Consider the following 57,120-nt stretch of genomic DNA (forward strand, 5'->3'; position numbering starts at 1 on the left):
TGTCCATTTTCTTTAACAGATCCGCCGCCGATGATAATAGCTGCTTTTCTGCCTTCAAGCTCTTTCAGTTTTTCTAACGCATTCTCTCCAAAAAAGATGTCTCTTGGTATAGTAAAGCGATTCATGTGTAAAACTCCTTCTTTAGTGAGTGTCTTTTGGTTATACTAATGCATTACCTTGTTTGTGAGATGCTAAACATATGCATGTGCAGGCAAATGTTTATCCCTCAGGGAAGTTTTGTTCTATAGTATAAGCACAGAAATAAGGAGGAATGTACATGTCTCAAATTACAATCAATGCCATTATGAAAGCGAAATCCGGCAAAGAAGAGCAACTCTTTGGAGAAATGAAAAAAGCGCTGGCTCCTTCAAGAGCGGAGGAAGGCTGCATCAGCTATGATCTTCATCGTTCAAAAGAGGATCCGGGAGTTTTCGTTTTCTATGAAAACTGGAAGGATCAGGCTGCGGTAGATGCCCATATGCAATCCGCCCACTATCAGGCTTACCGCGAGGCAATCGCTGATCTCATTGAAACGAGAGAAGTGCATTTTCTGGAAAAAGTATAATAGTAATCCGCACACCGTTTTCAAACGGTGTGTTTTTTAATGGAAATTAAGCTTTTTATATTGAAAATCAGAGCGTTCGTATTATAATTGAAAATGCTTAAAGTAAACTTTTAGTAATGTAATACAAAACTTCTTCACTTTAAAGTTTACCTATTATAAACAGGAATGAAGGGTAATGTATGCAAATAGGGAAAAAAATAAAAAATCTCCGTCTGAAAAGCGGGCTGACTCAGGAAGAGCTTGGGGAACGAACGGATTTAAGCAAAGGCTACATTTCTCAGCTTGAACGGGATTTAAGCTCCCCATCTATGGAAACCTTTTTCAGTATTTTGGAAGTGCTGGGATGCACCCCGGAAAAGTTTTTTGAATCAGGGGATTCTATTCAAAAGGTTGTGTATTCAGAAGAAGATCAAACAGGGTATAAAGATGAAGAGAAGGGCTATGAGATTCACTGGCTCGTTCCTGAATCCAATGAGAAAGAAATGGAACCGGTCCGTCTTCTCTTCAAGGAAAAAGGGGAATTTAAAGAATTTGAACCCTCTTCATCCGAAACATACGGTTATTGCTTGAACGGCAGGGTGGCTATTCGGATTGGCACCAGATATTACAGTGCAAGTGCCGGGGAATCTATTTATTTTTCCGCTGCGGATACTCACCAGATTACGAATGACTTCGATGGACCATCAGAGATTATCCTCGTCGCTACCAATTCCTACTTATAATCAAACGTTTGTTTAAATATCATTTAGGAGGCTGTTATGAAAAACGAAACCATTATCCGCTTTGAAGGGGTATCCAAGCAATATGATGAAGCTGCGCCAGTACTGGACAGTGTTAGCTTTGAAATTGAGCGGGGCAAATTCTATACCTTGCTTGGACCATCCGGATGCGGAAAAACTACGATTCTCCGTCTTATTGCCGGGTTTACGGAGCCGTCAAACGGAAGCATTTATTTCAATGGAAAAGTAATAAATGATGTACCGGCTAACAAGCGCCAGGTAAACACTGTGTTCCAGGATTATGCATTGTTTCCCCATTTGAACGTCTTTGAAAACGTTGCGTTTGGCCTGCGCATCAAGAAAATGAAAAAAGAGCAGATCGCGGAAAAAGTAAAGAAAGCGCTCCGTTTTGTCAATCTTGAAGGTTACGAAACACGTGAAATCACGGAAATGTCCGGCGGGCAGAAGCAGCGTGTTGCCATTGCGCGTGCCATTGTCAACGAGCCCGAGGTTATTTTGCTGGACGAACCGCTTTCCGCACTTGATTTAAAGCTCCGCACGGAAATGCAGTATGAGCTGAGAGAACTGCAGCGCAGACTCGGGATCACGTTCATATTTGTTACCCATGACCAGGAAGAAGCGCTCGCCATGTCAGATGAGATTTTTGTATTGAATAAAGGCCAAATCCAGCAAAGCGGAACGCCTACAGACATTTATGATGAACCGATTAACCGGTTTGTTGCCGACTTTATCGGAGAGTCAAACATTGTACCCGGGACGATGATTGAAGATTGCATGGTGGAGTTTGCCGGTCAGAGATTCGAGTGCGTGGATAAAGGCTTTCTCCCAAGCGAATCTGTTGAGATCATCGTACGCCCGGAGGATTTGGTCATCGCCAAAAGGGAAAATGGAAAGCTTCAGGTGAAGGTAGATTCCCAGCTTTTCAGAGGCGTTCATTATGAAATCTGCTGCTATGATGAAGCAGGAAATGAGTGGCTCGTCCATTCAACGAAAAAAGCAACGGTTGGAGATGAAATCGGGCTCGACTTTGAACCGGAGGCGATTCACGTCATGAGATTCAACGAAACGGAAGAGGAATTCGATAAGCGTCTTGAATCCTATGCTGGGGAAAGCCATGCAAACTAAATCACGCAATCTGTACCTGATTCCTTACGTACTATGGATGGTGCTCTTCGTAGCTGCACCAATCGTTCTCATATTTTACTATTCGTTATTTGATATTGAAGGAAACCTGACGCTCGCCAACTATGCAAAGTTCTTTACGCCGGTCTATATGCAGATGACCCTGAGCTCATTCTGGTATGCATTCCTTATTACTGCATTTTCATTGCTGATTGCCTACCCGACAGCGTATTTGCTGACAAAAACGAAGCATAAACAGCTCTGGCTGCTGCTGATTATCCTGCCGACCTGGATTAATCTTTTGCTTAAAGCTTACGCGTTCCTTGGAATTTTCGGCACATACGGAACGGCGAACAATCTGCTGGCATGGCTCGGAGCCGGAAGACAGCAGATTCTGTTCACAGACTTTAGTTTTGTCTTTGTATCCGTATATATTTTCATTCCATTTATGATTTTGCCGATTTATAACTCCCTTGAGGAAATGAACCCTTCTTTAATCGATGCAGCGAGGGACCTTGGATCTTCTCAATGGGAGACATTCAAAAAGGTGATCTTTCCGCTTACGATTTCTGGTGTGAAATCAGGCTGTCAGGCCGTTTTCATTCCTGCGCTCTCACTGTTTATGATCACGCGTTTGATTGCCGGGAACCGGGTCATCACACTTGGGACTGCCATTGAGCAGCATTTCCTCGTCACACAGGACTGGGGGATGGGGGCCACGATTGCGGTGTTCCTGATCATCGCCATGGCAATCATTATCTTACTAACCAATAACCGAAGGAGGAGCGCAAGATGAGAAAAAACAGCAAGCTTTCCAATCTTTATTTAGTTCTCGTCTTCGCCATCCTTTACGCACCGATTTTTTATCTGATGTATTATTCCTTTAACAGCGGGGGAACCATGAGGGAGTTTGAAGGGTTTACGCTGGACTGGTATAAGGAGGTTTTTCAGGATACAAGGCTGCTGATTATCGTTCTTAACACCTTGATCATTGCGCTGCTTTCCTCGGCAATTTCCACCATTATAGGGGTCCTGGGTGCATTGGCGATTACGTATGTAAAAAGAAGACGCACGAAAAATACGCTCCTTACACTGAACAATGTACTGATCGTTAGTCCCGATGTCATCATCGGTGCATCCTTCCTGATTCTTTTTACGATGATTGGAATTAAGCTCGGTTTCACCTCGGTGCTGCTCTCGCATATCGCGTTTAGCGTACCGATCGTTGTCATTATGGTCCTGCCTAAGCTTGAGGAAATGAGCTCGTCTCTTGTGGACGCAGCAAGAGACCTTGGAGCAAGCCGAAGGGAAGTTCTCACCAAAGTAGTCCTCCCTTATATCACACCGGGAATCTTTGCCGGCTTCTTTATGGCTCTGACTTACTCGCTTGATGACTTTGCCGTTACTTTCTTTGTAACAGGAAATGGGTTCTCTACTTTATCGGTTGAAATTTACTCTCTGGCACGCCAAGGAATTTCCCTGACGATTAATGCACTGTCCACACTGATTTTCCTTGTGACCATCCTGCTTGTAGTGGGCTATTACTTTATTACACAGCGAAATAACCGCGTGAAAGGGGTGGCAATCCGAAAATGAAACAGCTGCTCAACGCCTTTATCGCGATTGCTGTCATTTCCGTTATTTTATATGTATCCATTAATCAGCTGAACAGCTCCCAAGGCTATTCAAGCGGGAATACACTCACCATCTACAATTGGGGAGATTACGTAGATCCTGAGCTAATTGATCGTTTTGAAAAAGAAACAGGCATCAAAGTCATTTACCAAACCTTCGATTCAAATGAAGCGATGATGACGAAAATCTCTCAAGGGGGAACGACGTTCGATGTAGCAATGCCCTCTGAGTATGCCATCAGCAAGATGAAGGAAGACGGCCTGCTGATTCCGCTTGACCATTCCAAGCTTCCCAATCTGAAAAATATTGATGCAAGATTCATGGATTTATCTTTCGATCCGGGCAATCAATATTCTATCCCCTACTTTTGGGGAACAGTTGGAATTGTATACAACCCTGACATGGTGAAGGGCAAAAAAATCACAAGCTGGAATGACCTATGGGACCCGGAAATGAAAAATAAAATCCTTCTTGCAGATGGAGCGAGGGAAGTGATGGGGATGGGGCTGAACAGCCTCGGCTACTCTCTTAATGATACGAATGAAGCTCACCTTCAGGAGGCAAAAGCGAAGCTGAACACACTCACTCCAAACGTCAAAGCGATCGTAGGAGATGAAATCAAAATGCTTCTTGCCAACGAAGAAGCAGCCGCCGGAGTGGTATGGTCCGGAGACGCCTCCGAAATCATGGGCGAAAACGAAAAGCTCGATTACGTTGTGCCGGAGGAAGGCTCCAACCTGTGGTTTGATAACATGGTCATTCCGAAGACAGCCGCCAACCGGGAAGGGGCCCATCAGTTCATCAACTTTATGCTTGAACCGGACGTAGCCGCTCAAAACGCGGAGTACGTCGGCTACTCCACTCCGAATAAAGAAGCACTCGCTATTTTGCCGGAAGAAATCTCAGGTGACGAACGCTTCTATCCGGACGCTGAAACAACAGAGAAGCTTGAAGTGTACGATAACCTCGGTAAAAAAATGCTCGCTCATTATAATGAATTGTTTTTGGAATTTAAAATGCACAGGAAATAATAAAGAAGCGGCGGTCCTTTGGGGGATCGCCGCTTTTTGGTTTGGAATGGGCAGCGTTTTGAGCGGCGCCTGTCCCCTAGTGAGTGTGTATTGAGAAAAAGTTAGGTGCCAGTCCCCTGCTGCTTCACCGCAATCGGGGACAGAGGGAGGGCACCTCAATCCCTTGCCCCTCAACGGTTTTGAGAGCTGGTGCCGGAGCTTTCATACAGTAGAGAATTCGGGGACAGGCACCGTGCCAGTCCCGCACTCCTTCACCGCAATCGGGGACAGAGAGCAAGTGCTCCAATCCCTTGCAGCCCAATGGTTTGGAGAAGCGGTGCCGGAGCTTTCACGCATTAGAGAACATGGGGACAGGCACCGCCGCAAGCCCTCCTTAACAGTTAATAATTATCTCCCATAAAATGAAACCTTTGCCCCTGCTTGTCCGTAATACAACCTGTAGGTGTTTTCACCCCGTCGAATGACAGGGAACATGGTCGCTCAAAGTTGAATGCTTTGGAAAATATGTGGTATCATTTGCTTGGAATGCTATATGCGGCTTTATTTGCTTCAGCATATGAAGAAACAAGGTTTTAAAGGCTTTATTACTGGGAAGGAGTGTTGAAGAATGGCCATTTCCTTGCAAAAAGGGCAGAAAATTGATTTAACTAAAGGCAGAGCCGGATTGTCTTCCATAACTGTAGGACTAGGCTGGGATCCAGTTAAGAAAAGCGGCGGGTTCTTTGGTTTCGGCGGAGGAAGCAGCAACGTGGATTGTGACGCTTCGGTTATGATGCTGAATGAGAACGGAAAGCTTGCGGATAAAAAGGATTTGATCTATTTCGGCAACAAAACAAGCTCCTGCAGCAGTGTCCAGCACTCCGGAGATAACCTTACCGGAGATGGAGAAGGGGATGACGAACAGGTTAAAATTGACCTGAGCCGTATACCTTCACATATACATAGGCTTGTATTCGTTGTAAATATTTATCAGGCTGTTCAGCGCAAACAGGACTTTGGAATGATTCAGAACGCATTTATCCGCGTGGTTGATAATTCCAGCAATGCTGAGCTTGTTCATTTCAACCTGACAGACGACTTCTCCGGTTTAATGGCTCTTGTTCCGGGCGAAATTTACCGTCATAACGGAGAATGGAAATTCTCTGCAGTAGGCGACGGAACAAAAGATACATCCATTAGTGAAATTGCGAACCGCTACGTTTAATAGAATGTTAGTTTCATAAAGCAAAACTTCCATCAGAGGGGAATCCTCATACTCCACTGCTGGCAAGGTGAACCATATGGCTTTCACGGGCAGTATCTCCCCTGAGAAAGGATTTATCGCCCGTTAATGCGAAAAAAAAACTACTAATAAAAGCGAGGTTATGCAAAATGGCAATCAGTTTAGCAAAAGGACAAAAAGTAGACTTAACAAAATCAAACCCGGGCTTGACGAATATTATCGTAGGACTTGGATGGGACACGAATAAGTACGACGGCGGTCAGGACTTTGACCTTGATTCTTCTGTATTCCTATTAAATGCAGATGGAAAATGCTCTTCTGAAGCAGACTTTGTTTTTTACAACAATACAAAGGGCGCAAACGGCGCGGTTGAGCACACTGGAGACAACCGTACCGGTGAAGGAGACGGCGATGACGAGCAGGTAAAGGTTAACCTGACTAGCGTACCTGAAAGCATTCAAAAGATTGCGTTCACAATTACAATCCACGATGCTGAAACACGCAGCCAGAACTTTGGCCAAGTCAGCAATTCCTACGTTCGAATCTTGAGCGAAACAAACGGCGAGGAATTGATCCGCTACGATCTTGGTGAGGATTTCTCTATTGAAACAGCAGTCGTAGTAGGCGAGCTTTACCGTCACGGAGCTGAGTGGAAATTCAGCGCAATCGGCAGCGGTTATCAAGGCGGGCTGGGTTCTCTTGTAAGCGACTATGGCTTGAACGTCTAATTTTTGGACGTTTACTTGAAACTGGGGTGACTTCACGCAAGCAGTCAGCCTATTCTGAGCTAGGCACTATGGTGTACTGCTTAGATTAGGCTTTCTCTTGCAGGTCGCCCCTTTTTTAGAATGGATAAATTATAAGCAAATGGGGGATAACCATGACACTTTCCTTGTCGAAGGGCCAAAGAATTGATTTGACCAAAACAAACCCCGGATTGACAAAGGTAATGATCGGTCTTGGGTGGGATACGAACCGTTATAATGGCGGGCATGACTTTGATTTGGATGCTTCTGCATTTCTTGCCGATGCTTCCGGAAAAGTTCAAAATGACAGCGAGTTTATTTTTTATAACCAGCTGAAAAGCCCGAATGGCGCCGTTGAACATACAGGAGATAACCGTACAGGTGAAGGCGATGGAGATGATGAACAGATTCTGGTTGATTTTTCTCTGATGCCTGCACACGTTGATAAGATCGGCATCGCTGTGACCATTCATGATGCAGATGCAAGAAGGCAGAATTTCGGACAGGTTTCCAATGCGTTTGTCCGCATCGTTGACGCGCAGACCGATAAAGAAATTCTGCGCTATGATCTCGGAGAAGATTTTTCAATCGAAACAGCGGTTGTTGTTTGTGAACTGTATAAGCACGGAGCGGATTGGAAATTCAATGCCATCGGCAGCGGGTTTTCCGGCGGTCTTGCCTCTTTATGCCGCAATTACGGGCTGCAAGTATAAGGTTATTTGCTGCTGAATAAGAACCGGGGAGGCAGCCTGCCTTCCTGCATCTTTTTCAAATAGCAGATCATTAGAAGGGGAGGGGAAATATTGAAGCATTTTCACTATCTTCCGGTCCATACACTGGACGAAATTTTTTACAGCAAGCCAGTTCCATTCAGCCGAACCTCCTCTAAAGAACAGCTGGCTTACGCACTAGGGGCGACACTTTACATGCCGGGAACGAGAGAACAAATTTCTAGTGATGTGCTATCTGGAAAATTTCTTGAGGGCAAGCATGAGGGATTAACAAGCATGGCAATTTGTCTGGAGGATTCCATTGGTGATGACGAGGTAGAGGCGGCAGAAATCAATACAGTCCATCAGCTGCAGACGATTTATGCAAGCATCGAAAAAGAAGCGTTCAGTGAAGAACTGCTCCCGCTTATTTTCATACGGGTACGGGAAGCAGAACAGATGACAGAGCTCATCCGCCAGTTAGGAAAGGCGGCAAGCCTTCTATGCGGTTTCGTTTTTCCGAAGTTTACTGCAGCCAATGGGAAAAAATACTTCGAAACACTTCAGCAGCTGAACGAGGGATTCTCTTTATCCCTTTATGGAATGCCGATTCTTGAATCCTATGAAATCATCTATAAGGAAACAAGAATGGAGGCGCTCGTTGGAATTAAAGAGCTGCTTGATGCCCACTACGATCTCGTATTAAATGTTCGAATCGGAGCGACCGATTTTTCAGGGCTCTTTGGGATAAGAAGAAGCAGCGATACAACCATCTACGATATATCCGTCATTCGGGACTGTATCACAGACATTATCAATATGTTCGGCCGGAGTTCAAAGGAGTATGTCATCTCGGGTCCGGTTTGGGAATATTTCTATGGTTCCAAGCGGATTATGAAGCCTCAGATCAGACAGTCTCCTTTTCAGCAGGCATTCGGGCGAAACGGTCTTCAGGTGAGGACGGAAATGATTAACCGCTTTGAGGATGCCCTGATTCATGAAATCATGCTTGATAAGACGAATGGGCTTGTGGGCAAAACGGTGATTCACCCATCTCATATTAAGGTCGTGCATGCATTGAATGTGGTGACCCATGAGGAATATTTGGATGCCAAGGCCATTTTGGACAGCCAGGATGGAACGAACGGTGTGTTTAAGAGCACGTATGCCAACAAGATGAATGAAGTAAAACCACATACAAACTGGGCACGGAAAGTGCTGCTCAAATCTTCTATTTACGGGGTGCTTCATGACCAACAATCCTTCATTGACCTTCTTAACACAAAACAAAAAGAGCAAATACTCACTGGAAATCTTAGATAAAATCAGCGTCGACATTGAGATAAGGGAAAACCCGCTTCATCTCTCATTGAACAGTCTGTTTGAGATGGGAGCAAGAATTAACAAAAAGAGAAGCTTCCTGTTTGTCAGCAAGGTTCTTGGTAAGCACTTGCCGGTATCACCAAAGGTCTCTTTGCTGGCAGGAGCCGCGCTTGCAGGACAGTACATGGAAAAAGTCCACGGGAACGTTCACCCGTACAAAGAGGAAATGAAGGAGGCAATTGAAACGGGAGAGGCGGGAGAACTGCTGCTGCAGGCTGTTCAGCAGGGGAAATTCAGGCTTCCTGAGGAGACCGTTTTTATCGGTTTTGCCGAAACGGCTACTGCACTTGGACATGCCGTTTTCAACTGCTTCGAAAATGCCAGGTACCTTCATACGACCCGTGAGGAAGTGCAGGATCTAAGATCGGCTATTAATTTTGAAGAAGAGCATTCCCATGCGACCTCGCACAGGTGCTATGCCGGAACGGAATTCTTCGATCATCCGTATCCGATTGTACTGGTGGATGATGAATCCACAACTGGGAAAACGGCTCTGAATATTATCGAGTCCATTCAGGCAATTTTTCCGAGAAAGGAATACACCATCGCGACGCTGCTGGATTGGCGGACGGATGAGTACAGAGAAGAGTTTCGCAGAATGGAAGAGAAGCTTGGGATTGTCATCCGCGATGTGTCCCTCCTATCAGGATCAATGGAAGCAAAAGGGGCTTCTATAGACAATCTTTACGAAGCGGAAACAATGGAACGTCCATTGGCAGAGGCTGAAGTATGCATGACCGGACTCTCTGCCGCCTCCGATTATCAGACGGAATGGGTTTCAAAAGGGGAAAGCGCTGCAGCGCCTTCCTATCTTTCCAGCACAGGAAGGTTCGGCATGGATGATTCCCTTCAAAAGGAAGCGGGCCGTTTTATCAGTGATGCAGCTGAAGAGCTTCGCATAAAAAGAAGGGGAGGACGCACTCTCTGCCTGGGCACAGGTGAGTTTATGTACATACCGATGCGGATTGCAGCGGAAATGGGGGATGGCATCCACTATCAATCTACGACGAGAAGCCCCATTCACAGCGTGAAAAAAGAAGGGTACCCGATTTTTTCGAAGTTTGCTTATCCAAGTCCTGAGCAGCCGGATATCGGGCATTTCTTTTACAATGTTGAGCCAGGCATGTATGACGAAGTCTTTGTGTTTTTGGAAAGGGAAGTCCCCGATGAACAGCTTGCCCCGATGCTTGAGCAGCTGAAATCTCTTGTTCCGCTTATTCACGTCGTTTACTTTTGCAGAAGGAAAGGTGATCAGCATGCCCGCTAAAACAATGATGCCCCAGTACCTATGGGAAGCTACTCTCAAAAAGATGTTGTCTTTCTATTAAAGGATATCAGCGATGTCATGCCCGAAAGCTCCACACAAGACAGGGAAGAAGCTGTCCAGTCAGGAACCCACTATTCAGAAATGCTGCCGATTGAATACAAGCCATCGGAAGAGTATATTAAACTCTTTCACCTATCACTTGCTCAGTATAAAGAAAGACTTGCGATTGCCACGGGAGTTGTCGCGGAGCAAATCATAAAAGAACGGGGAAAAGATGCTGTTCTCGTTTCCCTTGCACGGGCCGGCACTCCAATCGGAATCCTTATAAAACGATATATTCTTTTCAAATATGGGATAGATGTGCCTCATTACAGTGTTTCCATCATCCGCGGCCGCGGAATTGATGAAAATGCCATGAAGTATATTTTTGAAAATCATCCATCCGAATCGATCCAATTTGTGGACGGATGGACAGGAAAAGGCGCCATCAAGAAAGAACTGAATGAAGCCGTTGCGCATTTAAATAAAACATATGGCACCAATATCAGTGATACAATGGCGGTATTAGCAGACCCGGGATATTGCGTGACCATTTACGGCACAAGAGGAGATTTCCTAATTCCGAGTGCCTGCCTGAACTCCACTGTGTCAGGGCTCGTCAGCCGCACCGTTCTGAACAGCGAGTTTATAAACCCAGCGGACTACCACGGAGCCAAGTACTATCGCGAGCTGGAAAGTGAAGATTTGTCGCTTCATTTTATCGAAACGATTGCAGACCAATTCACGCTTGTAAAAGAAGAAGTAGAAAGACATCTGGAAGCCATGACGGCATCTGAGCCGACTTGGCAAGGCTTAGCTGATATTAAAAAAATTCAAGATGATTTCGGAATCGAGAACATTAATTTAATCAAGCCTGGTGTAGGGGAAACCACAAGGGTGCTGCTTCGCCGTGTGCCATGGAGAATTCTAGTGAAAAGTCTTGATAATGCGGATCTTGAACATATCCGCCTGCTTGCGGAAGAACGGAACGTACCGATCGAAGAATACCCGGACATGTCCTATTCCTGCTGCGGACTGATTAAACCGCTCAAGGAGGGAAACTGATGATTTTTGCAAGCGATCTTGACCAAACGCTCATTTATTCAAGACGATCCTTCAGACATGACCCGGCAGAGGAAGACATCCGCCTGATTGAAACGCTCGATGGAAAAGAAATTTCCTTTATGACCCATAGAGCAATTGAACTCCTGAAGCAGGTTGCTGAGCGGGCTATGTTTGTTCCCGTTACGACAAGAACAATCGAACAATTTAAACGAATCACCATTTTTCAGTCGGAGCTTTCTTCAGAGTACGCGGTAACAAGCAACGGCGGCAACATTCTTAAGAACGGAACACCGGATGCAGACTGGAACAGACTGATTACCGGGCAGCTGAAAAACGGATTGGCAAGGGAAGACATGCTTGAGAAGTTCAAGGAGATTGCCCATGATGAATGGGTATTGAAGCAAAGAACCGCTGACGATTTGTTCAGCTACTGCATCATTGACAGGGACAAGGTTCCGGCTGAGCTTGACTCTTTTACAAAGTGGCTCAGTGAAGCAGGATGGACGCACTCCATGCAGGGCAGAAAGCTTTACTTTGTACCAAAGCCTGTAAGCAAGTGGGCAGCAATTGAATACATCAAAGGCATTGAGGGCAAACAAACCGTTGCAGCGGCAGGTGACTCTTTGCTTGATCTATGCCTTCTTGAAAATGCTGATTTTCCATTTGCTCCAAGGCACGGAGAACTTCAGGAGCAGGGACAGGATTCATATGGGAAGATCATCAGAACAGAACAGGAAGGGATTTTCGCCTCGGAGGAAATCCTGGCTAAGGTTCTGGAAATAACAGAACAAAACTTAAAGGTTATCAGATAAACAGATTGCTTATTAAAGGGGAAGGATGAGAAGTATGGTGAAAAAGATTAGACCAATCAAGGCCGATGCGAATGAAAAGGATTGGCTGAGTTTGTTCAAAACTCCATTATCTCTCCGCGACTCCTTCCTGCATTCTGAAGATGAACTTGCTTTCACCCAGGCTGCATTCCGCATTCTTGGTACATATCCGGACGAGGATGAATATCAGGAGGTCTTGTACGACCTTGTTCATGATGAAGAGATAAACGTTGTGCACCTAAGCGGTGCGCTTGATAAATCCATTCCGCAGGATCTTTTTCAGGCCATTCAGCGGGTGTTAATGATCAATACCGAGGAAAATGGGCTCTCCGTCAACAGACTGGTTGCTTTTATGGAGGGGGAGAGCCTTATTCCAAAGGCTGGCAACGATAGTCTATCCGTACATTACCGGAAAAATTGGATGATCCTGCTCGAACAGTTTAAAGCCTCTCATCCGGAGGGGTTTTTGCATCCGGAATTTCGAAGGGTATTCACCGATCTGGTAAAATGGAGCCATAATCATCTTGCTGCATGGAACGCTGAAATGGCGGAACAGCCGCCCAAGGTTCTCTGGTACGGTCCTGCGTCTAAAAGCGAAACCTATTTTTTGTATTACTTGATTCTTGTAGGAGCCGATGTCTTAATTTTCCATCCTGAAGGAAAAGATATCATGGCTTTGTTCGATGCGGATGAAACCCTCACAAGCACCATTCGCCTGAGTTCAACCGGAAGATTGCTGCCATTTCCTGAACAGAAGCCCGTCCGTAAAGGAACGGTTGCCTTCCGGGCTTCAAGGGAAATTGAGCAGATGCTCCATACGGAAGATTCAATGCTGTATAAGCCGTGGCAGTTCCGTTCCTATATCCCCAGGTCGATTACATTAAAAACAACCTATGATGAACTATTTATTTTAGTAAAAGAAAAAGCTCTCATTCGTCCGAATTTTGAAGCATCCAGCCAAACGGTGCAAATCCCGGCGCTTTTCGCTAAAGTAGCCGGTGTCTCCAAAAACAGAAAGGAATATTGGGCGAAAATCCAGCAGATCACCGATCACGAGCTTGCCTGGACGATTCGTTCCTTTCCGTTTACAAAAACAATTCCCGGCAACAATCATTTTCATTATCAGGCAGCACTCGGAGAAGATGGGCAGCTGGATCCTGAGAAAATGATGGCAAGCAACTGGTGGGCATACAAAGAGCTTCCGACCGGGCTGCAGCAGGGACTCGCTTCGGCCATTTCCCGCTATTGTGCCTACCCTAAATTAAAAGCCCCGCAGCATGAATCAGAGTACCAGACACAGCTCTATTTATTTAACCAGGCGCTGTACCTGCCACCGGATATTTTAAGGCTAGTACAGAAATTCGACTACGCCCAGGATATACCGAAAATCGTTCTTTATAATACAGAAAAAAATGGACCCTTCGGCCGGTCGGATGCAGCCCTCCTTCTATTGATGAACGAACTGGGAATGGACATCATCGTATTCAATCCGGCAGGCCAGAACGATTTGGAACATTATATCAATGAGAGCAGCTATGACATTCATTGGCTGGAGGAAGTCAGCTTTGAAGAGGAATTCAAAGAATCTTCTCTGATTAAAAAAATGTTTAAAAAATGGTTTTAGGATGGAGGAAAAAAGATGAATACGAACGAATTGCAGGCTATGAATCTTGAAAAAAAAGAAGAGCTGCTGGAAACCGGTACGAACGAAATAAAAGCCCAGCTTAGAAAAGAGCCGGAAGTGCAAAAGCTTGCCCAAAACATCGATCATAAAAACCAGCTTGCCCTGCTGGAGTATGGAAAAGAACCGGCAAACGAAATTTCTGCCTTTTCCGGCAGGATTCTTAATACGATTAAATCGAGCAGCATGGAAGAATCCAGTGCTCTCTTAAAGCACCTCGGGAAAATCATGGATCGCTTCGACAGCAAGGATTTTGTGGAGAAAAAGGGCTTGATGGCAAAAGTGTTCAACCGTGGCCAAAAAGTGATAGACAAGCTGTTTTCAAAATACCAGACGATGGGCTCAGAAATTGACAAGGTGTACGTAGAAATCATGAAGTACGAAAACGAGATGAAAGGCTCTACTCAGACGCTTGAACAGCTATATGAGCAGAACTTTCAGTACTACACCGAGCTTGAGAAATATATTGTCGCGGGCGAAATGAAAGTCGAAGAGCTCCGGGCAAAGGTTCCCGAGCTTGAGAGCAGGGCGGCAAGCGGCAATCAGCTTGCGGGAATGGAACTGGATACGCTGAAAAACGGAATCGAGCTAATGGAACAAAGAGTATATGACCTGGAAATGGCCAAGCAGGTTGCCTATCAGGCAGCACCGCAAATCCGCCTTCTGCAAAGAGGGAACACGAAGCTGATTGCCAAAATCAATTCCGCATTCGTAACGACTATTCCAATTTTTAAAACGGGTTTGATCAATGCCATCGCAGCAAAAAGACAAAACCTTGTCGCCCAATCCATGAACGAACTGGATAAGCGCACGAACGAAATGCTGCTAAAAAACGCACAGAACATTTCGAAGCAAAGCACAGAGATTGCAAGAATGTCCGGCAGCCCGAGCATTAAGATCGAAACGATGGAAGAAACATGGAGCATCATTATGAAAGGGATGCAGGAAACAAAGGCCATTGAAGATGAAAACAAAAAGATGCGCGAAGAAGGCAAGGTCCGGATCGAGCAGCTTCAAGAGAATTTCAAGCGGCTTGAACAGCAGCGCTAAAGGAAAGGGAGCGAATGGATTGAGCACGATTAATCTGATGAAGAAGAATGTGCAAATTGTTCTCGAGAAAAAGCAGCTGGCCGGGGTAACAGCCAGAGTCGGCCTTGTGCTCGATATCTCAGGCTCAATGAGAAAGCTCTATAAAAACGGGACAGTCCAAAAGGTAGTGGAGAGAGTCCTTGCCGTCGCAAGCCAATTTGATGACGATGGCATGCTTGACGTTTGGGTATACGACAATGAGTTTGCCCGTCTCAAGCCAGTTACGGAAAGAGATTTTAACGGCTACGTCGAGAACGTGATCCTCTCTGATTCACTGATCCATAAATTCGGACGAAACGATGAGCCCCCTGTCATGGAGGATGTCATCCGAAAATATACAAGCGAAGAATCCAGTAAGGATCCTGCTTTCATTGTGTTTATTAATGACGGAGGCTGCAAAAAAACCATTAAAAAACCTGTCATCGAATCCTCTAACCAGCCGATTTTCTGGCAATTTGTCGGTATTGGCGACAGCAATTTTGAAGTGCTGGAAAACCTGGATTCAATGGAAGGCCGATACATCGATAACGCCAGCTTTTTTCACATCCAGGATGCAGAAACGGTGACAGACGAAGAACTGTACAGCCAGCTCTTGGACGAATTCCCATCATGGATTGAGGAAGCGAAGGCAAAGGGAGTACTGTAAGGAAAAGCCCCGGGAATATTAATTCCCGGGGCTTTTATTTGGTGCAGATATTCAGAAGGTGCTTTAGAAAGAGACAGCGCGTTAAAAAGAATTCATATACCGCCGGTCAATGGCATGCTTGATGGTCCATGCAGTTTTTCCATGGTAATGAATTCGGCCATAGGTGAGGAAGCCCTCTTTTCCGCCGGTCGATAAAATAGCGAGAAACTGCTTCTGAGGCCGGAAAGGAACAAGATCCCGTTTTTCTGCCGCTCGTTTTAGGTTCTCCCACAGCACTGTGGATTGGCGTACAGCGTAGACTCCGTTTTTCGGAAGCTGTGGATATCGGTTAATGGATACACAGTCCCCTGCCGCGAAAATGGAAGGACTGTACCTCAGCCGCTCATCAACCTGTAAATAACCATTTGCGTCCGTTGCTAAGCTTGATTGTTTGAAAAGGGAAGGAGCCTCCGCGCCCCCCAGCCAAAGCAAATGGGAAAAGGGAATCTGGTCATCTCCTATAACAAGTACCCCGCTGTCCAGCAGCCGGGCTTTTTTATTCTGTATGACGTTAACCCCTTTATGCTCGCACACTTCATGAAGCTTTTGACTATGTGCGGAAGAAAGCAGGTGTACGCCGCTAATCAGCGATACAGGCCGCATCAAGCTATTGTGTTTCCTGTAAGCTGAAGCCGCAAGCGAAAGCTCTACACCTGAAGCCCCTCCCCCAACAATAACGGGCCGCTCTCCTTCTCTAAAGGAACGAATGGCCTCTGGAAATGTGTAATTCGGTTTAATCGGGAGAATGAAGGGAGAGCGAATTTGAGAAGAGCCAATATCAAATGACAGCAAATCATAGGTGAAAGTTCGGCCAGAGGAGATCAGGACTGATTTTCCATCCGCATCAATACCCGTTATTTTATCTTCCACGAAGGTGAAGCCGTGCTTTTTCGATAAGGCTTCAAGGTCAATTCGGATTTGATTCTCACTGTATATTCCTTCGGTGAAGCCTGAAAACATGCCGGAATAATATTGATAGCGGGACGGAGAAATAAGGATAATTTCCGTATGCGGAAAATGCCTCAATGAGCCATCCGCGATCCCGGCAAGATGGGCATGCCCGCCGCCGGCAAGTATAATCGTGTTCATGGGTTCTGACTCCTCTGCAGGTTGCTGTCTTCATTTTGTCCGATTCCGATTCTCATAGCAAGAAAGAAGGAGAAGTTTTAAGTTAAACAAACGTTCTTTCTGACGAAAAAAATTTTAAAAGCATAGGATTGTTTAGAAGTCAGCGTTTCGTGATAGTAATAAGTAAAACGAAACGAAGAGGTGCCGACATGTTCAGCTTGATCAGGAGGAATTTCAGCAAACCGAAAGGCTGGATTGGGGTCATAACCGGAAAAATCATGGCCCAGGAAAATCAATTTATCAACAAATGGACCATCTCAAGAATGGGAGTCCGGCGCGGCGACAAGGTGCTGGAGGTTGGTTATGGTCCAGGATACGCTCTGGAATACATCCTTAAGAACTACCCTGTGGTGAAAGCCGACGGGATTGATATTTCTGAAACAATGAAGGAGCAGGCGTCGATCCGGCTGAAGGATTATATAGAAGCCGGTAAAACAGAACTTTCGGCAGCAGATATCGGAGAGGCTCGAATACCTGCGAATTCCTATCATAAAATTCTCTCTGTAAATAATTACACGATTTGGGATGAACCGAGGAAAGGGCTATCCCATCTATATGAAGCCATGCTTCCCGGCGGAACCATTGCCATCACCATGCAGCCGCGCGAGGAAAACGCGAGTCCCAACAAAACGAAAATGTTCGGCAAACAAATTTATGATGATTTATCTGCATGCGGATTTGAACGAATTTCAATGAAGTTTAAGAGAGTGAAGCCGGAAATGACGGTGTGTGTGACGGCGCGGAAGCCTTGGAAGTGACTGGGTAAACGGGACTTTCTCTAATCGGCGGAACTAAGGGCGAGCAGGTGTCTGACCCGGCTTTCGCTAAAGGACTAAAGCTCTGGCACCGACGCTCTAGACCGCTGGTGCATAAGGCTTCGCCGGAGAGTGTCTCTGTCCCCGGATGCGGTAAAGCATAACGGGACTGGCACCGTGCCAGTCCCGCTGCTCTTTATCAGACTAAAGCTCCGGCACCGCTGCTGCAATCCCTTGATAGATAAAGGATTGCAGTATGTGACCTCCGTCCCCGGCTGCTTTAAAGCGGAGCGGGTCAGGCGCGCCTCAATTGGAACTGTAATAAAAAAATAGCACACAAAAAAGCTGAACCGCAAACGGTTCAGCTTTTTCCATTCAATCTATTATTCCGCTCTGCCTTTAAGGTCTACATCAATGTTTCCGCGAGTTGCTTTAGAGTATGGGCAAACTTGGTGAGCGGCTTCGATTAGTTCTTGTGCTGTTGCGTCATCTACGCCTTTAATGATTGCTTCCAGTTCAACCTCAAGTTTGAATCCGCCGTCAGCTTCATCTTTCCCGATGGAAACGTTGGCTGTTACTTTTGTGCCTTCAGTTTTAATGCGTTTTTGGCGAATAACCAGATTTAGAGCGCTGTCGAAGCAAGCAGAGTAGCCGGCTGCGAAAAGCTGTTCAGGGTTTGTTCCGTCTCCGCCCTGTCCGCCAAGACCTTTTGGCATAGCGACAGCGAAATCAAGCTGTCCGTCTGAAGATTGGATACGTCCTTCGCGTCCGCCAGTTGCCGTTGCAGTTGCTGTATAAAGTGCATTCATGATTTGTTTCCTCCTTGTTTTAGATGAAATGTCAGATTTCTTAAGGTTTTAAGAAGCAGTTTGTACTCTTCTATGGATAACCCCAATTTGGGGGCAACCTGATCGGGAATGCAAGATGCCTCTATTCTAAGCTTTTCCCCGCTGCGGGTGAGGCTAATCGTCATTTTGCGCTCGTCTTCTGCCGAACGCGTTCTCTCTATGAATCCCGCTGCTTCCAGTCGCTTCAGCATCGGGGTGAGAGTTCCGGAATCAAGCATGAGCTTTTCGCCGATTTCCTTAACGGTCAGATGATTGCTTTCCCAAAGAACGAGCATGACAAGGTACTGCGGGAATGTAAGCTTTAAAGGTTCAAGCATCGGTCTGTACATGCTTGAGATTTCTTTTGAGCTTGCATAGAGTGCAAAGCAAAGCTGATTCTCAAGCTTCAGTTTTGATTCGTTATCCATGATCATGGTCTTCCTTTGCTAATTAAGTTGTGCACAATTAAATTGTATACGATGTTAATTCAAAGCACAACTTTTATGCTTCATCTGTATTCAGCTTTTTCAGTGGCTTGTCTGCAGGCCCTTCCATCACATCTCCGTCAATGGAGAATCGCGAACCGTGGCAAGGGCAGTCCCACGAACGGTCCCCATGGTTCCATTCCACTTCACAGCCTAAATGGGTGCAGGTGGAGTCAACTAAATGGAGGCAGCCTTGCTGATCTTTATAAGCAGCCGCTTTCTGGCCTTTATGAGTGACGAGAGCCCCTTCATCAACCCGAAGCTCTTCTATTTTTTTCCTAGAGCCGAAATCCAGCTTGCCTCCAATTAAATGGCCGGCCACATTCAGGTTTTGCGATAGGAATGTTTTGATGCTTGGATCAGCAATAAAGCGGGATGGGCAGAACACATCCTGATAAGGGTTTTCTTTTTCCAGCACGAGGTCGCGGATCATCATCGCAGCCGCCGTTCCGTTCGTCATGCCCCATTTTCGGTAACCGGTAGCTGCCAAAATCGATGGTTTGCCCTTCGTGACAGGTCCCACATAGGGGATTTTATCGAGCGTGATTAAATCCTGTGCCGACCACTTGTACACCGTTTCCTTTAGCCCAAGATGAACCTTTCCAAACAATTCAAGGCTCTCGTAATGCTTTTCTGTATCAAATCCTTGTCCGGTTTTATGACTGTCCCCGCCAATTAAAATCAGGTCTTCGCCATTCATAGGGGTAGAGCGGATCGACCGGGTCGGAGTGTCCGCGCTTAAATACATTCCGCCGGGATACGGCTGCCTGGTTTTAACACCGAGGACATAGGACCGCTCGGCGTACATTCTTGTAAAGTAAAAGCCGTTCCCGTCATAGAAGGGGAAGTGTGAGCAGGAAATGGCATGCTTTGCCTTAATATGGACGCCATCCCTTGTGATGACTTTTGCTCCGCCTTCAAATGCTTCTGCATCTACAGCAACAGTATGCTCATAGATTTCAGCACCCATTTCCTGAAGCTCCTGAACCATTTGGTTTAAATAGGAGAGAGGATGAAATTGAGCCTGATTCCGGATCATGATTGCGCTTTTTATGGATAAATCAAAAGGGAGGGAGTCCGCCATTGCACAATCCGCATCGAGCTTTACATAGGCTTTATATTCCTTCTCAAGCTTTGTAATGTTTTTGTTTTCCGTCGTGTAAATATAAGCATCCTGGTCCGAAAAATCACAGGAAACATTGGCGGCATAATCTCGCATAAAGGCAAGAGCTTCATCATTCGCACGGAAATATTTTTTCGTCTTTTCTTCGCCGATGTGGTGCATCAGCTCATCGTAGATCAGGTCATGCTGGGTCGTGATTTTCGCAGTTGTATGCCCGGTTGTGCCGTTTAATAACACATCCGCTTCAAGAAGAACGACTTTGACTCCTTCTTTGGCCAGCAAGTAGGCAGCAGTAATTCCGGTAATGCCGCCGCCGACAATAACAGCTTCTGTTTCCAGACTTTGCTGGAGCTTGGGGAAGGATGGGAGCTCGGCAGATTCTCTCCAATATGGTTCTGGAGTTGAGGGAATCGGTTGATTTGGCAAAGGGATGCCTCCTTTGTTTATGTACTACCACCTAATTTTTCCAAAAACGAAGGAATCATGTAGAGAAAATAAAAAAGAGTGCGGTTTCCCGCACCTTATTTCCAATTCTCTTTTGCAAAAACATCCCTGCCGGATTCCACTCGTTCCTGCTTGTATTTTTCAGGATTCTTTTTATAGAAATCCTGATGATATTCTTCAGCGGGGTAGAATGTACTTGCTTCTCTGATTGGCGTAACAATCGGTTTCTTAAACTTACCGCTTTCCGCCAGTTCCTTTTTAGTGGCTTCGGCTGCCTGCCGCTGCTCTTCCGTATGATAGAAAATAATCGCCCGGTATGACTCGCCCCGGTCAATAAACTGGCCCTCATCATCCGTCGGGTCAATTTGCTGCCAATAAAGCTCCAGCAATTTTTCATAAGGAAAAAGACTGGGATCATATTGAATCTGCACCGCTTCCGCATGGCCGGTTGTTTGAGCTTTTACTTCTTCATAGGTCGGGTTTTCTTTATGTCCGCCTGTATAGCCGGATACAATGCCGTGAATGCCGGGAAGCTCGTCGAATGGTTTCACCATGCACCAAAAGCAGCCTCCTGCGAATGTAGCCGTTTCTAGTTGAGTTGCTGTCATGTTTTATTCCTCCTTAAAAATCTTTCCCACAGTATAAATCTGATTAGACACTGGTGTATAGTTTATTGAACTGCGGTCCTCTTTCTCTCCACAATCGGCATGACTGTTTTAGAAAAACGCTCCATTTCTTCAAGCTGCGGTGAAAATTGGAGCAGCAGCAGATCAAGACCTGCCTCTTCAAACTGGATGATCCGCTCTGCAATCTGTTCAGGGGTTCCGACTAGATTCGGGCGCAGTCCCCGGTTTGAAACCGAATAATCCTGAAGCTGGATTTGCTGTTCAAGCTGGGATTTGCTTGTGAAATCTTTGAAGCCTGCGTAAGCGGAGGACTCTTTTACATCGGTTATGCGAGCGAGCTCTTCTGCCGCCTCTTCCTCAGAGTCCCTGCATATCACGTATGCGGCCATTCCAAAGGAGGCGAATGGATTTTCATTCACGGTTTCTCTTAAACGAACCATTTCTCCGATTTTTGAACGGATTTCATCCACCGTTCCCCCGTGCATCACATAAGCGTCGCAATAGCGGGCAATCGTCTCTTTTCCGCGCGGACTTTCCCCTCCTGCATACAGGATCGGATTCGGTTTTTGAACTGGTTTCGGGAAAAGCTTTGCTTCTTTGCATTCATAATGCCTTCCTTTATGGGAGAATGAATCTTCCGTCCAAAGACCTTTCAAGACCTCAACAAACTCCTCTGTCCGGCTGTAGCGCTCATCATGCTCGGTAAAAATGCCTCCGTACTGTCTCGCTTCTTCTTCCCACCAGGCGGAGACGACATTTAACGTAAATCGGCCATTGCTCATCTGATCAAGATTGGCCGCCATCTTGGCCGCCACTGCGGGGTTATGAAAGCCCGGTCTGATGGCCGTCATAATTTCAATTTTTTCAGTGACTGCGGCAAGTCCCGCTGCCGTTGTCCACGCTTCAAGCGAATCGTATTCCGGGCCTTTAATATCGTTTAAATAAAGCTCTGCAATCAAAGTTGTGCTATAGCCCCATTTCTCTCCTGACTGAATGACCTTTTTTGCATAGTCGAATGTAGGAGGCATCTTTTCATCCTGAACATTTCTAAGCCAGCCCCCGAAAAGGGGAAGCCAAAATCCGTATTTCATCCCACTCACACCTTTCCTAGCACGGGCATATATACCCCTGATTGAATTTATTTTTCACTTGCTGTACAGAAGGTGCGCGGTCTTCAGCTGAAAATACAGCTTCTGTTATATGTGTGGAGGTTTCCCCGAAGAGCACCGAAGCCATTTCGGAATCGGACAGGTGCCCATGGAAAGTACCGGGACGTTCCTGCTTAACCTTTAAATAGTCATCGAAATATACCCATTTTGAATAGTCCAATACTGGATATTGGGATTCTCCTTTCAACCCGGTCACTTCGTTATAAGCGAGAAGAGGCAGGTTAACTCCGGAGAAAATCGGAAGTCCGATCCATTTCCAAACTCGTGTATTCACATCCAGTAATTTATATGTGTCATCCCGTTTGTCATATACGAATTCTGTCTCCGCAATTCCGTAATACCCTTGCGCTTTTAATATTTCAGCTCCGTAAGAGACAAACCGGCCGCCTTCAGCAGACTCTACAAGACAGCCCGTTCCGAAGTTCAAAGGATATTGCTCAAGCTTTCTGCCGGTAAACTGGCCTTTTATTTCCCCGTCCATACTGGTATAGGTGCAAAGAGAATAAAAGTCTGAAAGAGAGCTACTGATGATATCCTGGATCACAACCTCATGGCTGGCTGTTTTGGCCAGTATGCCGGTGAGCTCCTCCGTACTGTTTGCAGTAAAAGCCTTCGTCTGAAAAGCTTCATAAAAACTGCGCTGTTCCACAGGTTTTACGATGCATGGAAAAGGAAGATCGTCAGGATATTCTCCTGAAAACTCTTCCGGATACCACGTTGCAGGGATCGGAATGTCTAAGGAAGCAGCTTTTTTATAAAGCTTCCGTTTATTTAACAGAGATTCAACGTTGTCCCACTCAGCAAACGGGAATAAGAAATACTTTTCAAGCTCGGTCCGGTGTTTACTGACGAGCAGCACCCATTCATCATTGCACGGAAACAATACACCCTTTTGAGGGAGATTCCGTCCGATTTCCAACAGCAGACTGATGAATTCCGCCTCTTCAGTAAATGGATTGGGACATAAAGCGGCAGTATGAACATATTTAGATTGAAGCCCAACCGCCCGTCCATCCCTGTCCAGGGCGATAATGGGGATGCCTTTCTTTCCCAGGGCCCGGGAAATAGCCAACCCTGTGATATGGGAGTTGAAAATAACAGCAGGATGCTTATCTTGCGGAAGTGTCTTTAACTGGTTCCATAATTGTGTTCCTCTTATAAGAAAATCTGTCAATCTACCCATCTCCTTATCTCATAAAAACCGCAAAAAACCCCTCTTCATGAGCAGAAGAGGGGTGGAACAATCTGAAAAGCAGACCGGCTCTTCTCTCATCTTTCAAACACATGAATGTGTCTGCAGGAATTAGCACGGTTTCACAAAAATCGTGATCCGTTGCCGAGGCTTCGCAGGGCCATGTCCCTCCGCCTCTCTGGATAAGAGTACTATTTAATTAAAATACATCATATGACCGAAGGACCAGTTTGTCAAGAACTGGACACTCCGGATTTTAGGGAATAAAGATGTCGAGCAGGGGAGAGATAGATTATTTCCTGGAAAATAAACGTTCTTTTCCACTGATTTTAACGAGGAATGACGATTGAAAGGACCGCTTTGAGAAAATGTGTATAAAGCTGTGTCTATGAGGTTCATAACCGCAGAGTGGGTTTATCTGTTTGAGATTTGGGTGAATAATCTGCGGTGGTTATTTATTCCGAAGATGCACATCAAAAAAGCACAAGCAAGAGCTTGTGCTTAAAGTTTTTCCGCGAGAAATTCCTGTACCTGTTCAGGTGTCTTGGCATTCGCACTGTGAAGATGGCCAAGCTTTTCACCGTTTTTAAAAATCAGGATGCTTGGAATCCCCATTACCTGATACTGCTCGGCAATCTCAGGAAATTCGTCTTTATTGATCTCAAACCATTGGTATTCTTTGTATTCTTCGATGATTTCATCGATGAAGAAATTCATTCGGGTGCAATCAGGACACCAATCTGCGAAGAATTTAATTAAAACTTCCTTATCTGTTGAAATAAGCTGCTGAAACTGCTCGGATGATGTAATTTTTTCCATGTGAAAATCCCTCCTGCCCTTATTTTAATACAAACTGCGTCATTTAACGACTAATTCGCTATGCATAAAAAAATAATGCGATACGAATCTTTTGAGATAAAAACAGGGTCATCTATAACAAAAATGCCGGAAGGTGATAAAATGGTGAGAGTGATTAAAAAATGACTGCACCTGAAAGATTGAGGGGGAAATAAATAATGAAAATTAAACTTGGCCTCGTATACGGAGGGAAATCCGCAGAACATCAAGTTTCTCTGCAAACAGCCCTTGCTGTAATCAAGGCTCTTGATCTCAGCAAATTTGATATACATCCTATTTATATTACGGAAAAAGGCGAATGGATTCGCGGGGAACAGCTGAACGAACCTGCTTCAAATGCAGCCGCTCTAAAGCTTGGACATGAAGTTAGTGAAGCGATTTTGCCTGTTGCACTGAACACAGATTTATTCCCGTCCACTAACGGCGATAATTCAGAGAAGCCTTTTGATGTAATTTTCCCGCTTCTTCATGGACCTAATGGGGAAGACGGCACCATTCAGGGAATGCTTGAACTAATGAATATTCCGTACGTAGGAAACGGGGTTCTTGCTTCTGCAGCAGGAATGGATAAAGTAGCAATGAAAAATCTGTTTGCGCAAGCCGGACTTGAGCAGGCTGAATACGTTTGGCTGATTCGCAGTGAGTGGAAAAAAGATCCGGAAACGGCATATACTAACGTAGAAACCAAACTGGGCTATCCTTGCTTTGTCAAACCTGCCAACCTTGGCTCCAGTGTCGGCATCAGCAAATGCAAAAACCGCGAAGAACTGGAAGCTGCATTTGAGGAAGCATTCTCCTATGACCGCAAAATCATTATCGAAGAAGGAATCATTGGACGTGAAATTGAAATTGGCGTAGTCGGAAACGATGAGCCTGCATGCTCCGTTACAGGAGAAATCGCTCCGAAAAAAGAATTCTATGATTATAAAGCGAAGTATGTGGACGGCGATACAGACATGATGATTCCGGCTAAAGTAACGGAAGAAGAATATGCAATGATTGAAAAAATGGCTATTGCTGCTTTTAAAGCCATCGACGGTGCCGGACTTGTGCGCGCCGACTTTTTCCTTACTGAAGACGGAAGAGCTTTAATTAATGAAGTGAACACGATGCCGGGCTTTACCCCATACAGCATGTTCCCGCTTCTTTGGAAGCATACGGGTCTGGAGTATCCTCAGCTCATTGAAAAGCTCGTTTCACTTGCCATTGAACGCCACGAAGAAAAACAGCAGATCAGACACACGTTTTAATAAAGGAGGGCTGGCTTATCCGCGTTTGCCATAACAGGCAGGCAACGAGGAGCCGGCCTATCTCGATTTAGAAGGGAGAATACCTGCATGATTCAGAGAACGCTTAAAGATATACAGAAAATGGCTGGAGGCGAAGGGCTTGCCGCACAATATGAGGACCGGTCAGCTGCCGGTGTTTCAACCGATTCGCGCAGCGTTTTGCCAGGCTCTTTATTTATCCCGATAACGGGAGAGAACTTTAATGGACACCGCTTTGCGGAAAAGGCACTCAGCGAAGGAGCAGCTGCTGTTCTGTGGGCAAAAAAGGAACTTAATCCTCCTGCTGATGCCCCTGTTATCTTCGTTGAAGACACGCTTGCAGCTCTTCAGAAGCTGGCGAAAGCCTACAAAGAACAGCTGAACGTCAAGGTTGCCGGTGTTACTGGAAGCAATGGCAAAACGACAACAAAGGACCTGCTTGCATCTGCTCTCTCCCCGTCATTTAACGTACATAAAACCAAGGGGAATTTTAATAATCATATCGGCCTTCCGCTCACATTGCTTGCAATGCCTGAGGATACAGAAGTAGCCGTTTTGGAAATGGGCATGAGTTCAAAAGGGGAAATTGAATTCCTTTCCCAGCTTGCCCAGCCGGATGCAGCCATTATTACAAATATCGGAGAATCCCATCTAATGGACCTTGGTTCCCGTGAGGGGATTGCTGAAGCAAAGCTTGAAATTGCTTCCGGATTGAAGGAGGAAGGGGTACTTTTCTACTTTGGAGATGAACCGCTATTAACGGAGAGAGTCCCAGCATTAAACAGAAAAACAATGACCTTCGGCGAGACTGAGGAAAATAACCTATACCCATCAGATATTGTTCAATCCGATGCCGGAGTGGAATTTACTGTACAGCCTGAAGGGGAACGGTTTGCGATCCCGGTACTTGGCAAACACAACGTTTGGAACGCCCTGGCGGCGATCGCCGTCGCCCGCCACTTTGGAATGAAGGATGATGCGATTAAAAGTGGCTTGAGCAAACTTGCCATGACAGCAATGCGCCTTGAGCTGTTAAAATCTTCTAAAGGCTGGTCTGTTATTAATGATGCTTATAATGCGAGCCCGACATCCATGAAGGCGGCGATCAGACTGACAGAGGACTTAAAAGGATATTCACGCAAAATCCTCATTCTGGGTGACATGCTGGAGCTTGGCGATCAGGAAGCAGAATTCCATGAGCAGACAGGAGAGCATGTAAGTGCCGGCAAGACGGACCATGTCTTTACGTATGGGAAGCTGGGAGAATTTATTGCTGCAGGAGTAAGGAAGAACCTCCCTAATGAGAAGGTTCAAAGCTTTACCGATAAAGCAGAGCTTATTTCAGCTGTGAAAAAATTTGCCCGCCCAGGCGATCTGTTTCTCGTAAAAGCATCAAGAGGCATGAAGCTTGAAGAGGCGGTAGAAGCACTTCAGCAAGACTGAAAAATCTCATGAAATTTGGGCTATACTAAAACCATATGATTCAAAAAAAGAGCCAAAATCATCTTTTCATTTCTCTCTTGAAGGGTAATGCTTAATAAAGGGCTGGATTCAGGAGGGATAAGATGATTGGCTGTCTATGTATTCATGGTTTTACAGGTGCCCCGTATGAAGTAGAACCGCTTGCCGATTATTTGAGAAAGCATACGGATTGGGAGGTCAGAACACCTTGTCTTCCAGGCCACGAAGAAGCGGGATCACTAAAAGGAATTCGTTTTCAGAAGTGGATTGAATGTGCAGAGCAGGAGCTGGAAAATTTATATCAAGCCTGTTCGGAAGTGTATGTCATCGGGTTTTCAATGGGGGGAATGATTGCTTCTTACCTTGCTGCCAAATATCCGGTAAGTAAATTGGTTCTTCTAAGTGCTGCAGCTTATTATGTCAATCCCCGGCAGTTTATGAAAGATGTCAGGTGTATCATTGAGGATAAATTCAGGGGACTTCTGGAAGAAAATGAAGTATATATGCGCTACAGGAAAAAAGTAACGGAAACACCGATATTGGCTGCATTCCAGTTTAGAAAGCTTGTTAATTACGTAAAGCCGAGACTTCCCGGAATCACCATTCCAGTCTTGATTGTGCAGGGCGAATGCGACGGTATTGTTCCTATTAAGAGCGCCCATTACTTATATAGGAGAATTGGATCGAAGGAGAAGAAACTCTGCTTTCTGCCTTCATCTGCACACCTCGTTTGTCACGGAGAGGATTTTGAAGAGCTGGCAAATGAGACAGGGGATTTTCTGGGTATTTCCACATCTCGCAGACAAAGCAATCAACAGGAGCAGGTATAAAGGGATTTACTTTAGCAGCATAGGGGATAAAATATTGAATTTTTTGCCTGATTGTATTAACCTGCATATCGTGTTATGATTGAATTTAAGTGTTTACGGGCTTCTTAATGAAGTATGAACGGGATAACTAAGTCTGTGAAGACTATAACTAAGTCTGCGAAGACTAGATAAATAAAGGAGTATGAATAAATTTGAATACAAAGTTCCAAGATCTAGGTTTAAGCGAAGGTACAATGAAGGCAATTAACAAAATGGGATTCGAAGAAGCAACTCCCATTCAAGCACAAACAATTCCACTAGGCCTTCAAGGCAAGGACATCATTGGACAGGCGCAAACCGGTACTGGTAAAACAGCTGCGTTCGGCTTGCCGCTTATTGAAAAAATCAACACAGAAGATCAAAACATCCAAGCAATCATTATTGCTCCAACACGCGAGCTTGCGGTTCAAGTTTCAGAAGAGCTATATAAATTAAGCTACTTCAAGCGTGCCCGCGTTCTTCCTATCTATGGAGGACAGGACATCAGCCGCCAAATCCGCGCGCTGAAGAAATACCCTCATATCATCGTAGGAACACCTGGACGTTTGCTTGACCACATTAACCGTAAAACGCTGAAACTGGAAACAGTTCATACCGTTGTATTGGATGAAGCAGATGAAATGCTGAACATGGGATTCATCGAAGATATCGAATCCATTCTATCTAATGTGCCTGAAAATCACCAAACACTATTGTTCTCAGCAACAATGCCGGATCCGATCCGCCGCATCGCTGAGCGCTTCATGAAAGATCCTGAGCTTGTAAAAGTGCAGGCGAAAGAAGTAACAACTCCAAACATTACACAATATTACATTGATACGCATGAAAAGAAAAAATTCGATGTGCTTACACGCCTTCTGGATATCCAATCTCCAGAGCTGGCAATCGTTTTCGGCCGTACAAAGCGCCGTGTTGATGAGCTTTCTGAGGCTCTTAACCTTCGCGGATATACAGCTGAAGGAATTCACGGTGACCTGAGCCAGGCTCGCAGGATGTCAGCTCTTCGTAAATTCAAGAGCGGAAACATCGATGTTCTTGTAGCGACTGACGTTGCTGCACGCGGACTGGATATTTCCGGTGTAACACACGTTTACAACTTCGATGTGCCTCAAGATCCGGAAAGCTACGTTCACCGTATTGGACGTACTGGCCGTGCAGGTAAAACAGGTATTGCGATGACGTTCATCACACCAAGAGAAATGGATATGCTGAAAAGCATTGAGCGCACAACGAAGCGCAAAATGGACAAAATGACGCCTCCAACTCTTGATCAGGCACTTGAAGGACAGCAAACGATGACTTCTGAGAAGATCCGTTCTGTTATTGAAGAAGGAAACCTTTCCTACTATTCGAAAGCAGCAACACAGCTTCTTGAAGAATTCGATTCCGAAGTGATTGTAGCAGCAGCGATCAAGCTTATGACAAAAGAGCCAGATCAAACTCCAATCAAATTGACGGATGAGCCTCCTGCATTCTCTAAAAGAGGCGGAAAAGGTTCAGGCGGAAACCGCAACCGCAGCAACGGCAGCTATAACAGCCAGCGCAGCGGCGGAGCTAAAAAAGGCAACCGTTCGTACAACGATAAAGGCCGTTCACAGCAAAGAAGAAGCGGCAGCGGAAGCAGCAGCAGCAAAAGCAAATCTTATTCCAACTAATTCAGAAACAGCACCCTGGTGACGGGTGCTGTTTTTTTGCGGCTTTCCAGAAGGGTTTTTTTGCAGGCGTGTCACCGCCAGCGGAAAACGAGTCTCCAAAAGCAGACAGCAGCAACGTTTTCGAAATAGATTTTGGAGATGAATCCCTATATACTTAAATGGAAGAAACTTTAAAATAGAGGAACTTTTTTCTTCCTTTTTAGCAGTACATACAGAAGATTTTTAAAAGGGGGCGGATTAAAATTGAGAGAAAGACCGCAAAATCAAATAAGCTTGAAGGCAAAAACCGTTTGGCAAATAACCGGCCTCATTACCTCTGCCATTTTTATATTGGCAGACATAGGAATTGGCCTTCTTATTTATTTTGGGATTTGGCCTTTATGGACGGCCGCCATTGGAATCGCAGTGACTGCCGTATACATGATTTTTACCGTTTGGCTTGTTCCTATGTACAGGCAGCAGTTCTGGAGGTACGAGGTTCATGAGCAAGAAATTGATTTGCAGCATGGGTGGCTCACAGTAAAAAGAACCATTATCCCGATGGTGAGAGTTCAGCACGTGGATACGAAGCAGGGGCCGCTGCTCAGAAAATATAAGCTGGCATCTGTGGAAATTTCAACGGCCGCTACAAAACACGAAATTCCCGCCTTGGATATGGAAGAGGCAGATCGCCTAAGGGATTCAATTTCAAAACTGGCAAGGGTGACGGACGATGATGTCTGAACCGAAACGCCTCCATCCGGCAGCAGCCATTATTAATTTTATTAAGCTGTTAAAAGAAATGATTATTCCGCTTGTCATCTTTATTTTTGCGAATAGAGGAGATGGCCCTCTTGGAGTGCTGATGTATGCAGGTGCGGGGCTTTTTTTGCTCCTGCTGATTGCATTCAGTGTTATCAGATGGCTCAAGTTTACTTACCGGATTGAAGAGGATGAGCTTCGGATTGAACAAGGCCTTTTTGTGAAGCAAAAGCGGTTCGTCCCTGTGGAAAGAGTTCAAACCATCAATACCCGAGCTGGAATCATTCAGCAGGTGTTCGGACTTGTCCGTCTGGAAATTGAAACAGCGAGCGGCGGGGCGGAAGCAGAAATTGAACTGACCGCTATTTCCAAGAGTGAAGCGGCAGCTATAAAGCAGGCCTTAAATGAACGGAAGAACGTGATAAAGGCTGAGAATTCAGGGGAAGCACTGTTTGAGGAGCGGACGGCTCCGGCGAATGAAAAACTGACCTACAAAATGACGCGGAAAGAGCTGCTCATCGGGGCGGCGACAAGCAGCGGAATAGGCGTCGTTTTGTCTGCGATTTTTGCATTCGGATCTCAGCTTGATGAAGTGCTGCCGATGGACTCTATATTGAAGCGATTTGAATTTTTGTCCCATTCAGGTGTGCCGTTTCTGGCCTTCGTTATTTTCCTTGGATTTTTCATCGCCTGGCTCCTCAGTATAGCGGGGATCCTCTTGAAATATTCTGGGTTTATGCTTGAAAAAACAGGAGATGAACTCGTTATATCGCGCGGGCTGATTGAAAAAAACCAGCTCACAATCCCGATTAGGCGAATTCAGGCGGTGAAAATTACGGAAAATCCGCTGAGGCAGCCTCTCGGATATGCCACTGTACAGCTCATATGTGCGAGTGGCAAGGCGGATAATGACGGCCTCTCAGCAGCTATCTTTCCATTTGTTAAAACAAAGGAAGCTGTAAAATTGCTGGAGGAATTCCTTCCTGAATATACGTACAGCATGAAAAAAATCCCGGTTCCCAAGAGGGCATTAAGAAAATACGTCATAAGGTATACGTGGCCTTCCCTAGTCCCTATTGGAATATTAAATTTTTTATTTCCGCACTGGGGATGGTTTTCACTTATCCTTCTCCCGCTTTTTGCATTGTTCGGTTTCTGGGCTTATAAAGATTCAGGGTATGCCGTAGATGGGGAGCAACTGACCCTCCATGCAAGGGCAATCAGTAAATACTCTGTTATTTTGCCTAAAAAGAGAATGCAGCAGGTTCAGATTAACCAGAATATCTTCCAAAAGCAGGGCTCCCTTGCAACAGCAGCGACTGCTGTCATGTCGAATGTATTTGGAGCCCATTTCTCGGTAAAGGACCTGGAGCTTGAAGACGGCAGCCGGATTTATGAGTGGTATTCAAATCGTCTATCAAGTGATGCTGGCGATGATTCCGAGCAAGGCCAGGAGGACGAGTACAGCGGCTAAAATGGTTTTCCAGTCCCATTTAACTGGCTTTGCGCGTTTGCTTTCACTATAAGGTGTATAGTGGGCAAACGCTTCTTTTTTTAGAATTATGGCCGCCAGTCCAAATCCAGCCGCCAATCCGAAAAAGTGGGCGACAGCATTGGTGGAAGGGGAAAAGAATGATGTGAGAAGGCTTAGGGCTAGAATAATAACAAGAACCTGCACATTAGCCTGACTAATTCTGCTTTTTCGGAAAAAGGCCATAAAAAGGTAGCAGCCGAACAAGCCGAAAATAGCTCCGGAAGCACCGACGTGGCTGTAATCAGGAGGCTGAATGAAATAGGTAGCCGCATTTCCGGCGATGCCTGATCCTAGGTAAATCAGTGCGAAACGTCCTTTTCCAAGCAATTCTTCCAGTGCAGGAGCGAATAATATAAGGGATAGAGTGTTAAAAAGCAAATGAGTAAAGCTCGCGTGAAGAAAAATCGGTGTGATCAATCTCCACCACTGTCCGTCTGATATGGCGGCATTGAATCCGTCAGCTTGTGAAAACCAGTAAGGGGCATCCTTGAATGGAAGTGAAAAAAATGCCCATAGAAGGATCTGCAGTCCTATAATGAAGGTGGTCAGCGGAAATTTGGCTATGAATGAAGAAAAGCTTTCAGTTCTGATAAACAATTGGACTCGCCCCCTTTAAATGTTTAGTTCATTTATATGGAACAGGACGATGAATAGTACAAGGGAAATGGAGAGGAGAAATGGATGATTACGGGGATTGGGTTAGATATAGTAGAGATAGAAAGGATTCGGGGTCTGGAAAATCGCCAGCCGCGATTTTCTGAAAGAATTTTAGGCAAAGATGAATTGCTAATTTATGAGCAGTTAACAGGCGTCCGCAAAACGGAGTTTCTAGCCGGCCGGTTTGCCTGCAAGGAAGCTTTTGCGAAGGCGACCGGACTAGGCATCGGAGAATCCCTGAGCTTTCAAGACATTCAAATTATTAAAGAGAACAGCGGAAAGCCCGCTGTTATAGCCTCAGGATTTCGGGACGCAAGGATTTTCGTGTCCATTACCCACACGAAGGAATACGCCGCTGCCCAGATTATCATCGAGAGCCTGTCAAGCTAGTCTGCATATTCACCCTGTCTGTCTCATATATTTGTATCGGAATGGGAGAGACAAGTGTTTTGGCACTGTTTTTCTTACACTTTTTTGTGAGATAAAGCAAAGGGGCTGAAAAAGGGTGAAAAGAAGCTTAAGTTTATTGCTGGTAGGGCTGATAGCTGTCTTTCTAATGTCTGCCTGCGGAAACAAATCCCAGAATGACGTAGTGAAAGGGCTGGATAAGAAGGTTGAGGATCTTGAGAGCTATAAAACGAATGCGAAAATGACGCTTCAGACGGGCAGCGAACCTCAAGTCTATGACGTGGAAATCTGGTACAAGGAGCCCTCCTTCTACCGTGTGAACCTGAAAAATCCTGCAAAAGAGCAAAGCCAGATGATCTTGCGCAATGAGGAAGGCGTATATGTCCTGACACCTTCTCTCAACAAAAGCTTCCGTTTCCAAAGCGACTGGCCGAAAAACAGCAGTCAGGCATATCTATTCGAATCTTTAGTGAAAGATATTATTTCTGACAAAGCAGCGGTCTTTAAAGCGACGGAAAAACAGTATGTATTTGAAACGAAAACCAACTATCAAAACAATTCCATGCTGCCGATGCAGGAAATAACGTTCAATAAGAAGGATTTGTCACCTGCAAGTGTAAAAGTGATGGATCCGGATCGCAATGCCCTAGTCACGGTCGAATTTAAAGACTTTGAATTCAACCCTTCCTTCGATAAAGATTCCTTCAATATGGAGAAAAACATGTCATTCGGCATGATGGACCTTCCGGCTGCCGCGCCGGTGGATAAAGAGCCTTTTGCTGTTAAATATCCGATGGAAATGCCGGAGGGAGTCAAGCTGATTCAGGAAAAAGAGCTTGAAACAAACAATGGCAAGCGAATCGTTATGACGTTCGCGGGCAAGAAGAACTTTACGATGATTCAGGAAAGAGCCAGAGTTTCCTCTTCAGCCAAGGCTGTGACGGTCAACGGGGATCCGGCCGATTTAGGATTTACAGTCGGTGCAATTAGTGAAAATTCCATCTCCTGGACTTCGGAGGGAGTGGAGTACATGATTGCTTCAGAGGATATGACTCCTGAAGAAATGATGAATGCCGCGAGGTCGGTTCAAGGACAAACTGCAAAATAATGCGAAAACAGGAAGGTGCGATTCGCGCCTTCCTTAAATTTTGTATAAGGGAATGCACCGCTTTAATCCGTTTGACAAGAGCCTGTTCATAGTCGGATAATCTTCTATAGCATGAATTTTGTCAGAGGATGTGTAGGGAATGAATGAGGGTCTTTCTTTTTATCGGGATACTTGGGCGGAAATTAATTTAGACGCCATTGAATATAATGTAAAGAGCATGATCCAGCATCTTGGTGAGGATGGTACCGTGATTGCAGTCGTCAAAGCGAATGCATACGGACACGGAGATTATGAGGTGGCTGAAACAGCCCTCCAGGCGGGAGCTCATATGCTGGCTGTTGCATTTATGGATGAAGGAATTGCGCTCCGGAAAAAAGGAATGCGCGCGCCGATTCTTGTCCTTGGAGCATCACGGCCTGAGGATGTACAAATCAGCATCGATTATGATCTTATGCTGACTGCGGTATCTCTCGATTGGGTTATGCAGGCAGAAAAATATGCAGCTGAAGGAGAGCTTACTTTCCATATCAAGCTGGATACAGGCATGGGACGCCTTGGCATCACAAAAAGAGAAGAGCTGGAGGCAGTGATTGAGTTTGTCCGAAAATCTGATCGAATGAAAATCGCCGGGATTTTCACGCATTTTGCAACAGCTGACGAACTGGATTCTGATTACGCGGAATATCAGTTTTCAGTTTTTGAAAAATTGATTGATGGACTTGCGGATCCGGAATGGATGATCCATTGTGCAAACAGTGCGGCCGGATTAAGATTTCCGAGCCGGATATTCAATACTGTAAGGCTTGGAATCTCCATGTATGGTCTTGCCCCTTCGGTGGAGCTCAAAGAAAAAATGCCCTATCCATTGGAAGAAGCCCTGTCTCTTCATACGAAACTGGTTCACGTTAAGAAAATAGCAAAAGGTGAAAAAGTCAGCTACGGGGCAGCCTATACAGCTCTGGAAGATGAATGGATCGGAACACTTCCTGTCGGATATGCAGACGGATGGATCCGGCGCCTGAAGGATTCCGAAGTGCTTGCTGACGGAATGAGGGTGCCGATAGTCGGCAGAATCTGCATGGATCAGTGCATGATTCGACTTCCTCGAAAAATGCCGATTGGAACAAAAGTTACCCTGATTGGAAGACAATCAGAAGAATATATTCCAATTGATGAAATCGCCGGGCGTCTGGAAACCATCAATTACGAAGTTCCTTGTATTTTGTCGGCCAGGGTCCCCCGTATGTTTTTGCGAAATAAGAGTATAATGGAAGTTAGGAACCCCATTATCCAATCATAATCGGCTGAAAAAAGGCTGATAGATGGGGATCAATCATGCTGCTGGCATTAAGAGATTATTTAGAAAATAGTTTGCTTCTCGCATCAATAGTGGTATGATTGACTATGGAATGGAATAACGGGTGTGCAAGTTTGGTGGAGGTGTATGTTTGTGTCTGAATCCAGCGCAACGACTGAAATTATGATCCGCTTACCGCAGACATTAGTGTCAGAATTGGACAGTCTTGTCAAACAAGAGAACGGAAATCGAAGCGAGCTTATTTATCAGGCGACAAAAATGTATCTTCGTGAACGCAAAAAGCGCCAGATTCGTGAATCCATGAGACGCGGATACATGGAAATGGCCAAGATTAACCTCAATATTGCTTCCGAAGCTTTCATGGCAGAATCAGAGGCTGATCATACCGTAGACCGCTTAGTAAGCGGAGGTTGATCCTTTGATTGTTAAACGCGGCGACGTTTATTTTGCTGACTTATCTCCTGTGGTGGGTTCTGAACAGGGAGGCGTTCGTCCAGTTTTAATCATTCAAAACGATATCGGCAACCGGTTTAGCCCCACTGTCATTGTTGCAGCTATTACTGCCCAAATCCAAAAGGCGAAATTGCCGACTCATGTCGAGATTGACGCAAAACGCTATGGTTTTGAACGGGACTCCGTCATTTTGCTGGAGCAAATCCGGACAATCGACAAACAGCGACTGACCGATAAGATTACTCATCTTGATGATGAAATGATGGATAAAGTGGACGAAGCCCTACAGATAAGCCTCGGACTTATTGATTTTTAATCGAATACCCAAAATAAAAAGGGAGTTGCTATATCCGGCGGCTCCCTTTTTATTTTATAATAAACATAATTAAACGCTGACTGTTATACCGGGAATGAGAGCATAACCCACAACTTGGAAACGAAGTTTTGACGGCACATTCCTTTTTTTTGTTTACATAAATAGGTATAATGTGATGAGTGTATATATTATCGATTTTAGGGAATAAGGGGGGATTTACATGAATCAGGAAGACAACCGGATTTTATCATTTATACGCGAAAATCAGACGGAGATTGCAGAAAGCTGGTTTGAAGCTCTTAAGGAATTGGATGACCGCAAATATTCAGAACTCATGTCAGATTCTGCTTATATGAATACAGCGCAGGATTTCATCATTCTTCTGCTTCAGCATATGGAGGGAACCGCTGAGAACCATGATCAGCTCGTAACCACCTTTTCTTCCCGTCTTGTACAAGCCGGCTGGTCGCTGACCTTTATTACAAAAGGTGTTAAGCAACTGGGGCTGATTATCTTTACTAAAATGACTGAGGGTACTTCCGAAGAGGATAAAATGAAATTGGTTTGGGAATTTGACCAGAATTTCTCCCCAATCACAGAAGAACTTTTGCTCGAATATGCCGCTTCATGGGAAAGAACTGTTTCGCTTCAGAAAATTGCGCTTCAGGAATTGTCCGCCCCGCTTATTCCTGTATTTGAACATATAACCGTGATGCCTCTGGTGGGAACGATTGATACCGAAAGAGCGAAACGCATCATGGAAAACTTGCTGGACGGTGTCGTTAAGCATCGTTCTCAGGTCGTTTTGATTGATATAACCGGAGTTCCGGTAGTAGATACAATGGTCGCTCATCACATTATTCAGGCCTCCGAGGCAGTGCGCCTGGTTGGAGCAAAATGCCTTCTTGTCGGCATTCGCCCTGAAATTGCCCAGACGATTGTGAATCTCGGAATTAACCTGAACCAGATTACAACGAAGAACTCACTTCAAAAAGGGATTGAAGCCGCTCTGGAAATGACAAATAGAAATATCGTTTCAACGGAGGAATTAGTATGAGAACGCCAAGAATACCCATATTAAAATTGAAAGATTGCCTTCTCATTTCAATTCAATGGGAATTGGACGATCAGACTGCTCTGCAATTTCAGGAAGACCTTCTTCATAAAATTCATGAAACGGGTGCCAACGGTGTCGTTATTGATTTGACTTCTGTTGATGTGATCGATTCATTTATTGCCAAAGTACTTGGAGATGTGATCAGCATGTCCAAGCTAATGGGTGCAACCGTCGTACTTACAGGTATTCAGCCTGCAGTAGCGATCACTCTGATCGAGCTCGGCATACAGCTTGAAGATGTGAGGACCGCATTGGATTTAGAAAAAGGACTTGAGACACTTCAGCAGGAATTGGGGGAATAGCCAATGGACAACCAATCCTGTGTAAAAATAGTGACGGAATGGGATATCGTTGCAGCGCGCCAGCTTGGGCGCAACGTAGCGAAAGAGCTTGGTTTCGGAACTGTGGACCAGGCGAGAATTACCACCGCCATATCTGAATTGGCTAGAAATATTTATTTATATGCTGGCCAGGGTCAGCTTTGCATTGAACAGATTGAAGAGTACGGAAAAAGAGGACTGAAAATAATAGCCATTGATAGTGGTCCCGGAATCCCTGATATCCGTAAAGTCATGGAAGACGGCTTTTCAACTTCAGGAGGACTCGGTGCCGGATTGCCAGGTGTTAAACGGCTGATGGATGAATTCAACATTCAGTCTGCTTCTGGGGAAGGGACCGACATTCGAGCGGTCAAATGGCTTCGCTAGGAGGCTGGCCTTATGGAATTCAAGGAAGTTGTAGAAACTAAATATAGAGAGCTGCTACACAATTATATAAGCGAACTAACAGAAACAGCATTATATCAGGGACAAAAATTCAGCAGACAAACACTTCAGCAGCAAATTCCTCCTGAGGAAATTGTCAGTATTCACCGGAAAGTTCTTCAGGAACTGTATCCGGATATCCAGGATGATGTGCTGAATTCTCTTGATTTTCTCCTTGAAGTGATGATGGGGTATGGTCTTGCTTATCAGGAGCATCAAATCCTGAGAGATAAGCAGCTCGAGATTAAGTCGGAGATTGAAATTGCCGCGAATGTTCAGCAGACACTGCTGGAAACGAAAATTCCGAACTGCAAGGAACTGGATATCGGGGCAGTGAGTATGCCATCCAAACAGATGAATGGAGATTATCACCATTTTGTTCAGGATGAGAATCACATAAGCATTGCACTGGCCGATGTCATTGGAAAAGGAATTCCGGCTGCTTTATGTATGTCGATGATTAAATACACGATGGACAGCCTTCCGGAATCCAGAAAGGATCCTGGCTTTGTGCTGGAAAACCTCAACCGTGTAGTTGAACAGAACGTGGATCCGAGTATGTTTATTACGATGTTCTACGGAATGTACGATTTGCATAGCCATTTGTTTTCATTTGCATCAGCTGGGCATGAGCCCGGTTTTTATTATTCTAAGCAGGAAGATGTTTTCCATGACCTTGATGCCAGAGGACTTGTACTTGGTGTGGATCAGAACGTGAAATACAAGCAATACGATAAAAAAGTGGAATGCGGAGACATGATTGTCCTCTTATCTGACGGCGTTTCCGAAAGCAGATCTGAAGATGGCTTTGTGGAGAGATCCGAGATTTCTGATTTAATCAGAAAATACGAGCACCTTCCGGCTCAGAAGATTGCGGATACGATTTATCAGGAGTTTTTATCTATGCAGGATTTTCAGCTAAGGGATGATTTTACCTTTATTATTATCCGCAGAAATGTTTAATAGTATTTGGAAACGGGTAGGAAACTAGTAGCATAAATCGTACTGTCTGAGGTGAATTTTAATGAATTTAAAAACAACGATTGAGAATATGGAACAAATGACGAAAGTAACGGTTTCAGGAGAAATTGATGCTTATACAGCGCCAAAGCTTAGAGAAGAGCTGCTGCCGCTTGCAGAACAAACCAAACCGCAACTTGTGATCAGTCTGCGTGATGTATCATATATGGATAGTACAGGACTCGGCGTATTTGTCGGACTTTTAAAAACGGTAAGGAAAAATGAAGGCGAGCTCCGTCTTGTTGAACTTTCCGACCGTCTCGAAAGGTTGTTTACAATCACTGGACTTAATGACATCATCGATATTTCATCAAAAGCAGAAGGTGGGGTACAATGAATTCAGTAGTGGATTACATTGAAATGAAGATTCCTGCAAGACCTGAATATGTAGGCATTGTCCGCCTTACTCTCTCAGGGATTGCCAGCCGCATGGGTTATTCTTACGATGAGATTGAAGATCTTAAAATCGCTACAAGTGAAGCTTGCACAAACGCTGTGCAGCATGCATATAAGAATGTTGATAAAGGCGAAGTGACCATTGGTTTTGGGTTATATGAAGACCGGCTTGAAGTAATGGTTTCTGATACTGGACAGAGCTTTAATTTTGAAGAGAAGAAGAAGGAATTAGGACCTTATTCTTCAAATGCCAGTGTGGATTCCCTGCCGGAAGGAGGGTTAGGCCTTTATTTGATGGAAACGCTCATGGATGAGGTCCGTGTGCAAATCAGCACTGGAGTCACCGTATTTTTAACCAAGTTTTTAATCGGGGAGCGGGTGAACCATGACACAACCGTCACAAACTACGAAGCTAACTAAGGAACAAGTAAATGATCTGATAACCGCTTACCAGGAAACACAGGATGATCAGGCTCAAACGGATTTGGTCCATCATTATAGAGGTCTAGTTGAAACCCTTGCAAAAAAATACTCCCGGGGGAAAAGCTTTCATGAAGACTTGCTTCAGGTGGGGATGATCGGCCTTTTAGGCGCGATCAGGAGATACGATTCTGAAGTAGGGAAGTCGTTTGAAGCTTTTGCAATCCCAACAATAATCGGAGAAATTAAAAGATTCCTTCGCGACAAGACATGGAGCGTCCATGTACCGCGAAGAATCAAAGAGCTCGGACCGAAGATTAAGGCGGCTGTAGATGAGCTGACCAATACTCTTCAGCGTTCGCCGAAAGTGTATGAAATTGCTGAATACCTGGAAGTGACAGAGGAAGAAGTGCTGGAAACGATGGAGATGGGAAAAAGCTATCAGGCTTTATCTGTGGACCATTCGATAGAAGCAGATCCTGACGGCAGCACGGTGACCATTCTTGATATCGTTGGCTCTCAGGACGATGGATTCGAACGTGTGAATCAGCGTATGATGCTTGAGAGTGTGCTCCATGTCCTTTCTGAACGGGAAAAGCAAATTATTCAGCTGACGTTTATTGAAAACAAAAGCCAGAAAGAAGCAGGAGAGGAACTGGGTATTTCTCAAATGCATGTTTCAAGGCTTCAGCGCAGAGCCATCCATAAGCTGAAGGAAGCTTTGGCAGCAGATAAATCTTTGGAGTATTATCAATGATTGAGCGGGAAACAAATGAACGAATTCGCGCTTTGGCCTTTCAGCTTCAAAAAAAAGGAAAAGTTCTCTGCGGAGACAGCTTCTTTATGAAAACAACAGATGAATATTTTATTTGTTCTCTTGCGGACGGGCTGGGCAGCGGAGGATTGGCACATGAATCATCTCAGGCAATCAGTGATTTGGTGGAAATGCACCATGAAGAAGATGTCGAGCAGCTATTAATCCGCTGTAATCAGGCATTGAAGGAAAAGCGCGGTGCAACAGTTGCTATTTTTAAAATGACGTTTGCAGATCAGCAGCTAGCCTATGGATCGATTGGAAATATACGTTTTGTACTGTATAATCCAGCGGGAGACTTCGTCTATCCTCTGCCTGTCCTCGGGTACATGTCCGGCAAACCTCAAAAATTTAAAATCAACTCTTATTCCTATCAGCCGGGTGCTAAATTTATTGTCCATTCGGATGGGCTGAAAATCTCGGCTGTTAAATCATTGCTTAGAGATAATGATACTGTAGAACATTTATCAGAAGCATTAGAATCATACACGCTCAATCGTGACGATGATTTAACCTATATAGTCGGTCAAATTTTTTAAAACACTTAAAAAATTGGCCGGCTATTTATTTTGCTGTCTGTTTGTTAAAACAACAATGTCTATCGAAAATAGCCTTTCTCAAAAAAATGAAGGCTCACGGCCCGCCATGCTGAAACCGAACTACCTGGAGTGGAAATCAGCCATTCCCAATCTTTACAAAGGTTGCGAAACCAGCCTTATTTTTTGTTATGATAGATACATCTCGCTAATCGGAGGCTGTGTACGATGGAACTGGAAAATCAGGAACGTTTATTAAAATTACTGACTGAAAACTTGAAAATTCCTTATAAGCAAGTGAAAAGTGTCATTGCCCTTCTTGAAGAAGGAAACACGGTACCCTTTATCGCTCGTTACCGTAAAGAGATGACAGGTGCGCTGGATGAGGTGCAGATCAGAGACATTTCTGAATCGTGGCAATACATGCTTAACCTTGAAGGCAGAAAAGCGGAAGTAATCCGCTTAATTGAAGAGCAAGGCAAATTAACGGATGAACTGAAAAAAGACATTGCAGCTGCTGTAAAACTTCAGCAGGTGGAGGATTTATACAGACCTTACAAACAAAAAAGACGTACAAAGGCTACAGCTGCGAAGGAAAAAGGGCTTGAGCCGCTCGCGGAGTGGATTATGCAGCTGCCAGCCTCTGAAAAACCGGAACAAAAGGCTAAAGACTTCATAGATGCTGATAAAGGTGTCGAAACAGCGGAAGATGCTTTGCAGGGAGCGAAGGATATCATAGCAGAGAAAATAGCGGACGAACCAGCCTATAGAAAGTGGATTCGGGAGCAATCGTTCAAAAAAGGCATGATTGTCACTGCAGCCAAAGACAAAGAGAAGGATGAAAAGAATGTCTTTGAGATGTATTACGATTATGAGGAGCCTGTCCAAAAAGCGGCACCCCATCGGGTACTGGCTATGAACCGCGGAGAGAAAGAGGATATCCTACGCATATCAGTGAAAACCCCTGCTGACCAAATGCTGGCCTATCTGATCAGACAGGAGCTTGGTTCTAAGCACACCACAGGGAAACAGCTAATGGAAGAAGCGATTGAGGATGCTTATAAACGCTTGATTGAGCCTTCTGTTGAACGGGAAATCAGAAAAGAACTGACGGAAAAAGCCGATGCACAGGCTATTCATATCTTTTCGGAAAACCTAAGAAACCTGCTGCTTCAGCCTCCTTTGAAAGGAAGGGTGGTTCTTGGTCTGGATCCGGCATACCGGACAGGATGCAAGCTTGCGGTTGTCAGTGAAACCGGAAAGGTGCTTCACATCGGGGTAATTTATCCGCACGCACCGGTTAATAAGCGGGAAGAAGCGCTGCAAACCATTCTTAAACTGATTGATGACTATCAAATTGAAGTAATTGCTGTCGGGAATGGAACGGCATCGAGAGAGAGTGAACAGCTCGCAGCCGATGCCATCCAGCAATCCGGAAAAGATTTAGCGTATCTTATTGTGAATGAAGCCGGAGCGAGTGTATACTCGGCCTCTGATTTAGCAAGAGAGGAGTTCCCTGACCTGAAAGTAGAGGAAAGAAGTGCGGTTTCCATTGCGAGAAGACTTCAGGATCCACTCGCTGAACTTGTCAAAATTGATCCGAAATCGGTTGGCGTCGGTCAATATCAGCATGATGTAAGCCAGAAAAACCTGAACGAATCCCTGACATTTGTTGTGGAAACAGTGGTGAACAGAGTTGGAGTGAACGTAAACACCGCTTCGCCAGCCCTGCTTCAATACGTATCCGGTCTTTCAAAGACGGTTGCTCAAAACATTGTGAAAAAGCGGGAAGAGCTAGGAAAAATTACAAGCAGAACCCAGCTCAAAGGGATTCCCCGTTTAGGTGCAAAGACATATGAACAGGCAGTAGGCTTCCTTCGGGTAATTGATGGAGATCAGCCGCTAGACCGGACGTCCATTCACCCTGAAAGCTATAAAGTAGTAACGGCGCTGTTAATGCACTTGGATACTACGTATGACGAACTGGGCAGCGAAAGCCTCAAGGAAAAAATAAAGAACCTGGATATAAAAGAAGCTTCAGCTGAATTTGGCGTAGGGGAGCTGACACTAAAAGATATATGTGATGCATTGGTTCAGCCCGGACGCGATCCCCGTGATGAAGTTGCGAAGCCTCTGCTGAAGAAAAATGTATTAAAGCTTGAGGATCTGAGCAAAGGATTGGAACTTCAGGGAACGGTAAGGAATGTAGTTGATTTCGGCGCTTTCGTGGATATTGGAGTAAAACAGGACGGTCTTGTTCACATATCAAAACTGAGCCGGCAGTATGTAAAGCATCCGCTGGATGTTGTGAGCGTAGGCGACGTTGTGACCGTTTGGGTAGACTCAGTTGACGTTCATAAAGGAAGAGTTTCATTAACCATGCTGTCTGATCAATAAAAAAATTCAAGAACCGAGAAAACACTGCTCCCGATTAGCAGTGTTTTTTTCTGTAAAAATACCAGCACTGATTCAGCAGCTTTATCTGATAGCAATTTTTTTCATGAAAAGCACGCATCATCTGATTTTTTAACCATGATGGCATTGCTCATACCTCCTTAATCGTTATAATGGAGTATGGGTATTAGCTAATGTATGCAAAGAATAAATGTCCTGTTCTTTGAACAAGGCTGAATAGAGAAAGGTGTTGCATTCCTATGGATCAGCAGCAGCTGCAAATGCTTGTCGAAGAAATATCTTCCAAGTATTTTAATAAACCATTTACCCATAATGCGGTATTCAATAACAGACTCAGATCAACTGGCGGAAGATACATGCTCTCGTCCCACAATATTGAAATCAATCCTAAGCAGCTTGATGAGCATGGCAAAGAGGAGATTGAGGGCATTATTAAGCACGAGCTCTGCCACTACCATCTTCATCTAGAGGGAAAAGGATACCGTCATCGGGATCCGGACTTCAGGATATTGATGAAACAGGTTGGAGCACCCCGTTTTTGTACGCCTATACCATCTCTGAAATCCCAAAAGCCGCTTCATTTATATAAATGCAAGGAATGTCTTCAGCGCTTTGAACGCAAACGGCGAATGGATACGAAGAAGTATGTATGCGGAAAGTGTGGAGGGCGGATTAAACAGATGATTTAGGTGTTGACGACCGTTGGTATGTATGGTAAATTATAAAAGCCGTCGTTGAGAGACGGGCTCAATAATTTAATTGTTGAATAATAGTATTGACTTTGAGTCATAATTTACCTATAATAAAGAAAGTCTGCTATTTGTTATTCCGCAGTAGCTCAGTGGTAGAGCTATCGGCTGTTAACCGATCGGTCGCAGGTTCGAGTCCTGCCTGCGGAGCCATATTTTTATTAGGCAGTACACAGATGGGGAAGTACTCAAGTGGCTGAAGAGGCGCCCCTGCTAAGGGTGTAGGTCGCGTAAGCGGCGCGAGGGTTCAAATCCCTCCTTCTCCGCCATCTTATTTTTAATATGGCCCGTTGGTCAAGCGGTTAAGACACCGCCCTTTCACGGCGGTAACACGGGTTCGAATCCCGTACGGGTCATTTATTGTTTTCGGACAAGTTTTGATGCGTACAGAGGATAAATTCCTGTGGACGAATTAAGAATAGTGGGCTATAGCCAAGCGGTAAGGCAACGGACTTTGACTCCGTCATGCGTTGGTTCGAATCCAGCTAGCCCAGCCATCCGAGCCATTAGCTCAGTCGGTAGAGCATCTGACTTTTAATCAGAGGGTCGAAGGTTCGAGTCCTTCATGGCTCACCATTTACATTTTAATATGCGGGTGTGGCGGAATTGGCAGACGCACTAGACTTAGGATCTAGCGCCTTACGGCGTGGGGGTTCGACTCCCTTCACCCGCACTTTATTTCACTTAACATGCGGTCGTGGCGGAATGGCAGACGCGCTAGGTTGAGGGCCTAGTGGGGGCAACCCCGTGGAAGTTCGACTCTTCTCGGCCGCACCAAAAAACATTTTTAAAAAAGTGTTGACAAAAAAATAACGATTTGATATTATATATAAGTCGCCGATGCGCCCGTAGCTCAATTGGATAGAGCATTTGACTACGAATCAAAAGGTTAGAGGTTCGAGTCCTCTCGGGCGCGCCATATAAACTTGCGGTTGCGGGAAGTAGCTCAGCTTGGTAGAGCACTTGGTTTGGGACCAAGGGGTCGCAGGTTCGAATCCTGTCTTCCCGACCAGAAGTATACATATAATAATGCGGGTGTAGTTTAATGGTAAAACCTCAGCCTTCCAAGCTGATGTCGTGGGTTCGATTCCCATCACCCGCTCCATTTTTGCAAATGATCTTTGAAAACTAAACAAATCGAAGTGCCAACGTTAATTCTAGAGCAACAAACAAGAGCTAGTCAAACTATTTTTTGGAGAGTTTGATCCTGGCTCAGGACGAACGCTGGCGGCGTGCCTAATACATGCAAGTCGAGCGGACCTCTTCGGAGGTCAGCGGCGGACGGGTGAGTAACACGTGGGCAACCTGCCTGTAAGACTGGGATAACTCCGGGAAACCGGAGCTAATACCGGATAACTTTTCGAACCGCATGGTTCGAAGATAAAAGACGGTTATGCTGTCACTTACAGATGGGCCCGCGGCGCATTAGCTAGTTGGTGAGGTAATGGCTCACCAAGGCGACGATGCGTAGCCGACCTGAGAGGGTGATCGGCCACACTGGGACTGAGACACGGCCCAGACTCCTACGGGAGGCAGCAGTAGGGAATCTTCCGCAATGGACGAAAGTCTGACGGAGCAACGCCGCGTGAGTGATGAAGGTTTTCGGATCGTAAAGCTCTGTTGTTAGGGAAGAACAAGTGCGGGAGTCACTGCCCGCGCCTTGACGGTACCTAACCAGAAAGCCACGGCTAACTACGTGCCAGCAGCCGCGGTAATACGTAGGTGGCAAGCGTTGTCCGGAATTATTGGGCGTAAAGCGCGCGCAGGCGGTCTTTTAAGTCTGATGTGAAAGCCCCCGGCTCAACCGGGGAGGGTCATTGGAAACTGGAGGACTTGAGTACAGAAGAGGAGAGTGGAATTCCACGTGTAGCGGTGAAATGCGTAGAGATGTGGAGGAACACCAGTGGCGAAGGCGACTCTCTGGTCTGTAACTGACGCTGAGGCGCGAAAGCGTGGGGAGCGAACAGGATTAGATACCCTGGTAGTCCACGCCGTAAACGATGAGTGCTAAGTGTTAGAGGGTTTCCGCCCTTTAGTGCTGCAGCTAACGCATTAAGCACTCCGCCTGGGGAGTACGGTCGCAAGACTGAAACTCAAAGGAATTGACGGGGGCCCGCACAAGCGGTGGAGCATGTGGTTTAATTCGAAGCAACGCGAAGAACCTTACCAGGTCTTGACATCCTCTGCCACTTCTAGAGATAGAAGGTTCCCCTTCGGGGGACAGAGTGACAGGTGGTGCATGGTTGTCGTCAGCTCGTGTCGTGAGATGTTGGGTTAAGTCCCGCAACGAGCGCAACCCTTGATCTTAGTTGCCAGCATTCAGTTGGGCACTCTAAGGTGACTGCCGGTGACAAACCGGAGGAAGGTGGGGATGACGTCAAATCATCATGCCCCTTATGACCTGGGCTACACACGTGCTACAATGGATGGTACAAAGGGCTGCAAAACCGCGAGGTTAAGCGAATCCCATAAAACCATTCTCAGTTCGGATTGCAGGCTGCAACTCGCCTGCATGAAGCCGGAATCGCTAGTAATCGCGGATCAGCATGCCGCGGTGAATACGTTCCCGGGCCTTGTACACACCGCCCGTCACACCACGAGAGTTTACAACACCCGAAGTCGGTGGGGTAACCCGTAAGGGAGCCAGCCGCCTAAGGTGGGGCAGATGATTGGGGTGAAGTCGTAACAAGGTAGCCGTATCGGAAGGTGCGGCTGGATCACCTCCTTTCTAAGGAAGAATTATCAGCACCCATGTGGTGCACAATTAACGGACGCACTTCGATTTTGTTTAGTTTTGAGAGATCATTCTCTCTATAAACTTGTTCTTTGAAAACTAGATAACGATATGAATGTCAAACATTCACACGAGTAAGCAAGTAACCTTACGATTTTCTTCTGCGCTTGCGTATGAAGAGAACATCAAGTCTGAAAACATCTGTTTTCAGCTCTAACGAAGATAACTTCCGTTATCAGGTTAAGTTAGAAAGGGCGCACGGTGGATGCCTTGGCACTAGGAGCCGATGAAGGACGGTACGAACACCGATATGCTTCGGGGAGCTGTAAGTAAGCGTTGATCCGGAGATTTCCGAATGGGGAAACCCGCTGCTCGTAATGGAGCAGCATCCTGATCTGAATACATAGGATCTGGAAGGCAGACCCGGGGAACTGAAACATCTAAGTACCCGGAGGAAGAGAAAGCAATAGCGATTCCCTGAGTAGCGGCGAGCGAAACGGGATTAGCCCAAACCAGAAGGCTTGCCTTCTGGGGTTGTAGGACACTCAACACGGAGTTACAAAGGAACGGGGTAGAAGAAGCGGTCTGGAAAGGCCCGCCAAAGAAGGTAACAGCCCTGTAGTCGAAACTTCGTTCCCTCCTGAGTGGATCCTGAGTACGGCGGGACACGAGAAATCCCGTCGGAAGCAGGGAGGACCATCTCCCAAGGCTAAATACTCCCTAGTGACCGATAGTGAACCAGTACCGTGAGGGAAAGGTGAAAAGCACCCCGGAAGGGGAGTGAAACAGATCCTGAAACCGTGTGCCTACAAGTAGTCAGAGCCCGTTAACGGGTGATGGCGTGCCTTTTGTAGAATGAACCGGCGAGTTACGATTACGTGCAAGGTTAAGTTGAAAAGACGGAGCCGCAGCGAAAGCGAGTCTGAATAGGGCGATTGAGTACGTGGTCGTAGACCCGAAACCAGGTGATCTACCCATGTCCAGGGTGAAGTTCAGGTAACACTGAATGGAGGCCCGAACCCACGCACGTTGAAAAGTGCGGGGATGAGGTGTGGGTAGCGGAGAAATTCCAATCGAACCTGGAGATAGCTGGTTCTCTCCGAAATAGCTTTAGGGCTAGCCTCATAGTAAGAGTCTTGGAGGTAGAGCACTGATTGGACTAGGGGCCCTCATCGGGTTACCGAATTCAGTCAAACTCCGAATGCCAAAGACTTATCTATGGGAGTCAGACTGCGAGTGATAAGATCCGTAGTCGAAAGGGAAACAGCCCAGACCACCAGCTAAGGTCCCCAAGTATCCGTTAAGTGGAAAAGGATGTGGGGTTGCTTAGACAACCAGGATGTTGGCTTAGAAGCAGCCACCATTTAAAGAGTGCGTAATAGCTCACTGGTCGAGTGACCCTGCGCCGAAAATGTACCGGGGCTAAACGGATCACCGAAGCTGTGGACTGTTCTTACGAACAGTGGTAGGAGAGCGTTCTAAGGGCTGAGAAGCCAGACCGGAAGGACTGGTGGAGCGCTTAGAAGTGAGAATGCCGGTATGAGTAGCGAAAGAGGGGTGAGAATCCCCTCCACCGAATGCCTAAGGTTTCCTGAGGAAGGCTCGTCCGCTCAGGGTTAGTCGGGACCTAAGCCGAGGCCGAAAGGCGTAGGCGATGGACAACAGGTTGAGATTCCTGTACCACCTCTTTTCCGTTTGAGCAATGGAGGGACGCAGGAGGATAGGGTAAGCGCGCTGTTGGATATGCGCGTCCAAGCAGGTAGGCTCAAGGGATAGGCAAATCCGTCCCTTGGTTAAGGCTGAGCTGTGATGGCGAGGGAAATTAAGTACCGAAGTTCCTGATTCCACACTGCCTAGAAAAGCTTCTAGCGAGGAAAATGGTGCCCGTACCGCAAACCGACACAGGTAGGCGAGGAGAGAATCCTAAGGTGATCGAGAGAACTCTCGTTAAGGAACTCGGCAAAATGACCCCGTAACTTCGGGAGAAGGGGTGCTCTTTAGGGTGAATAGCCTTGAAGAGCCGCAGTGAATAGGCCCAGGCGACTGTTTAGCAAAAACACAGGTCTCTGCGAAGCCGCAAGGCGAAGTATAGGGGCTGACGCCTGCCCGGTGCTGGAAGGTTAAGAGGAGAGGTTAGCGCAAGCGAAGCTTTGAATTGAAGCCCCAGTAAACGGCGGCCGTAACTATAACGGTCCTAAGGTAGCGAAATTCCTTGTCGGGTAAGTTCCGACCCGCACGAAAGGCGTAACGATCTGGGCACTGTCTCAACGAGAGACTCGGTGAAATTATAGTACCTGTGAAGATGCAGGTTACCCGCGACAGGACGGAAAGACCCCGTGGAGCTTTACTGCAGCCTGATATTGAATTTTGGCACAGCTTGTACAGGATAGGTAGGAGCCTTGGAAACCGGAGCGCCAGCTTCGGTGGAGGCATTGGTGGGATACTACCCTGGCTGTGTTGAACTTCTAACCCGCGGCCCTGATCGGGCCGGGAGACAGTGTCAGGCGGGCAGTTTGACTGGGGCGGTCGCCTCCTAAAATGTAACGGAGGCGCCCAAAGGTTCCCTCAGAATGGTTGGAAATCATTCGCAGAGTGTAAAGGCACAAGGGAGCTTGACTGCGAGACCTACAAGTCGAGCAGGGACGAAAGTCGGGCTTAGTGATCCGGTGGTTCCGCATGGAAGGGCCATCGCTCAACGGATAAAAGCTACCCCGGGGATAACAGGCTTATCTCCCCCAAGAGTCCACATCGACGGGGAGGTTTGGCACCTCGATGTCGGCTCATCGCATCCTGGGGCTGTAGTCGGTCCCAAGGGTTGGGCTGTTCGCCCATTAAAGCGGTACGCGAGCTGGGTTCAGAACGTCGTGAGACAGTTCGGTCCCTATCCGTCGCGGGCGCAGGAAATTTGAGAGGAGCTGTCCTTAGTACGAGAGGACCGGGATGGACGCACCGCTGGTGTACCAGTTGTCTTGCCAAAGGCATCGCTGGGTAGCTATGTGCGGACGGGATAAGTGCTGAAAGCATCTAAGCATGAAGCCCCCTCAAGATGAGATTTCCCATCGCAAGAGTAAGACCCCTGGAAGATGACCAGGTTGATAGGTTCGAGGTGGAAGCGTGGTGACACGTGCAGCTGACGAATACTAATCGGTCGAGGACTTAACCTTTATTCAAGTAAGGCTGCTTCACTCGTGCAGCAATCGTTATCTAGTTTTGAAAGAGCAATCTTTCAACATATATCTGGTAATTATGGCAGAGAGGTCACACCCGTTCCCATACCGAACACGGAAGTTAAGCTCTTTAGCGCCGATGGTAGTTGGGGGTTTCCCCCTGTGAGAGTAGGACGTTGCCAGGTATGAGAGTTATTTCAAGGACAGCATGTCTGTCCTTGAGATAACTTTAATGAAATACTTTTATTAGCGCGGGGTGGAGCAACGAGCAATACTTCCGTGAAAAAGCTTCGAGTTGTACTCGCCGAGCTGCTGCTTGGTTTTGCTTCCTGAGGCGAGGACAGTCCGCTGTCCATGAGCATAGCTAAACTTAATACTTTCTATTATCGCGGGGTGGAGCAACGAGCAATACTTCCGTGAAAAAGCTTCGAGTTGTACTCGCCGAGCTGCTGCTTGGTTTTGCTTCCTGAGGCGAGGACAGTCCGCTGTCCATGAGCATAGCTAAACTTAATACTTTCTATTATCGCGGGGTGGAGCAGTCTGGTAGCTCGTCGGGCTCATAACCCGAAGGTCGCAGGTTCAAATCCTGTCCCCGCAACCAAAATGGTCCGGTAGTTCAGTTGGTTAGAATGCCTGCCTGTCACGCAGGAGGTCGCGGGTTCGAGTCCCGTCCGGACCGCCATTACATGTATAAGACAACGAAACGTGATGTTTCGTTTTTTTTATGCTTATTTTTTGGTGCAGTGGACTTGGATAAACGAATGGAGTACGCTAAACTGTTTATAATGATACAAGAACGAAAGGCTTCACTATATAGAATGACAGGTGATCATCATGAAAGCTTTTGAAACGGTTTCTTCTTCTGCGCTTTTCACTCAGCTTCTATCAGAAAAACTTGCCCTGTTTTTGCAAGGCGGGGATGTTTTAACGCTTGAGGGAGATCTAGGCGCTGGGAAAACTACGTTTACTAAAGGATTGGCAAAGGGATTGGGCATTAAGAAGATTGTCAACAGCCCTACTTTTACCATCATGAAAGAATATCATGGGGGCCGCCTTTCTTTATACCATATGGATGTCTACAGACTGGACGAAGAAAGTGAAGCGCTGGGATTCGAGGAATATTTCGAAGGCAGCGGAGTCACAGTGATTGAATGGGCTCATTTGATACAGGATCAGCTTCCTGCTGAGCGGCTTGAGATTGGTCTGTTCCGCACGGGAGATGAGGAGAGAAGCATCCGCTTTACCCCTCATGGGCAAAAATATATTGATATATGCAGGGAGCTTTTTGAAAATGAAAAAAGCATTAGCGATTGATACATCCAACGACACACTTGGAATTGCCTTACTTTCAGATGGAGTGGTGACAGGCGAGCTGATCACTCATGTAAAAAAGAATCATTCAGTCCGGGCGATGCCTGCCATTGAACAGCTGCTGAAGGATTGCGGAACGGTTCCAGCTGAACTTGGTGCCATCATTGCTGCGTCCGGTCCCGGTTCCTACACAGGAGTCAGAATCGGAATGACGATTGCTAAAACAATGGCCTGGTCACTTTCCATTCCTCTTTATACAGTTTCAAGTCTTGAAAGCCTCGCTGCAAACGGCCGGTATTTTCAAGGATTGATCTGTCCGCTTTTTGATGCGCGGAGAGGGAGAGTCTATACCGGACTTTATTCCGAGAAGGATGGAACCATTCTTCGTCATGCTGAGGATCAGAACGTTCTTCTTGCAGACTGGCTGAAAGATTTAAAAGAGAAAAATACCAGTGTCTTATTTATTGGACACGATGTTGATATACACTGGGATGAGATAGAGAGTAGTCTGGGCAGTCTGGCTGTAAGGGCCGATTCGGTTCAAAACAGCCCTAGGCCTTCAGAGCTTGCAAGGATCGGCCTTCAAAAGGACCAGTCTTCTGTGCACACAGCAGTGCCGAATTATACGAGGCTGGCAGAAGCAGAGTCTAAATGGCTTGAAGAGCAAAAATAAGTTGGTGGAGAACGTGGGGAAAAGTGAATTAAAGATCAGGGGCATGAGAGTGGAAGATATCGACTCTGTTTATGAAATAGAGACGAAATCCTTCAAATCGCCCTGGAATAAAGAGTCCTTTTATAATGAAGTGGCCCATAATCTTTTTGCCACTTATTTAGTTGCTGAAAACGAGCAGAGAGTCATCGGATACTGCGGAATCTGGCTCATCGTAGATGAAGCTCAGATTACCAATATTGCGATCCTTCCCGAATATAGAGGAAACGGCTACGGTGAGATTCTTCTCAGAAAAGCGATGAAGGAAGCGAAGAAACGCGGAGCGAAACAGCTTTCTCTGGAAGTCCGCGTGTCCAATTACCCCGCCCAGTCGCTTTACAGAAAACTGGGGTTTCAGCCCGGAGGAATCAGAAAACAGTATTATACCGATAATTTAGAGGATGCTTTAGTGATGTGGGTGATGTTAAATGGAGTTTAAAAATAAATATATTTTAGCGATTGAAACAAGCTGTGATGAAACAGCTGCCGCTGTAATAAAAAACGGAAACGAAATTGTATCCAATGTAGTAGCTTCGCAAATTGAATCCCATAAGCGATTTGGAGGCGTCGTTCCCGAAATTGCATCAAGACATCATGTGGAGCAGATTACATTGGTGCTTGAGGAAGCGATGCAGCAGGCAGAGCTAACCTACAAGGATTTGAGCGCTATAGCGGTTACGGAAGGACCTGGCCTTGTTGGTGCCCTTCTGATTGGAGTAAACGCAGCCAAAGCGCTTGCCTTTGCACACGGAATTCCTCTGATTGGCGTTCACCATATTGCAGGCCACATCTATGCGAATCAGCTCATTACCGAGCTGCAGTTTCCGCTTCTGTCACTTGTTGTATCGGGCGGGCATACAGAGCTTGTGTACATGAAAGAGCATGGCTCCTTTGAGGTAATTGGCGAAACTTTAGATGATGCTGCAGGTGAAGCATACGATAAAGTAGCAAGAACCTTGAACATGCCTTATCCCGGAGGACCGCATATTGACCGTCTGGCGCATGAAGGTGAGCCGGTTCTTAATCTCCCGCGTGCATGGCTTGAAGAGGGCTCGTACCATTTCAGCTTCAGCGGACTTAAATCGGCGGTTATCAACACGCTGCACAATGCGAAGCAAAAAGGCGAGGTTATTGAAGCGAAGGACCTGGCAGCAAGCTTTCAGCAAAGTGTCGTAGAAGTACTGGTGGAAAAAACCTATCGTGCGGCAAATGAATACAAGGTCAAGCAAGTTCTCCTTGCAGGCGGTGTTGCAGCTAATAAGGGACTGCGAACAGCGCTGACAGCCCGTTTTCAGGAGATGCCTGAAACGGAGCTGATCATTCCTCCGCTTTACTTATGTACAGACAATGCAGCCATGATTGGCGCTGCAGGTCATATGCTTTTCCAAAAAGGCATAAGGGGGAGCATGAGCATGAATGCAAATCCCGGCCTTGAACTCGACAATTCACATACTGAACCAAGATCCTGAACCTGTTAATAACCAGGCAGGATCTTTTTTTTTATTCAAAAAGTTATCCACATACTTATCCACATGAGTTTTAATAGCGACAAAGTCCTTATGTATCATAGGCTGAAGAGGTGTGGAAACAGTGGATAAATTAAGAGGTGTTTGTGGATATTGTGGATAAAAAAGCTGAAACCGCGCTAATCCACAGACGAAGCCTGTGGATAAAAAAGAGCAGCCAGAAAGCAGTTACTAATGCTACTTTCGTCTTCTGAGATTGGATTGGTTTTTGCCGATTTCCGCGGGGCGGGCGGTGAACCTCCTAGTCGCTTTGCGCCTGCGGGATCTCACCTGTCCCGCTGGTCCAGCTAAAGTCTCACCCCTTTCGCTCCAATCAGCCTTACCAATTATGGATAAAGAACAATGTTAAAAAACATCCATAATCCTTAATGGGAAAACAAAAACCCGGAAACGCCAGCAGCATTTCCGGGTTTTCCTGCTAATGAACTTGGCAAGGCTTATAGAAACCTATGCTTGAAGCTCTTCCCATTCATCCATCAGTGTTGAGACAGTTATGCGGTGCTCCTCATTTTCACGGCTGATGTCCTGCAGCTTTTCATGATCGTGAAAGTTTGCCGGATCAGCGAGAAGGTGCTCGTTTTCCTCGATTTTCTCTTCCAGGTTAAAGATTTCAGATTCAATTTCTTCAATCCGCCGCTGTCTTTGCCGCTCCATTTTTTTTAGTTCTTTCTCCTGCTGATAGCTCAGCTTCGTTTCTTTTGAGTCCTGAACTTTTACGGAGCCAGCTTCCTCCTGCTGTTTAATCGCAGCCAGCTCCTCTTGCTCCTGTTTCTTTTCAAGAAAGTAATCGTAATCCCCGAGGAAAAGCTCCAGACTATTCTTTGAAAGCTCGCACACTTTCGTTGCAATCCGGTTGATGAAGTACCGGTCATGCGATACGAATAGAATCGTCCCTGGATAATCCACTAGGGCATTCTCCAATACTTCCTTGCTGTCCAAATCCAAATGGTTCGTCGGCTCATCGAGGATCAGCAGGTTCGCTTTTTCGAGCATCAGCTTGGCAAGCGCAAGTCTCGCTTTTTCTCCTCCGCTTAAGGCAGAGACGGGTTTAAGAACATCATCCCCTGAGAAAAGAAAATTACCGAGTACAGTCCGGATCTCCTTTTCAGGCTTCAGCGGGTATTCATCCCAAAGCTCATTTAAGACCCGCTTGTTCGAGGTGAGCTCTGCCTGTTCTTGATCATAATAGCCGATCTTCAGACTGGATCCGTAGCGAATATCTCCTTCAATTGCCTGAAGCTTTCCAACAATCGTCTTAAGAAGCGTCGACTTGCCGATCCCATTCGGTCCTACGAGTGCGAGGCTGTCTCCGCGGTCTGCAGAAAAAGAAATGTTGGATATAGTCGGGATTTTTCCATCATAGGAAACAGAGAGGCTGTCCACCTTCAGGACATCGTTTCCGCTCTGCTTTTCAATATCAAACCGGAAAACGGCGGATTTTTCATCCCCAAGCGGACGGTCCATCATGTCCATTTTTTCAAGCTGCTTTCGTCTGCTTTGGGCCCGTTTTGTCGTGGAAGCTCTGGCAAGATTCCGCTGAACAAAATCCCTGAGCTTGGCGGCTTCATCCTGCTGTTTCTCAAAAGCCTTCATATCACGCTCGTAGTTTTCTGCTTTTTGCTCCAGGTACTTGCTGTAATTTCCGATAAATTTAGCGGATTGAAGCCTGGAGATCTCATAAACCTGGTTCACCACTTTGTCGAGGAAATACCTGTCATGCGAAACGATAAGCACGGCGCCTTTATAGCCTTGAAGGTACTGCTCAAGCCAGGAAAGGGTCGCAATATCCAAGTGGTTTGTCGGCTCATCCAGAATCAGAAGTGCCGGACTTGTTAATAGAAGCTTTCCTAACGCAAGCCTGGTTTTCTGGCCTCCGCTAAGCTTTGAAATTGAAGTAGAGGAATCAAATTCTCCGAATCCGAGACCATGCAGAATGGAGCGGATGTCTGCTTCATACTGATAGCCGCCGCGTTCTTTAAAGGACGTCTGCAAATGATCATATTCCTTCATGAGTTGTTCAAATTGCGGACTGCCAGGATCGATCTCGGCCATGTCCGATTCCATGCCGCGCATTTTTTTCTCCATCTGCTGGAATTCACTGAACACCGTCAGCATTTCATCCCAAATGGAACGGGACGATTCTAGCCCCGTGTTTTGCGCCAAATAGCCAATTGTAAGATCCTTTGGCTTGATAATCTCTCCGGAATCATACGATAATTGTCCTGAAATAATTTTAAGCAGCGTGGATTTTCCGGCACCATTTCGGCCGACGAGGGCAATCCGGTCCCGTGTTTGAATCTCCAGCTTAATATTCGATAATATAGGCTCAGCTCCAAAAGATTTTGTGAGCTGCTGAACTTGTAGTAGAATCATTCTTTTCACCTCATGTATACTAGTTTCAGTGTAGCTTAACTGCGGTTTGCCGGCAACCATGCTGTCTGTTTCGCTAGAAATTGTTGCAATCCGTAAACAGACAATCCAGATAAAATAGTGTATAGTTTGGGTAAGACGCATTGAATGTCCATATTTCTCCACTTATTTACCGATGTGGGAGATGAAATTGGAAGCGCTAACTTAATATAATATTGGAAGATCCTATAGAAAAAGTGGTGAATAAAGCCACTAGATTTGCATCAAGGAATGTGAGGGAACGAGAATGAATATTGATCAATCCAAAATACCGCAAGCGACCGCTAAGAGACTGCCTTTATACTATCGCTTTTTGAAAAACCTTCATTCTTCAGGAAAGCAGAGAGTTTCCTCGGCAGAATTAAGCGACGCGGTCAAAGTCGATTCTGCAACGATCCGCAGAGATTTTTCTTATTTCGGCGCTCTTGGCAAAAAAGGATACGGCTACAATGTGAATTATCTGCTGTCCTTTTTTCGGAAAACACTGGATCAGGACGAATTAACAAAAGTCATTCTGATCGGCGTCGGGAATCTCGGAACAGCATTTTTACACTATAATTTTTCCAAAAACAACAATACGGAAATTTTCGCGGCTTTCGATGTGGCGGAGGAAAAAATCGGTACGAAGGTAGGGGAGGTTCCCATCCTTTCTCTGGACAAGCTGGAGGAGCACCTGCCGGATGGGGCACCAGTTGCGATTCTGACGGTTCCCGCCCCTGCTGCACAATCCATTACCGACCGTCTGATTGCGATCGGCGTCAAAGGCATATTGAACTTTACCCCGGCGAGACTGAATGTACCGAATCATATTCGCATTCACCATATTGA

The 57,120-nt window shown here is 45.9% G+C and carries 54 protein-coding genes, 12 tRNA genes, 3 rRNA genes, 1 pseudogene and 1 riboswitch (2 of these 71 cut by a window edge); of the genes and pseudogenes, 58 read left to right on the top strand and 12 right to left on the bottom strand.

Annotated features, from left to right (window positions below):
* Positions 1-125: the 5' portion of an iron-containing alcohol dehydrogenase gene (locus J9317_RS01290; protein WP_211555865.1), read on the bottom strand. The gene continues 1,042 nt to the left of window position 1, outside the view; only the first 125 of its 1,167 coding nucleotides appear in the window; its start codon is at positions 123-125; its stop codon lies off the left edge, out of view.
* Between the two features lie 152 nt (positions 126-277).
* Here J9317_RS01290 and J9317_RS01295 point away from each other — a divergent pair, with 152 nt between their 5' ends.
* The 16 genes from J9317_RS01295 to J9317_RS01370 all read left to right on the top strand — a co-directional run bounded on the left by J9317_RS01295 (position 278) and on the right by J9317_RS01370 (position 15,771).
* The gene (locus J9317_RS01295) at positions 278-565 is read left to right on the top strand and encodes a putative quinol monooxygenase (RefSeq protein ID WP_211555867.1); all 288 of its coding nucleotides are present in this window, start codon (positions 278-280) and stop codon (positions 563-565) included.
* Between the two features lie 179 nt (positions 566-744).
* Positions 745-1,287 (top strand): helix-turn-helix domain-containing protein, encoded by a 543-nt coding sequence (locus tag J9317_RS01300; RefSeq protein ID WP_211555869.1) that lies wholly within the window; start codon positions 745-747, stop codon positions 1,285-1,287.
* Between the two features lie 36 nt (positions 1,288-1,323).
* Complete coding sequence (locus J9317_RS01305; protein WP_211555871.1) at positions 1,324-2,430, top strand: ABC transporter ATP-binding protein; 1,107 nt, start codon at positions 1,324-1,326, stop codon at positions 2,428-2,430.
* Positions 2,420-3,223, top strand: coding sequence for an ABC transporter permease (locus tag J9317_RS01310; RefSeq protein ID WP_211555873.1), 804 nt, complete (start codon positions 2,420-2,422; stop codon positions 3,221-3,223). Before J9317_RS01305 ends, J9317_RS01310 begins: the two co-directional genes overlap by 11 nt.
* Positions 3,220-4,023 carry an ABC transporter permease gene (locus J9317_RS01315; RefSeq protein ID WP_211555875.1) on the top strand — a complete coding sequence of 268 codons (804 nt, stop codon included), beginning with the start codon at positions 3,220-3,222 and terminating at the stop codon, positions 4,021-4,023. The genes J9317_RS01310 and J9317_RS01315 overlap by 4 nt, the downstream gene beginning before the upstream one ends.
* Complete coding sequence (locus tag J9317_RS01320; protein ID WP_211555877.1) at positions 4,020-5,093, top strand: ABC transporter substrate-binding protein; 1,074 nt, start codon at positions 4,020-4,022, stop codon at positions 5,091-5,093. The genes J9317_RS01315 and J9317_RS01320 overlap by 4 nt, the downstream gene beginning before the upstream one ends.
* A gap of 607 nt (positions 5,094-5,700) precedes the next feature.
* Positions 5,701-6,297: a TerD family protein gene (locus J9317_RS01325; protein WP_211555879.1), complete on the top strand. Its 597-nt coding sequence runs from the start codon at positions 5,701-5,703 to the stop codon at positions 6,295-6,297.
* Between the two features lie 167 nt (positions 6,298-6,464).
* Complete coding sequence (locus tag J9317_RS01330) at positions 6,465-7,043, top strand: TerD family protein (protein WP_211555881.1); 579 nt, start codon at positions 6,465-6,467, stop codon at positions 7,041-7,043.
* Positions 7,044-7,195: 152 nt separating this feature from the next.
* A complete protein-coding gene (locus tag J9317_RS01335; protein WP_211555883.1) occupies positions 7,196-7,774 on the top strand; it encodes a TerD family protein in 579 nt (192 codons plus the stop codon).
* 90 nt (positions 7,775-7,864) lie between these two features.
* Positions 7,865-9,094 carry an HpcH/HpaI aldolase/citrate lyase family protein gene (locus J9317_RS01340; protein ID WP_211555886.1) on the top strand — a complete coding sequence of 410 codons (1,230 nt, stop codon included), beginning with the start codon at positions 7,865-7,867 and terminating at the stop codon, positions 9,092-9,094.
* Positions 9,021-10,421 carry a phosphoribosyltransferase family protein gene (locus J9317_RS01345; RefSeq protein ID WP_211555888.1) on the top strand — a complete coding sequence of 467 codons (1,401 nt, stop codon included), beginning with the start codon at positions 9,021-9,023 and terminating at the stop codon, positions 10,419-10,421. Before J9317_RS01340 ends, J9317_RS01345 begins: the two co-directional genes overlap by 74 nt.
* Before the next feature lie 21 nt (positions 10,422-10,442).
* Entirely contained in the window at positions 10,443-11,525 is a 1,083-nt protein-coding gene (locus J9317_RS01350) for a cysteine protease StiP family protein (RefSeq protein WP_211555890.1), read from the top strand.
* The gene (locus tag J9317_RS01355) at positions 11,525-12,337 is read left to right on the top strand and encodes an HAD family hydrolase (RefSeq protein WP_211555892.1); all 813 of its coding nucleotides are present in this window, start codon (positions 11,525-11,527) and stop codon (positions 12,335-12,337) included. The genes J9317_RS01350 and J9317_RS01355 overlap by 1 nt, the downstream gene beginning before the upstream one ends.
* Before the next feature lie 34 nt (positions 12,338-12,371).
* Positions 12,372-13,979, top strand: coding sequence for a YceG family protein (locus J9317_RS01360; protein WP_211555895.1), 1,608 nt, complete (start codon positions 12,372-12,374; stop codon positions 13,977-13,979).
* 15 nt (positions 13,980-13,994) lie between these two features.
* Positions 13,995-15,086 carry a toxic anion resistance protein gene (locus tag J9317_RS01365; RefSeq protein WP_211555897.1) on the top strand — a complete coding sequence of 364 codons (1,092 nt, stop codon included), beginning with the start codon at positions 13,995-13,997 and terminating at the stop codon, positions 15,084-15,086.
* A 19-nt stretch (positions 15,087-15,105) separates the two neighbouring features.
* Positions 15,106-15,771, top strand: coding sequence for a vWA domain-containing protein (locus tag J9317_RS01370; protein WP_211555899.1), 666 nt, complete (start codon positions 15,106-15,108; stop codon positions 15,769-15,771).
* 81 nt (positions 15,772-15,852) lie between these two features.
* Here the strand turns inward: J9317_RS01370 and J9317_RS01375 are convergent, their stop codons facing one another.
* The gene (locus J9317_RS01375) at positions 15,853-16,899 is read right to left on the bottom strand and encodes an FAD-dependent oxidoreductase (protein ID WP_211555901.1); all 1,047 of its coding nucleotides are present in this window, start codon (positions 16,897-16,899) and stop codon (positions 15,853-15,855) included.
* A 188-nt stretch (positions 16,900-17,087) separates the two neighbouring features.
* Here J9317_RS01375 and J9317_RS01380 point away from each other — a divergent pair, with 188 nt between their 5' ends.
* Complete coding sequence (locus J9317_RS01380; RefSeq protein ID WP_211555903.1) at positions 17,088-17,696, top strand: class I SAM-dependent methyltransferase; 609 nt, start codon at positions 17,088-17,090, stop codon at positions 17,694-17,696.
* A gap of 380 nt (positions 17,697-18,076) precedes the next feature.
* On the opposite strand, the gene J9317_RS01385 is transcribed toward J9317_RS01380, so the two are convergent.
* From J9317_RS01385 to J9317_RS01415, 7 genes are all read right to left on the bottom strand, one after another.
* Positions 18,077-18,502, bottom strand: a complete 426-nt coding sequence (locus tag J9317_RS01385) for an organic hydroperoxide resistance protein (RefSeq protein WP_035404349.1) — start codon at positions 18,500-18,502, stop codon at positions 18,077-18,079.
* Positions 18,499-18,948 (bottom strand): MarR family winged helix-turn-helix transcriptional regulator, encoded by a 450-nt coding sequence (locus J9317_RS01390; protein WP_211555905.1) that lies wholly within the window; start codon positions 18,946-18,948, stop codon positions 18,499-18,501. Before J9317_RS01390 ends, J9317_RS01385 begins: the two co-directional genes overlap by 4 nt.
* A 73-nt stretch (positions 18,949-19,021) precedes the next feature.
* On the bottom strand, positions 19,022-20,554 hold the full coding sequence (locus J9317_RS01395) for an FAD-dependent oxidoreductase (RefSeq protein WP_249291946.1): 1,533 nt from the start codon (positions 20,552-20,554) through the stop codon (positions 19,022-19,024).
* 95 nt (positions 20,555-20,649) lie between these two features.
* Positions 20,650-21,180, bottom strand: coding sequence for a peptide-methionine (S)-S-oxide reductase MsrA (gene msrA / locus J9317_RS01400; protein WP_211555907.1), 531 nt, complete (start codon positions 21,178-21,180; stop codon positions 20,650-20,652).
* Positions 21,181-21,242: 62 nt separating this feature from the next.
* A complete protein-coding gene (locus tag J9317_RS01405) occupies positions 21,243-22,289 on the bottom strand; it encodes an LLM class flavin-dependent oxidoreductase (protein ID WP_211555909.1) in 1,047 nt (348 codons plus the stop codon).
* 16 nt (positions 22,290-22,305) lie between these two features.
* On the bottom strand, positions 22,306-23,541 hold the full coding sequence (locus J9317_RS01410) for a carboxylate--amine ligase (RefSeq protein ID WP_211555911.1): 1,236 nt from the start codon (positions 23,539-23,541) through the stop codon (positions 22,306-22,308).
* A 92-nt stretch (positions 23,542-23,633) separates the two neighbouring features.
* Positions 23,634-23,748: riboswitch (SAM riboswitch) on the bottom strand.
* Positions 23,749-24,060: 312 nt separating this feature from the next.
* Positions 24,061-24,378 carry a thioredoxin family protein gene (locus J9317_RS01415; RefSeq protein WP_035404359.1) on the bottom strand — a complete coding sequence of 106 codons (318 nt, stop codon included), beginning with the start codon at positions 24,376-24,378 and terminating at the stop codon, positions 24,061-24,063.
* 197 nt (positions 24,379-24,575) lie between these two features.
* On the opposite strand from J9317_RS01415, the gene J9317_RS01420 reads away from it, so the two are divergent.
* The 6 genes from J9317_RS01420 (at position 24,576) to J9317_RS01445 (ending at position 31,885) form a co-directional block, all read left to right on the top strand.
* Complete coding sequence (locus J9317_RS01420) at positions 24,576-25,667, top strand: D-alanine--D-alanine ligase (RefSeq protein ID WP_211555912.1); 1,092 nt, start codon at positions 24,576-24,578, stop codon at positions 25,665-25,667.
* A gap of 87 nt (positions 25,668-25,754) precedes the next feature.
* Entirely contained in the window at positions 25,755-27,128 is a 1,374-nt protein-coding gene (locus tag J9317_RS01425) for a UDP-N-acetylmuramoyl-tripeptide--D-alanyl-D-alanine ligase (RefSeq protein WP_211555914.1), read from the top strand.
* 122 nt (positions 27,129-27,250) lie between these two features.
* Positions 27,251-27,976: an alpha/beta hydrolase gene (locus tag J9317_RS01430; protein WP_211555916.1), complete on the top strand. Its 726-nt coding sequence runs from the start codon at positions 27,251-27,253 to the stop codon at positions 27,974-27,976.
* 191 nt (positions 27,977-28,167) lie between these two features.
* The gene (gene cshA, locus J9317_RS01435; RefSeq protein ID WP_431190662.1) at positions 28,168-29,670 is read left to right on the top strand and encodes a degradosome RNA helicase CshA; all 1,503 of its coding nucleotides are present in this window, start codon (positions 28,168-28,170) and stop codon (positions 29,668-29,670) included.
* Positions 29,671-29,913: 243 nt separating this feature from the next.
* Complete coding sequence (locus tag J9317_RS01440) at positions 29,914-30,393, top strand: PH domain-containing protein (RefSeq protein WP_211555919.1); 480 nt, start codon at positions 29,914-29,916, stop codon at positions 30,391-30,393.
* The gene (locus tag J9317_RS01445) at positions 30,383-31,885 is read left to right on the top strand and encodes a PH domain-containing protein (protein ID WP_211555921.1); all 1,503 of its coding nucleotides are present in this window, start codon (positions 30,383-30,385) and stop codon (positions 31,883-31,885) included. Before J9317_RS01440 ends, J9317_RS01445 begins: the two co-directional genes overlap by 11 nt.
* A 72-nt stretch (positions 31,886-31,957) precedes the next feature.
* On the opposite strand, the pseudogene J9317_RS01450 reads toward J9317_RS01445, so the two are convergent.
* Positions 31,958-32,542: pseudogene (locus J9317_RS01450) on the bottom strand (rhomboid family intramembrane serine protease); the annotation flags it as partial.
* Positions 32,543-32,626: 84 nt separating this feature from the next.
* Here J9317_RS01450 and acpS point away from each other — a divergent pair.
* The 14 genes from acpS (at position 32,627) to J9317_RS01520 (ending at position 43,669) form a co-directional block, all read left to right on the top strand.
* Positions 32,627-32,992, top strand: a complete 366-nt coding sequence (gene acpS / locus J9317_RS01455; RefSeq protein ID WP_211555925.1) for a holo-ACP synthase — start codon at positions 32,627-32,629, stop codon at positions 32,990-32,992.
* 115 nt (positions 32,993-33,107) lie between these two features.
* Complete coding sequence (locus J9317_RS01460; RefSeq protein WP_211555927.1) at positions 33,108-34,118, top strand: LolA family protein; 1,011 nt, start codon at positions 33,108-33,110, stop codon at positions 34,116-34,118.
* Between the two features lie 139 nt (positions 34,119-34,257).
* Positions 34,258-35,418 (top strand): alanine racemase, encoded by a 1,161-nt coding sequence (alr, locus tag J9317_RS01465; protein ID WP_211555929.1) that lies wholly within the window; start codon positions 34,258-34,260, stop codon positions 35,416-35,418.
* Between the two features lie 150 nt (positions 35,419-35,568).
* A complete protein-coding gene (locus J9317_RS01470; protein WP_035404384.1) occupies positions 35,569-35,850 on the top strand; it encodes a CopG family ribbon-helix-helix protein in 282 nt (93 codons plus the stop codon).
* Between the two features lie 4 nt (positions 35,851-35,854).
* Positions 35,855-36,205 (top strand): type II toxin-antitoxin system endoribonuclease NdoA, encoded by a 351-nt coding sequence (ndoA, locus tag J9317_RS01475; RefSeq protein ID WP_035404386.1) that lies wholly within the window; start codon positions 35,855-35,857, stop codon positions 36,203-36,205.
* Positions 36,206-36,425: 220 nt separating this feature from the next.
* Positions 36,426-37,262: an STAS domain-containing protein gene (locus tag J9317_RS01480; RefSeq protein ID WP_211555930.1), complete on the top strand. Its 837-nt coding sequence runs from the start codon at positions 36,426-36,428 to the stop codon at positions 37,260-37,262.
* Complete coding sequence (locus tag J9317_RS01485; RefSeq protein WP_211555932.1) at positions 37,259-37,624, top strand: STAS domain-containing protein; 366 nt, start codon at positions 37,259-37,261, stop codon at positions 37,622-37,624. Before J9317_RS01480 ends, J9317_RS01485 begins: the two co-directional genes overlap by 4 nt.
* Before the next feature lie 3 nt (positions 37,625-37,627).
* Positions 37,628-38,029, top strand: a complete 402-nt coding sequence (locus tag J9317_RS01490) for an anti-sigma regulatory factor (protein WP_035404394.1) — start codon at positions 37,628-37,630, stop codon at positions 38,027-38,029.
* Positions 38,030-38,041: 12 nt separating this feature from the next.
* On the top strand, positions 38,042-39,049 hold the full coding sequence (locus tag J9317_RS01495) for a PP2C family protein-serine/threonine phosphatase (RefSeq protein WP_211555934.1): 1,008 nt from the start codon (positions 38,042-38,044) through the stop codon (positions 39,047-39,049).
* 61 nt (positions 39,050-39,110) lie between these two features.
* Positions 39,111-39,443: an anti-sigma factor antagonist gene (locus J9317_RS01500; protein WP_035404398.1), complete on the top strand. Its 333-nt coding sequence runs from the start codon at positions 39,111-39,113 to the stop codon at positions 39,441-39,443.
* A complete protein-coding gene (rsbW, locus tag J9317_RS01505; protein ID WP_211555936.1) occupies positions 39,440-39,922 on the top strand; it encodes an anti-sigma B factor RsbW in 483 nt (160 codons plus the stop codon). The genes J9317_RS01500 and rsbW overlap by 4 nt, the downstream gene beginning before the upstream one ends.
* Entirely contained in the window at positions 39,888-40,679 is a 792-nt protein-coding gene (gene sigB / locus J9317_RS01510; RefSeq protein WP_211555938.1) for an RNA polymerase sigma factor SigB, read from the top strand. The genes rsbW and sigB overlap by 35 nt, the downstream gene beginning before the upstream one ends.
* Positions 40,676-41,275: a PP2C family serine/threonine-protein phosphatase gene (locus J9317_RS01515; protein WP_211555941.1), complete on the top strand. Its 600-nt coding sequence runs from the start codon at positions 40,676-40,678 to the stop codon at positions 41,273-41,275. The genes sigB and J9317_RS01515 overlap by 4 nt, the downstream gene beginning before the upstream one ends.
* A 225-nt stretch (positions 41,276-41,500) precedes the next feature.
* Positions 41,501-43,669 (top strand): Tex family protein, encoded by a 2,169-nt coding sequence (locus tag J9317_RS01520; RefSeq protein WP_211555943.1) that lies wholly within the window; start codon positions 41,501-41,503, stop codon positions 43,667-43,669.
* 34 nt (positions 43,670-43,703) lie between these two features.
* Here J9317_RS01520 and cmpA read toward each other — a convergent pair whose 3' ends face one another.
* Entirely contained in the window at positions 43,704-43,814 is a 111-nt protein-coding gene (gene cmpA, locus J9317_RS01525) for a cortex morphogenetic protein CmpA (protein WP_123913341.1), read from the bottom strand.
* A 112-nt stretch (positions 43,815-43,926) separates the two neighbouring features.
* On the opposite strand from cmpA, the gene J9317_RS01530 reads away from it, so the two are divergent.
* The 20 genes from J9317_RS01530 (at position 43,927) to tsaD (ending at position 53,826) form a co-directional block, all read left to right on the top strand.
* Positions 43,927-44,376 (top strand): SprT family protein, encoded by a 450-nt coding sequence (locus tag J9317_RS01530; RefSeq protein ID WP_211555945.1) that lies wholly within the window; start codon positions 43,927-43,929, stop codon positions 44,374-44,376.
* 138 nt (positions 44,377-44,514) lie between these two features.
* A tRNA-Asn gene (locus J9317_RS01535) sits at positions 44,515-44,589 on the top strand.
* A 25-nt stretch (positions 44,590-44,614) separates the two neighbouring features.
* A tRNA-Ser gene (locus tag J9317_RS01540) sits at positions 44,615-44,705 on the top strand.
* Between the two features lie 15 nt (positions 44,706-44,720).
* Positions 44,721-44,792: transfer RNA gene (locus J9317_RS01545), tRNA-Glu, on the top strand.
* A gap of 66 nt (positions 44,793-44,858) precedes the next feature.
* Positions 44,859-44,933: transfer RNA gene (locus J9317_RS01550), tRNA-Gln, on the top strand.
* 3 nt (positions 44,934-44,936) lie between these two features.
* A tRNA-Lys gene (locus J9317_RS01555) sits at positions 44,937-45,012 on the top strand.
* A 15-nt stretch (positions 45,013-45,027) separates the two neighbouring features.
* A tRNA-Leu gene (locus J9317_RS01560) sits at positions 45,028-45,109 on the top strand.
* Positions 45,110-45,127: 18 nt separating this feature from the next.
* Positions 45,128-45,213, top strand: a tRNA-Leu gene (locus J9317_RS01565).
* A gap of 65 nt (positions 45,214-45,278) precedes the next feature.
* Positions 45,279-45,355: transfer RNA gene (locus J9317_RS01570), tRNA-Arg, on the top strand.
* A gap of 16 nt (positions 45,356-45,371) precedes the next feature.
* Positions 45,372-45,448: transfer RNA gene (locus tag J9317_RS01575), tRNA-Pro, on the top strand.
* A 19-nt stretch (positions 45,449-45,467) separates the two neighbouring features.
* Positions 45,468-45,541: transfer RNA gene (locus J9317_RS01580), tRNA-Gly, on the top strand.
* Between the two features lie 84 nt (positions 45,542-45,625).
* Positions 45,626-47,164, top strand: a 16S ribosomal RNA gene (locus tag J9317_RS01585).
* A 244-nt stretch (positions 47,165-47,408) separates the two neighbouring features.
* Positions 47,409-50,334 (top strand): 23S ribosomal RNA (locus J9317_RS01590).
* 72 nt (positions 50,335-50,406) lie between these two features.
* A 5S ribosomal RNA gene (rrf, locus tag J9317_RS01595) occupies positions 50,407-50,522 on the top strand.
* The 16S, 23S and 5S rRNA genes sit together here with 12 tRNA genes alongside, the layout of an rRNA operon.
* Positions 50,523-50,861: 339 nt before the next feature.
* Positions 50,862-50,938 (top strand) — tRNA-Met (locus J9317_RS01600).
* A 4-nt stretch (positions 50,939-50,942) separates the two neighbouring features.
* Positions 50,943-51,019, top strand: a tRNA-Asp gene (locus J9317_RS01605).
* A gap of 152 nt (positions 51,020-51,171) precedes the next feature.
* A complete protein-coding gene (gene tsaE / locus J9317_RS01610; RefSeq protein WP_211555946.1) occupies positions 51,172-51,651 on the top strand; it encodes a tRNA (adenosine(37)-N6)-threonylcarbamoyltransferase complex ATPase subunit type 1 TsaE in 480 nt (159 codons plus the stop codon).
* Positions 51,629-52,321, top strand: a complete 693-nt coding sequence (tsaB, locus tag J9317_RS01615; RefSeq protein ID WP_211555948.1) for a tRNA (adenosine(37)-N6)-threonylcarbamoyltransferase complex dimerization subunit type 1 TsaB — start codon at positions 51,629-51,631, stop codon at positions 52,319-52,321. Before tsaE ends, tsaB begins: the two co-directional genes overlap by 23 nt.
* 13 nt (positions 52,322-52,334) lie before the next feature.
* On the top strand, positions 52,335-52,796 hold the full coding sequence (gene rimI / locus J9317_RS01620; RefSeq protein WP_347880489.1) for a ribosomal protein S18-alanine N-acetyltransferase: 462 nt from the start codon (positions 52,335-52,337) through the stop codon (positions 52,794-52,796).
* A complete protein-coding gene (gene tsaD, locus J9317_RS01625) occupies positions 52,786-53,826 on the top strand; it encodes a tRNA (adenosine(37)-N6)-threonylcarbamoyltransferase complex transferase subunit TsaD (RefSeq protein WP_211555950.1) in 1,041 nt (346 codons plus the stop codon). Before rimI ends, tsaD begins: the two co-directional genes overlap by 11 nt.
* A gap of 504 nt (positions 53,827-54,330) precedes the next feature.
* On the opposite strand, the gene J9317_RS01630 is transcribed toward tsaD, so the two are convergent.
* Positions 54,331-56,256, bottom strand: a complete 1,926-nt coding sequence (locus J9317_RS01630) for an ABC transporter ATP-binding protein (RefSeq protein ID WP_211555951.1) — start codon at positions 56,254-56,256, stop codon at positions 54,331-54,333.
* Positions 56,257-56,539: 283 nt separating this feature from the next.
* On the opposite strand from J9317_RS01630, the gene J9317_RS01635 reads away from it, so the two are divergent.
* Positions 56,540-57,120 carry the 5' portion of a redox-sensing transcriptional repressor Rex gene (locus J9317_RS01635; protein WP_211555953.1) on the top strand. 67 nt of this gene lie beyond the right edge of the window, so the window shows 581 of its 648 coding nt (coding positions 1-581); the start codon lies at positions 56,540-56,542; the stop codon falls past the right edge of the window.

Source organism: Metabacillus flavus (assembly GCF_018283675.1).
GTDB classification, from domain to species: Bacteria; Bacillota; Bacilli; order Bacillales; family Bacillaceae; genus Metabacillus_B; species Metabacillus_B flavus.

What these genes read in the sequence shown, in the direction of transcription:
- J9317_RS01295 (WP_211555867.1), top strand. Translation starts at nt 278, where the DNA reads ATGTCTCAAATTACAATCAATGCCATTATGAAAGCGAAATCCGGCAAA.
- J9317_RS01300 (WP_211555869.1), top strand. Translation starts at nt 745, where the DNA reads ATGCAAATAGGGAAAAAAATAAAAAATCTCCGTCTGAAAAGCGGGCTG.
- J9317_RS01305 (WP_211555871.1), top strand. Translation starts at nt 1,324, where the DNA reads ATGAAAAACGAAACCATTATCCGCTTTGAAGGGGTATCCAAGCAATAT.
- J9317_RS01310 (WP_211555873.1), top strand. Translation starts at nt 2,420, where the DNA reads ATGCAAACTAAATCACGCAATCTGTACCTGATTCCTTACGTACTATGG.
- J9317_RS01315 (WP_211555875.1), top strand. Translation starts at nt 3,220, where the DNA reads ATGAGAAAAAACAGCAAGCTTTCCAATCTTTATTTAGTTCTCGTCTTC.
- J9317_RS01320 (WP_211555877.1), top strand. Translation starts at nt 4,020, where the DNA reads ATGAAACAGCTGCTCAACGCCTTTATCGCGATTGCTGTCATTTCCGTT.
- J9317_RS01325 (WP_211555879.1), top strand. Translation starts at nt 5,701, where the DNA reads ATGGCCATTTCCTTGCAAAAAGGGCAGAAAATTGATTTAACTAAAGGC.
- J9317_RS01330 (WP_211555881.1), top strand. Translation starts at nt 6,465, where the DNA reads ATGGCAATCAGTTTAGCAAAAGGACAAAAAGTAGACTTAACAAAATCA.
- J9317_RS01335 (WP_211555883.1), top strand. Translation starts at nt 7,196, where the DNA reads ATGACACTTTCCTTGTCGAAGGGCCAAAGAATTGATTTGACCAAAACA.
- J9317_RS01345 (WP_211555888.1), top strand. Translation starts at nt 9,021, where the DNA reads ATGACCAACAATCCTTCATTGACCTTCTTAACACAAAACAAAAAGAGC.
- J9317_RS01350 (WP_211555890.1), top strand. Translation starts at nt 10,443, where the DNA reads ATGGGAAGCTACTCTCAAAAAGATGTTGTCTTTCTATTAAAGGATATC.
- J9317_RS01355 (WP_211555892.1), top strand. Translation starts at nt 11,525, where the DNA reads ATGATTTTTGCAAGCGATCTTGACCAAACGCTCATTTATTCAAGACGA.
- J9317_RS01360 (WP_211555895.1), top strand. Translation starts at nt 12,372, where the DNA reads ATGGTGAAAAAGATTAGACCAATCAAGGCCGATGCGAATGAAAAGGAT.
- J9317_RS01365 (WP_211555897.1), top strand. Translation starts at nt 13,995, where the DNA reads ATGAATACGAACGAATTGCAGGCTATGAATCTTGAAAAAAAAGAAGAG.
- J9317_RS01375 (WP_211555901.1), bottom strand. Translation starts at nt 16,899, where the DNA reads ATGAACACGATTATACTTGCCGGCGGCGGGCATGCCCATCTTGCCGGG.
- J9317_RS01380 (WP_211555903.1), top strand. Translation starts at nt 17,088, where the DNA reads ATGTTCAGCTTGATCAGGAGGAATTTCAGCAAACCGAAAGGCTGGATT.
- J9317_RS01385 (WP_035404349.1), bottom strand. Translation starts at nt 18,502, where the DNA reads ATGAATGCACTTTATACAGCAACTGCAACGGCAACTGGCGGACGCGAA.
- J9317_RS01390 (WP_211555905.1), bottom strand. Translation starts at nt 18,948, where the DNA reads ATGGATAACGAATCAAAACTGAAGCTTGAGAATCAGCTTTGCTTTGCA.
- msrA (WP_211555907.1), bottom strand. Translation starts at nt 21,180, where the DNA reads ATGACAGCAACTCAACTAGAAACGGCTACATTCGCAGGAGGCTGCTTT.
- J9317_RS01405 (WP_211555909.1), bottom strand. Translation starts at nt 22,289, where the DNA reads ATGAAATACGGATTTTGGCTTCCCCTTTTCGGGGGCTGGCTTAGAAAT.
- J9317_RS01415 (WP_035404359.1), bottom strand. Translation starts at nt 24,378, where the DNA reads ATGGAAAAAATTACATCATCCGAGCAGTTTCAGCAGCTTATTTCAACA.
- J9317_RS01420 (WP_211555912.1), top strand. Translation starts at nt 24,576, where the DNA reads ATGAAAATTAAACTTGGCCTCGTATACGGAGGGAAATCCGCAGAACAT.
- J9317_RS01425 (WP_211555914.1), top strand. Translation starts at nt 25,755, where the DNA reads ATGATTCAGAGAACGCTTAAAGATATACAGAAAATGGCTGGAGGCGAA.
- J9317_RS01430 (WP_211555916.1), top strand. Translation starts at nt 27,251, where the DNA reads ATGATTGGCTGTCTATGTATTCATGGTTTTACAGGTGCCCCGTATGAA.
- J9317_RS01445 (WP_211555921.1), top strand. Translation starts at nt 30,383, where the DNA reads ATGATGTCTGAACCGAAACGCCTCCATCCGGCAGCAGCCATTATTAAT.
- acpS (WP_211555925.1), top strand. Translation starts at nt 32,627, where the DNA reads ATGATTACGGGGATTGGGTTAGATATAGTAGAGATAGAAAGGATTCGG.
- alr (WP_211555929.1), top strand. Translation starts at nt 34,258, where the DNA reads ATGAATGAGGGTCTTTCTTTTTATCGGGATACTTGGGCGGAAATTAAT.
- J9317_RS01480 (WP_211555930.1), top strand. Translation starts at nt 36,426, where the DNA reads ATGAATCAGGAAGACAACCGGATTTTATCATTTATACGCGAAAATCAG.
- J9317_RS01485 (WP_211555932.1), top strand. Translation starts at nt 37,259, where the DNA reads ATGAGAACGCCAAGAATACCCATATTAAAATTGAAAGATTGCCTTCTC.
- J9317_RS01490 (WP_035404394.1), top strand. Translation starts at nt 37,628, where the DNA reads ATGGACAACCAATCCTGTGTAAAAATAGTGACGGAATGGGATATCGTT.
- J9317_RS01495 (WP_211555934.1), top strand. Translation starts at nt 38,042, where the DNA reads ATGGAATTCAAGGAAGTTGTAGAAACTAAATATAGAGAGCTGCTACAC.
- J9317_RS01500 (WP_035404398.1), top strand. Translation starts at nt 39,111, where the DNA reads ATGAATTTAAAAACAACGATTGAGAATATGGAACAAATGACGAAAGTA.
- rsbW (WP_211555936.1), top strand. Translation starts at nt 39,440, where the DNA reads ATGAATTCAGTAGTGGATTACATTGAAATGAAGATTCCTGCAAGACCT.
- sigB (WP_211555938.1), top strand. Translation starts at nt 39,888, where the DNA reads ATGACACAACCGTCACAAACTACGAAGCTAACTAAGGAACAAGTAAAT.
- J9317_RS01515 (WP_211555941.1), top strand. Translation starts at nt 40,676, where the DNA reads ATGATTGAGCGGGAAACAAATGAACGAATTCGCGCTTTGGCCTTTCAG.
- J9317_RS01520 (WP_211555943.1), top strand. Translation starts at nt 41,501, where the DNA reads ATGGAACTGGAAAATCAGGAACGTTTATTAAAATTACTGACTGAAAAC.
- cmpA (WP_123913341.1), bottom strand. Translation starts at nt 43,814, where the DNA reads ATGCCATCATGGTTAAAAAATCAGATGATGCGTGCTTTTCATGAAAAA.
- J9317_RS01530 (WP_211555945.1), top strand. Translation starts at nt 43,927, where the DNA reads ATGGATCAGCAGCAGCTGCAAATGCTTGTCGAAGAAATATCTTCCAAG.
- tsaE (WP_211555946.1), top strand. Translation starts at nt 51,172, where the DNA reads ATGAAAGCTTTTGAAACGGTTTCTTCTTCTGCGCTTTTCACTCAGCTT.
- tsaB (WP_211555948.1), top strand. Translation starts at nt 51,629, where the DNA reads ATGAAAAAAGCATTAGCGATTGATACATCCAACGACACACTTGGAATT.
- tsaD (WP_211555950.1), top strand. Translation starts at nt 52,786, where the DNA reads ATGGAGTTTAAAAATAAATATATTTTAGCGATTGAAACAAGCTGTGAT.
- J9317_RS01630 (WP_211555951.1), bottom strand. Translation starts at nt 56,256, where the DNA reads ATGATTCTACTACAAGTTCAGCAGCTCACAAAATCTTTTGGAGCTGAG.